We start from the raw sequence: 57,225 nt of genomic DNA, 5'->3' as shown, positions 1-57,225 counted from the left end.
GTCGAGAACGCCGCGCTGACCAAGCGCCTCCCGCGCCAGCACTCCGATTCCTCCCCCATCGACCCCTACAGGCTGGTGCACGAGATCAACGAGTTCCTCACCGAGGACTCGATCTACATCGGCGACGGCGGCGACATCGTCACCTTCTCCGGCCAGGTCATCCAGCCCAAGGCCCCCGGCCACTGGATGGACCCCGGACCGCTGGGAACCCTCGGCGTCGGCGTGCCGTTCGCCATGGCCGCGAAGAAGGCCTGCCCCGACAAGGAAGTGGTGTGCCTGTTCGGCGACGGCGCGTTCAGCCTCACCGGCTGGGACTTCGAGACGATGGTGCGCTTCGACCTGCCGTTCGTGGGCATCGTCGGCAACAACTCCTCGATGAACCAGATCCGCTACGGCCAGATCGCCAAGTACGGCGAGGACCGCGGCCGGGTCGGCAACACCCTCGGCGACATCCCCTACAGCAAGTTCGCGCAGATGCTCGGCGGCTACGGCGAAGAGGTCCGCGACCCCGCCGACATCGCACCCGCGCTGCAACGGGCGCGCGAGTCCGGCAAGCCGTCGTTGATCAACGTCTGGGTCGATCCCGAGGTCTACGCCCCGGGAACGATGAACCAGACCATGTACAAGTGAGACCCCGTTCCCGGAGTCCTTTCCGCCTTGAGGTGCCAGTAGCGAGAGTCCACCGAGCGGCTTGGCCGCTTCAGGAGCAAAGAGGTGCCAGTCATGAGTGCATTGGAAGGCGTGCGCGTCCTGGACATGACGCACGTCCAGTCCGGACCGTCAGCGACGCAGATCCTGGCCTGGCTCGGGGCCGACGTGGTCAAGCTGGAGGCACCCACCGGCGACATCACCCGCAAGCAGCTGCGCGACGTCGCCGACGCCGACAGCCTCTACTTCACGATGCTCAACTGCAACAAGCGCAGCATCACGCTGAACATGAAATCCGAAGCGGGCAAGGAGATCTTCACCAAGCTCGTCGCCGAGTCCGACGTGCTGGTGGAGAACTTCGGTCCCGGAACCGTGGACCGCATGGGCTTCACCTGGGAGAAGCTGCGCGAGATCAACCCGAAGCTGATCTACGCCTCCATCAAGGGGTTCGGCGACGGGCCCTACACGCACTTCAAGGCCTACGAGGTGGTCGCCCAGGCCATGGGTGGTTCGATGTCCACCACCGGTTTCGAGGACGGCCCGCCGATGGCCACCGGTGCCCAGATCGGCGACTCCGGAACCGGGATCCACACCGTGGCCGGGATCCTCGCCGCGCTGCTGCAACGCGAGCGCACCGGAGCCGGCCAGCGCGTGTCGGTGGCGATGCAGCACGCGGTGCTGAACCTGTGCCGGGTGAAGCTGCGCGACCAGCAACGCCTGGCGCACGGCCCGCTGCGCGAGTACCCCAACGCCGATTTCGGCGATGAGGTCCCGCGTTCGGGCAACGCCTCCGGCGGTGGTCAGCCGGGCTGGGCGGTGCGCTGCAAGCCGGGCGGCGACAACGACTACATCTACGTCATCGTCCAGCCGCAGGGCTGGGCACCGATCGCGAAACTGATCGGCAGGCCCGAGCTGATCGACGACCCCGACTGGGCCACGCCGGAAGCCCGTCTGTCCAAGCTGGACAAGATGTTCAGCATGATCGAGGAGTGGACGCTCGGTCACGACAAGTGGACCGTGCTGGCCGCGCTCAACGAGCACAACGTGCCGTGCGGTCCGATCCTGTCGACCAAGGAGATCATCGAGGACTCCTCGCTGGCCGACAACGACATGATCGTCAGCGTCGATCACCCCGAGCGAGGCGAGTTCAAGACGGTCGGCTGCCCCATCAAGCTCTCCGACTCCCCCGTCGACGTCCAGCGCTCCCCCCTGCTGGGCGAGCACACCGCCGAGGTCTTCCGGGACCGGCTGGGCATCGACGAGTCCGAACTGGCCGAGCTCAAGGCGAACGGAGTGATCTGAAGTGGCATACGACGGTGCCCGCGTGCGGGAGGTGCTCGACGCGGTGCGGTCCGAGGGCCGGGCTGCGCTGACCGCGCCCGAAGCCAAGCAGCTGTGCGACGCCTACGGCATCCCCACCGCCGGTGAGGGCCTGGCCACCAACGCCGACGAGGCGGTCGCGCTGGCGGCCGAGTTCGGCGGCCCGGTGGCGCTGAAGATCGTCTCGCCGGACATTCTGCACAAGACCGATGCCGGCTGCGTGCTCGTCGACGTCAGGGGCGAGGACGACGTGCGGGCCGGCTACCGGCAGGTCCTGGCCAACGCCCACGCCCACACCGAGAACCCGGCGATCGCCGGGGTGCAGGTGCAGCAGATGATCAGCGGCCAGGAGGTGATCGTCGGAGCCACCACCGACCCCACCTTCGGCAAGGTCGTCGCCTTCGGCCTCGGCGGTGTGCTGGTGGAGGTGCTCAAGGACGTCACGTTCCGGCTGGCTCCGCTGAGCGCCGGAGAGGCCAGGGCGATGCTCGACGACATCGCCGCGGCCGAGGTGCTGCGCGGTGCGCGCGGTGCGGAACCGGTTGACACCGAAGCGCTCTCGGACGTGCTGCGCAGGGTCTCCGAGCTGGTCAGCGACTTCCCGGAGATCGCCGAGCTGGACCTCAACCCGGTCTTCGCGACGCCCTTGGGCGCCACGGCGGCCGACGTGCGGATCGTGCTGCAGACCGAGGAGCCGGTGGTGACGCCGCAGCGCTCGCAGGAGGAGATCCTGGAGTCGATGCGGCGGCTGATGACGCCGAGCAGCATCGCGGTGATCGGAGCCTCCAACGAAGACGGCAAGATCGGCAACTCGGTGATGAAGAACCTGATCAACGGCGGGTACGCGGGAGAGATCCACCCGATCAACCCCAAGGCCGACGAGATCATGGGACGCAAGGCGCACAGGAGCATCACCGACGTGCCGGGCGAGGTGGACGTCGCGGTGTTCACGGTGCCCGCGAAGTTCGTGGCCTCCGCACTGGAGGAGTGCGGCGCGAAGGGCGTCGCGGCGGCCGTGCTGATCCCCTCAGGATTCGCCGAGACCGGCAACCACGAGTTGCAGGAGGAGGTCGTCGCGGTCGCCCGCAAGCACGGGATCCGGCTGCTCGGCCCCAACATCTACGGCTACTACTACACCCCGCAGAACCTGTGCGCGACGTTCTGCACCCCCTACGACGTGCGCGGCGGGGTGGCGCTGACCTCGCAGAGCGGCGGCATCGGCATGGCCATCCTGGGCTTCTCGCGCACCACGAAGATGGGCGTGTCGGCGATCGTGGGGCTGGGGAACAAGTCCGACGTGGACGAGGACGACCTGCTGACGTTCTTTGAGCACGACGACAACACCAACGTCGTGGCCATGCACCTGGAAGACCTCAAGGACGGGCGGGCGTTCGTGCGGGCCGCCAAGAGCATCACGAAGAAGAAGCCCGTGGTGGTGCTCAAGGCGGGCCGCACCGACATGGGCGCGCGAGCGGCCAGTTCGCACACCGGAGCGCTGGCGGGCAACGACAAGGTCTACGACGACATCCTGCGCCACTCGGGCGTGGTGCGGGCTCCCGGGCTCAACGAGATGCTGGAGTACGCGCGCGGCCTTCCGGTGCTGCCCACGCCCCAGGGCGAGAACGTCGTGATCATCACCGGCGCCGGCGGGTCCGGCGTGCTGCTGTCGGACGCCTGCGTGGCCAACGGTCTCGACCTGATGGACATCCCGCCGGACCTCGACGCGGAGTTCCGGCGCTACATCCCGCCGTTCGGCGCGGCGGGCAACCCGGTCGACATCACCGGGGGCGAGCCCCCGAGCACCTACGAGGCCACCATCCGGCTCGGGTTGCGGGATCCGCGGATCCACTCGCTGGTCCTGGGTTACTGGCACACCATCGTCACCCCTCCGATGGTGTTCGCCGAACTGGCTTCCCGCGTGGCCGAGGAGGCACGCGCGGAAGGGATCGACAAGCCGATCGTGGTGTCGCTGGCGGGCGACACCGAGGTGGAGAAGGCGGCGGACTACCTGTTCGACCACGGCATCGTCGCCTTCCCCTACACCACCGAGAAGCCGGTGGCGGTGCTGGGCGCGAAGTACCGGTGGGCCAGGTCCGCCGGACTGCTCGGCTGATCGGCCGCCCGTCAGGCACGCGGCGGCGCCGCCTTCTCCTCGTCCCACCTGAGCATCCGGTTCCGCCGCCTGCACCGCCGAGCAAAGCTCCACAGCAAACAATGGACAAGGAGGTCCGATGTGGACGCTGACAAGGCGCCTGGGAGAGACGATCAAGAACCGGTATTAGAACCCGGCGGTCGGGTCTGGAGCGCGGGCGGGCTGGAACCCATGCCCATCCGCAAGCTTCCCGACGCACCGCCGTCGATCCACCTGCTCGGCCCCACCGTGTTCCTCGTCGCGCTCGGTGTGGGCATGGGCGAGTCCTACATGTGGCCACGGTTGGTGCTGGTCTTCGGCCCGGAGATCCGGTGGCTGTTCCTGATCGGGGTCACGCTGCAGGCCGTGGTCATGCTGGAGATGGCGCGCTACGCGATGGCCACCGGGGAGAGCATCTTCTCCGGTGCCGCGCGCGTGGCGAAACCGCTCATGTGGTTCTTCTTCATCACCGCGATGGCGGTCTACATCTGGCCCGGTCACCTCTCGGCCGGAGCCGCGGCCCTGGAGCAGATCACCGGAATCCCCTGGTACATCTCCGGATGCGCCGGGCTGCTGCTGGTCGGGGTCATCTTCACCATGGCCAAGGTGATCTACAGCCTGCTGGAGAACGTGCTGTCGGTCCTCATCGGCCTGCTGGTGGTGGGAACGGCCGTCATCGCATCGCTGGTGGGCAACTTGGACGACCTGACCAGCACGATCGCGGGCATGTTCCACTTCGGGTACTTCCCGGAGGCGGCGATGTCACCGGAGTGGTTCCCAGTGGTGGTCGGCGCCATCGCCTTCGCGGGTCCATCGGGCATGCAGCAGATGTGGTACACGCTGCACCTGCGCGATTCCGGCGCCGGCATGGGCGCGCACATCCCGCGCATCCGCGGTCTCAGGCACGCGGGCGAGGAGGAGGTCATGCCCTCGCGCGGGTTCATGTTCGACACCGACGACCCGGCCGAGATGGCCAAGTGGAAGGGCTGGCGGCGCTGGGTCACCTTCGACGCCCTTCTGCTGTTCTGGGGCGTCACGATGCTGGTGACCATCTCGTTCACGGTGCTGGCGCAATCGGCCTCGCGGGAGAACCCGGACGTGAAGTCGCTGATCGAGAGCGGTGAGCGGGAAGCCGCGCTGTCGGCGATGTCGGACGCCTTCTCCTCGGCGGGTTCCCCGCTGCTGGGCACGGTGTTCCTCGGGTTCATCGCCCTGATCGGGCTCAACGCGACGCTCGGGCTGTTCGACTCGTTCTCGCGGGGCCAGGCCGACATGACCTACAACTTCGTGCCGGGGGCCAAGCGCTTCCGGATGTCGCACCTCTACGCCGCGTTCCTGTGGGGCGTGATCATCTTCGGGATCCTGATCCTGCTGTTCGGCCCGGCCGACGGACCGAGCGCGATCCTGGACATCCTCGCGTTCCTGTCCACCTTCGCGATGGGCGCCTACTGCGTGGTGCTGCTGCTGGTGAACAACAGGATGCTGCCCAAGCCGATCCGCCCGAAGTGGTGGAGCAACCTGATCATCGGTGCGGGAGCGGTGTTCTACCTCGGAATGCTGTTCTACAGCCTGGTGCGCTTCGGAGTGGTCGTGAGCTGATATGACCGAGACGACGAGGATCACCGCCCCAGGCTTGGTCATCGGCACCGTCGCCGGGCTGTTCACCGCCTTGTTCACGCTGGTCGCCGGTGGACCGCCGGCGTGGGCGGTCACGGCCGGGCTGATGCTGGCGGTGCCGCTGGCGGCCTTCGGCGCGGGGTGCAGCGCGCTGCGGCTGCGCGGGGTGCTGCGCGGCGGCGCGTTCGCACCCGTCGCGCTGTACTGGTTGATCGCGTTCCCGCTGGCGCGGCTCGTGCAGGAAGTGGGCACCAGGCTCGCGGTGGGCGACAGCTTCTCGCTGCCGCCGCAACCGGTTTCGTTCCTGATTTACCAGGCGCTGATCAGCGTGGGGTTCGCGATCGGTTTCGTGTGGGTGCAGGAGCGGCTGGTCCGGGGTGGCGCCGGGAGATGAGCGCACCGGTCACCACCACCGACGATCAGCCGTGCGCGTTGACGAGTCGCCCCTCGTCGACGTGCTTCGGCTCGAGCCGCGCGCCGCCGCGCCGGTCGTCCTGACGAGCCGATTCGATCGCGGCGGACGTGGCCAGGCCCAACATGCGCCCGTCCGCCGCGAATCCACGTGGCATGCGTTCGAGACGGCGCAGGATGCTTCCGATGATCCGCATTGTGCTCACCTCCTCCCGTATCTCCTGCATACAGTATGCCGTCGGAATGTCCGGTTGGCGAAGTCCTTGTGAGCAGCAACACCCCGAGCCGAGCGGACGGTGACACCGATGCCCGAGAAGTGGGCGATGATCGGACTGCACACGCCGAAGCTGGAGGCGCGCGACCACCACGGCCGCCGCTACCGGGTCGGCGAGCGACCGCGCGAGCTCACCGGCCTGCCCCGCGCGGCGATGCTGTGGGCCTGCTGGCTGCCGATGCTGCTGGTCGGGACCATGCAGTACGCCTTCGGCGCGGCCATCCCCGGACTGCTCGCCGCAGGACACGACCTCGCGGGCCTGTGCTGGACGTTGACAGCCTGGGCGGTGCTGCAGGCCGGCGCCGGACTGCCCAGCGCCCACCTGCGCCAGCACGACCGGACCGGACCGCGAGCGATGCTCATCACCGGCGGCTTCCTCTGCGCCGCAGGCGTTCTCAGCCTCGGCCAGGGAGTGGCCGCCGGGTACGCGGTGCTCGGCGGGATCGGGGCTGGACTGGTCTACGCCGCCTGCACCTCCACCACCGAGAAGTGGTTCCCGGAGAACTCCGCGACCCGGGTCGGCGTCGTCACCGGCGCGTTCGCCTACGGCGCCACCCCGTTCGTCATCGCCCTCGTCCTCGCGCCCGAGCACGTCGAGGCCGGGCTGACCGCCTTCGCGCCCGCGCTGCTCGTGTCCGTGACCGCGTGCGGCCTGCTCATCGCCGACCCGCCGCGGCACTGGTGGCCGGCGCACGTCGACCACCACCGCTGGGCGCGGGCGAACCCGCCCGCCGCGCGGGAGTTCTCGGCCGCCGAGGCGCTCCGGACCCCGGTGCTCGCGGTGATGGCGGCGAGCCTGTTCTGCGCGGCAGCGGTCTCGCTGTTCGACGCGGCCTTCCTGGCGCTGCTGGCCGCACCGCTGTCCCCGGTCGCGGCGATCGCGCTGTTCGTGGCCACCAACGGCGCGGGCCGGACGCTGGCGATGGCGATCGCCGCACGCCTCGGCCGTCGCCGAACGCTGCGCTGGGTGGTCACCGTGCAGGCCGCGGGCCAGGTGCTGCTGCTCATCGGCATCGAGCAGGCCTCCGCCGGATGGCTGGTGGCCGGGGCGACCGTCGCCGGAGCCGGCGGCGGAGCCTTCTACCCGCTGTTCGCCGCGCTGGCCAGGGAGTGCTTCGGCCAGCACCGCAGCATCGAGGTGCACGGGCTGGTCTACAGCGCGAAGGCGGTCAGCGGCGTGGTCGGCATCGGACTCGGCTGGCTGGCGCTGGCGACGTGGGGCGCACCGGTGGCGCTGGCGCTCGCCGCGGTGCTGTCGCTGGGCTCGGCGGTGCTGTGTGGACGGTGGCAACGACCCGGGTTCCCGAGGACCCTTCCCACCGCCAAGCCTTGATCGGTGTAGGTTTCAAATGCGAAGATCTTTCCGATCGATGTGGTGATCATGGGCTCGCGAGCCCCGGGAAGGTCGGCTTGATGAGCGCCGAGATCGATGTGATCGTCGTCGGAGCCGGCGTCAACGGCCTGGTCGCCGCGGCCGAACTGGCACGGGCGAGCCGCTCGGTGCTGGTGCTGGAGCGCAACGACCGGCTCGGTGGGTTCATCACATCCGAGCAGCGCACGGTCCCCGGCTACGTCCACGACACCTACTCGTCGTGGCACCCGCTGTTCCTGGCGGGCCCGGCCTACGCCTCCCTCGGCCCGCAGCTGCACGAGCACGGGCTGGTCTACCGCAACACCGACTCCTGGGCCGCGGCCAGCGTCGCCGACGACGAGCGGGTGACGATGAGCCACCGCGACCCGGCCAAGACCGTCGAAGCCTTCGAGCACGACGCCGACCGGGACGCCTACCTGTCCATGCTGGAGAGGATCGGCGCGAACATCGCCGCCATCAACCGGCTGCTCGGCGGCGAGCTGCGGTCCTGGTCGATGCTGTGGCAGGGCGCCAAACTGATCAACATCGGTGGCGTGCGCGGCGCGGAGGGCTGGTTGCGACAACTCGCCTCCAGCGGCCGAGCCCTGTACCGGCGCGAGTTCCGAGGCCGCGAGGTCGACCACCTCTTCACGCCCTGGCTGCTGCACGCCGGGTTGGGACCGGACCACGCCTCCGGCGGGCTGATGACGGGCCTGCTCGCCGCCGGGCTGCACGGCGCGGGCCTGCCCGTCGTGGAGGGTGGCGCCGGCAACTTCGTAACCGCGTTCTCCAAGCTGCTGGATTCGCTGGGCGTGCAGGTCCAGACGGGCGCCGAGGTCGAGCGCATCCTCGTCGAGGACGGCCGCGCGATCGGCGTCGTCGCGGGCGGCCGGGTGCTGCGCGCGCGGCGCGGCGTGATGGCCTCGGTCGCGCCCTCCGCGCTCTACGGCCGACTGCTGCCACCCAGCGCCGCCGAACCCCAGTTGGTGCGGCAGGCCGAGAAGTTCCGGTACGGGCGAGCGGCGATGCAGATCCACGTCGCCCTGTCCGCCCCGCTGAAGTGGCGCGACGAGCGGCTGTCGGCGTTCCCGATCGTGCACCTCACCGACGGCTCGTCGAGCACCGGCATCGCCTGCGCCGAAGCCGAAGCGGGACTCCTGCCGCGCCGCCCCACGGTCGTGGTGGGCAGCCAGTACCTGCTCGACGAGACCCGCGTTCCTCGGGGCGCGGCATCGCTGTGGTTGCAGCTGCAGGAACTGCCGTTCCACCCGCTCGGAGACTCCGCCGGGGAGCTCGACACCAGCCAAGGCTGGACCCGCGAGCTGGCCGAGGGATACGCGCGCCGGGTGCTCGACCGGCTCAACGCCCACGCTCCCGGCCTCCACGACCTGGTGTGCGCGGTCGACATCATCAGCCCGCCGGAGCTCACGGCGCACAACCCCAGCGCCGCCGAGGGCGACCCCTACGGCGGCAGCACCGAGCTCGACCAGAACTACCTGTGGCGACCGCTTCCCGCGGCGGGCAACCACGCCACGCCCATCCCCGGCCTCTGGCACATCGGAGCCTCCACCCACCCGGGTCCCGGCATGGGCGGCGGGTCCGGCTACGCGGCCGCCAACGCCCTCCTCAAGCGCACCCGCTGAACCGGACCCCTCCCCGCCACTCGAACTCCTGACGGAGCCAGGGCACTCCTGCTCCGAGCCGACCGGACGGATCGAGAATTGATCACGGACGGCTCGGGCAACAACTGCCGGTCCTCCCGCAGCCGATCCAGCGGTTCACGACGTGTCCGACCCCCTCACCTCTCCGCTCGACGAGGAGCCCGTTCTCCGCGGACGCCGGCGCGGTCGCGCATTCGTGGAAAACACGCGACCACGACATTTCCGGGGGTGACCGATCGCGGGATGGAGTGGGAATTCGGAGAATGGAACAATGATCGTCGCGTGCGGATGATCAGTTCTCGACAGATAGCCGATCGGCCCATGGCGTTGCGTCATACTGGCGAATCCCCTTGCCACCCCCCAATCCTCGGAAAAAGTGGCAATCGGAATGGGAAAATCCGGACCAATCGGTAATTCAATCCGTCAGCGCAGGTCAGGAGCCCGAATGGCCCCTCCGAGGCTGACGCGTAGCCGATTCGTCCTTGACCAGTGCGCAAGCCTCGATTTATGGTCCAGACCACTAACTCCTCTCCGCGACAGGCATTGTGAACAACGGATCACAGCCGATGGGTTCCGCTGTTCGGAATCGATTCACCCTGTCGCTACTTCCCCCGAAGGAGCTGACAATGCCCAATCGCAAGATTTCCGCAGCCATGGTCGGTGCCGCCGTCGCACCGTTCCTGATCGCGATCCCAGCCGGTACCGCGAGCGCCCACGGCTACGTCGACGCACCGCCGAGCCGCCAGGCCCAGTGCGCCGCCGGCACCGTGCAGTGCGGTTCCATCACCTGGGAGCCGCAGAGCGTCGAGGGCCCGAAGGGCCTCAAGAGCTGCAGCGGCGGCAACGAGAGCTTCGCCGAGCTCGACGACGACTCCAAGGGCTGGACCGCCACCCCGATCGGCACCCAGGCGACCTTCAGCTGGAAGCTGACCGCCGCGCACAAGACCTCCACCTGGGAGTACTACATCGGCGACAAGCTCGTCGGCTCGTTCGACCAGGGTGGCCAGCAGCCGCCGCAGCAGCTGTCGCACAACGTCGACCTGTCCGGGTTCAGCGGCCCGCAGAAGGTGCTCGCGGTGTGGAACGTCGCCGACACCGCCAACGCCTTCTACGCCTGCATCGACGTCAACGTCGGCGCGATCAAGTAAGCACCACCGCAAGGACGAGGAGGCGGGCCCGCGACCCCTCCACACCGGGCCCGCCTCCTCATGTCAAGGCCACAGTGGACACCGCGCGGCCGAGTTTCCCCGGCCTCCCACGTGGTGTATCCAGGACCGGTGACCGAGTTGGTGCTGGGCCCCCTGCTGCGCTACGTGGACCAGAGCCGCGCCACCGTCTGGGTGGAGACCGACGGGCCCTGCACCGTCGAGGTGCTCGACGCCGCCGAGCACACCTTCCAGGTCGGCGGCCACCACTACGCGCTGCTCACCACCCACGTCACCGGCCCGACGCCCTACCAGGTGCGTCTCGACGATCACCTGGTCTGGCCCCCACCCGACGCCACTCCCAGCGTGATCCGCCCCGTCACCGGGACCGACCGGCTCACCGCCCTGTTCGGCTCCTGCCACTTCGACCGGCCCGCCGCAGGCCGCGACCGCCACGGGCCCGACGCGCTGACCGCAACCGCCGCCCGCATCGCCGCAATCCCGGAGGACGAGCGACCTGACGTGATCATGCTGCTCGGCGACCAGGTCTACGCCGACCAGCCCACGCCGTCCGTGCGCCGCGAAATGGCGGAGCTGCGCGATTCCCGGCGACCGCCCGTCGGCGAGGTCGCGACCTTCGAGGAGTACGCCCACCTCTACCGGCACGCCTGGCAGGACCCTCCGGTCCGCTGGCTGCTGTCGACCCTGCCGAGCATGATGATCTTCGACGACCACGACGTGCGCGACGACTGGAACACCTCGCGAAGCTGGCGAACCGCGATCTCCGGCCGACCTTGGTGGCGCGAACGCCTCCTCGGCGGGCTCGTCGCCTACTGGATCTACCAGCACATCGGCAACCTCGACCCCGACGACCTCGCCGCCGACCCGGTCTTCCGCGAGGTCCGCGAGGTCGGTCGCCACGGCGACGCGCTGCCGGTGGTGCGCGAGATGGCCGCCCGCGCCGACCGCGAGGACCAGGGTGAGAAGGGAATGCGCTGGAGCTACTACCGCGACCTCGGCGGCGTGCGGCTGGTCGTGCTCGACACGCGCTGCGGCCGGATCCTGGAGACCAGCGAACGCGCCATGCTCTCCGACGGCGACTTCGCCTGGTTGCGCGACATCGCCGCCGCCGACCGCCAGCACCTGGTGCTGGCCTCGTCGTTGCCGTGGCTGCTGCCGCCCGCCGTGCACCACCTGCAGTCGTGGAACGAACGCGCCTGCACCGGCGAGCACGCCAGACTCGCCGAGAAGGTCCGCCAGGCAGGCGATCTGGAGCACTGGGCGGCGTTCCGCGCGTCCTTCGACCGCCTCGCCGAACTCATCCGCGACCGCGCCGCGCTCGCCGACGCGCCCGCGACGATCAGCGTGATCTCCGGCGACGTCCACCACAGCTACTTCGCCGAGGCCGACTACCCACGCGCGCTGAACTCCCGCATCACCCAGCTGACCTGCTCACCGCTGCACAACAAGGTCCCGAAACCGCTGCGCGGGCCGCTGCAGGCCGCCTGGTCGCACACCGCGGCCCGCCTGCTGCGGACGATGTCGCAACGCGCCGGGGTCCCACCGCTGCCGCTGAAATGGCGCCGGACCGACGGGCCGTTCTTCGGCAACGCCATCGCCCAGCTCGACTACCACGGCACTCGCGCGCAGGTGACCCTCTGGGAAGCCACCGGCGACGACGCCCTCGCGCGAACCTGCGTCCGCCGGCTGACCTAGACCAGGAACGAGAACAGCGGCGAGCCCGGGGAGACCTGCTCGATCTGCAGCGGTGATCCCTTCATCCGCGTCAGCAGGTCGTCGAGGTCGTCGGCGTTGTCGAGCTCGATGCCCACCAGAGCCGGACCGGTCTCCCGGTTGTTCTTCTTGACGTACTCGAAGGCGACGATGTCCTGGCCCTCGACGAGCACGTCGTCGAGGAAGTGCCGCAGCGCCCCCGGCTCCTGCGAGAAGGTGACCAGGAAGTAGTGCCGCAGGCCCTCGTGCAGCAGGGAACGCTCGACGATTTCGCCGTAGCGGCTCAGGTCGTTGTTGCCGCCGGAGACCACGCACACCACCGGGCCGCGCGGCGCCCGCTCGAGCATCCGCGATGCGGCGCTGGCCAGCGCACCCGCGGGCTCGGCGATGATTCCCTCGGTCTGGTACAGCTCGATCATCTCAGTGCACACCGCGCCTTCGGGCACGGCCACCAGCTCGTCGACCAGCTCGCGCGCCACCTCGTACCCGAGGTCGCCGACCCGGCCGACGGCCGCGCCGTCGACGAAGGTGTCCACCGCGGGAAGCTTGACCGGCGCGCCCTCGTCGAAGGCAGCCCGCATGCTCGCCGCACCGGCGGGCTCGGCACCGACCACGCGGATCTCCGGGAAGTGCTCCTTGAGCCACAGCACGATGCCGGCCAGCAGTCCACCCCCGCCCACCGGAACGATCACGGTGTCGATGGGACCGTCGTGCTGCTCGGCGATCTCCAGGCCCACGGTGCCCTGACCGGCGATGGTGCGCGGATCGTCGAAGGGGTGCACGTACACCGCGCCGGTGCGCTCGGCGTCGGCCTTGGACGCGGCGCTGGCCTCGTCGAACGAAGAACCGACGATCACCGGCTCGATCCACTCACCGCCGATGGTGGCGATCCGCTTGCGCTTCTGCCGAGGGGTGTTCGCCGGCAGGTACACGCGACCCTTGATCTGCAGCTCGCGGCAGGCGAACGCCAAGCCCTGCGCGTGGTTGCCCGCGCTGGCGCACACCACGGCGCGCTCGCGTTCCTCGGCGTTGAGGCCGGAGATCAGGTTGAACGCACCGCGCACCTTGTAGGACCGGCAGACCTGCAGGTCCTCGCGCTTGAGGTGGACCGGTACGCCGAGCTCCGCGCTGAGGCGGCCGCTGGTTTCCAGCGGCGTGCGCCGGACCACCTGTCGCAGGCGGGTGCCGGCCCGGAAGATCGCTGCGGGAGTGAGCTCAACGGACACCTGGTGATACTAAAGCCGCTGGTGAACCAGACGGTCGCCGGGTGGCTCAGCTCTCAGGGGCTCCTGCCGCCAGGTGGAAGCCGAGGAACGGCCCCGGGACGCGCCGTGGCGATCACGGCTCCGGACACCGCCGAGACGGGGGTGATCCCGGTCGTTCGAGCTGCCAAGGTGGGAGAACCCCTGGTCGCAGCGCTGAGAAGGACTCGCAGAGATGTTCAACGTAGAGAAGGTCCGGTTGGCCGGTGCCGATGTCGAGCTGCCCAGGATGCTCCCCATCGAGCAGCGCTACGCCGCCGAGTCGGTCGAAGACCTCGAAGGCGTGATCCGCGCGCAGGTCGCGGAGCACGCCCGCACGCACCCGGTCAGCGGTAAGCGCATCGCTGTGACGGTGGGGAGCCGGGGCATCGCGCAGCTGGACCGCATCGTGATCGCCCTGGTCGGTGCGCTCGCCGAGCACGGGGCCAAGCCGTTCGTGGTGCCGGCGATGGGCAGTCACGGCGGCGGCACCGCGGAGGGGCAGCGGCAGGTGCTGGCCGAGTACGGGGTCACCGAGGAGACCATCGGGGCGCCGGTGATCTCGTCGATGGAAACGGTCGTGATCACCAGGCTCGCCGACGGCACGCCGGTGCACTTCGACGCCGAAGCGGCGCAGGCCGACAGCGTCGTGGTGCTGGGCAGGGTCAAGCCGCACACCGACTTCCGGGGCACGCACGAGAGCGGTCTGGCGAAGATGATCGCGATCGGCCTCGGCAAGCACCGGGGCGCGGCGACGCTGCACCGGCACGGCTTCGAGAAGTTCGACACCTTGATCCCGGAGGCCGCCTCGGCGGCACTGGGCGTGGTGCCGTTCGAGTTCGGCGTGGCGGTCGTGGAGAACGCCTACGAGGACATCGCCCGGCTGGAGCTGGTCGCGACCGACCGGATGCTGGCTCGCGAGGCGGAGCTGCTGGCGGAGGCGAAGTCGCAGATGCCGAAGCTGCTGATGTCCGACATCGACGTGCTCGTGGTGGACGAGATCGGCAAGGACATCAGCGGCGCGGGCATGGACCCCAACATCACCGGCCGCGCACCTGTCAACGCCGACAAGTTCCACGCGACGCCGATCAAGCGGATCGTGGTGCTCGGCCTGACCGAGCACACCAACGGCAACGCGTGCGGGCTGGGACTGGCGGACCTGACCACGCAGGGGTGCGTGGACCAGATCGAGTTCGGCTCGTTCTACACCAACTCGCTGACATCGGGCGTTCCGGACGGCGCGCGGATCCCGATGGCGCTGGCCAGCGACCGGGACGCGATCGTGGCCGCCCTGCACCTCACGCGTGGCCCGCAGGAGCGACCCGCGAAGGTTGTGCGCATCCGCAACACCCTGTCGATGCCGCGCGTCGAGGTCTCCGAGGCCTACGCCCGGGAAGTCGCCGAACACCCGGACATGGCCGCTCTCGGCGAGCCGCTCCCCTGGCAGTTCGACGCGACCGGCCGCCTGCCGAAGCTCCCACCCGCGCACTGACCCCTCTCACCCGGCCGATGACCGGATGTCAGCGGAGGTTGGAACTCGCCACCTCCGATCCGGTCACTGCGCGTCCGAGCGGGTTCTCCTCGTTGGGTCGGGCATTGGTTTCGATCGAAACTGAAGCGATAGGTGTTAGTAACAAGTGATGGGGTGTGCGCTGGGCGGATAGAATTCGAGGCGGCTCCCACAGCACCCGATCCGGCGATTCCGCCGGTGCGCGGAAGGCGAGGGCGGACGATGCAACTTCCGCTGACCACCGAACGGCTCGTGGTCCGGGACTGGACCGCCGACGACGCCGACGTGCAGGCCGCGCTGGACCTCTACGGCCGCCCCGAGGTCACCGAGTGGCTGACCCCGGTGATCTCCAACGTCGCCGACCTGGCCGCGATGCGCGCCGTGGTGCACTCGTGGATCGAGTCGCAGCCCAACCTCGTACCGCCGACGGGCCGCTTCGCGATGCACCGCCGCGAGGACTCCCAGGTCGTGGGCGGACTCGTGCTGCGCATGCTGCCGCCCTACGACCACGACGTCGAACTGACCTGGCAGCTGCGCCCCGACGAGTGGGGGCACGGTTACGCCACCGAGGCCGCGATCGCCCTGCTGCACTGGGCGTTCACCTTCGACATCGACGAGATCTTCGCTCTGGCCCGACCGGACAACACGCGCGCGATCGCCACAGCTCAGCGCATCGGCATGGAATGGGCGGGCGAGACCAGGAAGTACTACGACACCTCGCTGCAGGTCTACCGGGTCAGGCAGAGCGATCTGCCCGACGTCCCGGGCGCCGGAGGAACCGAAGACTGACCGAAAAGATCACCGTCCGTGGCGAAATCGGCCGCGATCGAGTGATCACAACAGGCCCGGTCGGCGGTTTCAAGATGTAATCCTGGTGTTGTCGCTCGAGCGCCGAGAGGGGCGCACCCGACGGAGGAACCTTGCCAAGGCCACACGACAGGAATCCGGTCCCGCCCCGGCGCCCCAGGAGGCGGCAGCCGGCCAGACCGCTCCCTCCGCGTCGGCGCCGCAAGTCGATCGGTCCTCGGGCCGTCGCCACGATCATGTCGCTGGTGATCCTGCTGGTCACCGGCTACGGCTGGAGCAACTACCGCCACCTGCTCAACGGCCTGGCCACCAGCGATGTCGCCGACGGCGGGGGCGGCGCGGACGGTGCCATCGACATCCTGCTGGTGGGCATGGACAGCCGCACCGACGCACACGGCAAACCGCTGCCCGCCGACGTGCTGCGAGAGCTGCACGCGGGTTCCAACGACGCGTCGCTGACCGACACGGTCATCATGCTGCACATCCCCAACGACGGGACCAGGGCGGTCGGCTTCTCCTTCCCCCGGGACTCCTACGTGTCGATCCCAGGGCAGGGGGACCACAAGATCAACTCGGCGTACGGGCGCGGGAAGGAAGCCGAGATCGCGCTCCAGCAGGAGCGCGGCATGACCGACCCGGCGGCGCTGGACCGCGCCGGCAACGAGGCTGGCCGGAGGCTGCTGCTGCAGACCGTGGAGAACCTCACCGGCTCCTCCATCGACCACTACGCCGAGGTCAACCTGCTGGGCTTCGCCGAGATCACCGAATCGGTCGGCGGCGTTCCGGTGTGCCTGAACTCGGCCACTCGCGACTCCTACTCCGGTGCGGACTTCCAAGCCGGCCAGCAGACCATCGCGGGCCCGGCGGCCCTGGCGTTCGTGCGGCAGCGACATGGCCTGCCACGCGGAGACCTCGACCGCGTGGTGCGGCAGCAGGCGTTCCTCGCCGGACTCACGCACACCGCTCTGTCCGGCGGCGTGCTGGCCAACCCGAGCAAGCTGCGGGACTTGATCCACTCGGTGCAGGACTCGGTCGTGCTCGACCTGGGTGACGACTCCGACGTGCTCTCGTTCGCCGAGCGGCTGCGCGGGCTGGCCGGTGGTGCCATCGAGTTCGACACGATCCCGATCGAGGACGCCGCTTACGACACGCCCGACGGCGAAGCCCTCAAGATCAATCCGCGCGATGTCAAGGCGGCCGTCCGCGCGGCGACCTTGCCACCGGGAGCACCGAGCTCGCCGACTCCGGGGCCGCCGCCGACCTCGGCCTCCCAGGAGCCCGTGTCGGCGCGGGTCGACGTGCTCAACGGGACCCGCACGTCCGGCCTGGCCTCGAGGGTTCAAGACCGGCTCAACGCCCAGGGCCTCCACGTCGACACGATCGGCAACACCGACAAGCGCGACTCCTCGGTGATCCGCTACGGCTCGGGCTCGGAAGCCGCCGCTCAGGAGGTGGCCTCGATGCTGGGTGGGATGCCGACGGAGGCCGATTCGTCGTTGTCCTCCGGCCGCGTCCAGGTGATCATCGGCTCGGACTACGACGGGCCCGCTGCCCCGCGCTTCTCCCCCGGTGGCGCGATGACGCTGGACGGGACCGCCCATCAGCAGGAACCGGAGCGGGCGCCGATCAGCGCGGCGGGAATTCCTTGCGTGAACTGAGGAGTCGGGTGAGCTCGCCGAGGGGTCTCCTCGGCGCCTCCTCCGCGAGGTGGTGCCCGCAGTCCAGCGGGCGGCCCGACACCTGCGGTGCCCGGCTCCGCCGCACCGCGAGCCGAACGAGGTGACGTCGGCGTCCGGGGCGGCTTTGCTGTCGCCGTGACCGGGCGGGTCGGCCAGGCCGACCGTGCGGGTGCGGCCCAGCCCCGGAGCGACGCGGTGCCACATCGCCGAGGTCTGCGGCCACCCGTGCAGCAGCACCGGCGGCCCGACCCGCCGACCCGGGCGCGGATCGTCGCACCGGAGGGAGTGGGCAGGTCGTGCGGCCGGAAGTCCTCGAGCACCAGGTGATTCCGTGCCACTGCGCCGCTTTGCAGTGCAGCACCGCCTCGCGCTCGGTGTCCGGTCAGGTCGGCGAGTACGCGCTCTCCACCCTGCCGTGGTCACCGTCGCGCCCTTGCCGCCCCTCGAGAACATCCACAACCACCGCGTTCGCGGTGTCAAGAAACGCTTGCGCCGGTCATCGGGTCCCGATAGCGTGCACGCACGGGTCGTGCTCACAACGTTGCGACGTTGCGCCGATCGGATGGCGACAAGCCTGGGAATTGATCCAATCGGGTTGCGTCTTCGCACGTCACGAATCCGGAGCACCGACTGGTTCCGAAGACGACACTTCCCATTGGCGTGCAGTACAGCTCAACCACTCCATCTGACCGCACGCTCGGTGAACGTGCGCAACGTTGAGGGTGACCAGCCAGACGAGACGTTTGACTCGCCCGTGACGAGCCGGGAACAGGATGCGGTGCGGTTGCTGCTGCTGATCGACGGTGCCTCCGAACCGCTGCCCTTCCCGGTCCCGGACCCGGCGCTGGCCGAGGCCGTCGGGGTGGTGACCGGGCAGACGAGGTTGCAGAAGCTCGATTTCTGGCTTCGCAGCCCTGATTTCCTCGCCGACGAACTGCTCAACGAGTACGAGCGAACCGCGGACGGGCACCTGCTCGAGTTGGCGGGCCGGATCCTCGATTCCGAAGAACCGGAAGTGCGACGATACCCGATGCTGCGCCACCACTTCGGCGCCTACGAACCGCTCGACGACGCGCTGGCGGTGCTGCGCAGCGCCGGCCTGATCGTGCGCCGCCGCCGCGGCCGGGTCGGGCACACCAGGCGGCACGACTACTACCTGCTGGAGCGAGGCAGGCGAGTCGCCCGCACGATCATCGCTCGAGCACCCGCCTTCCGCTACTACGTGGACCGCGTGACGCTGGTGCTCGACCTCGCCGACGGGCGCGGCGGCAACGAACTCCGCAACCGCCAGTACCTGCAGGCCGAGTACGCGAGCACGCGGCGCGGCACACCCATCGCCACCATCACCGAGCGGGTTCGCGACCGGCTCGCACGGCTTCGCGCGGAACTGCAAGCCGCGTAGGGGGTTTTGACGATGAGCACCCGACCTTCGCCGATGCACGAACGACTCGCGACGATCACCGGGATGCCCGCTCGAGCCGTGGCCCGCCTGCTCGCATCCGGCGGCAACTCGCCGACCCCGGACCTGCGACGCCGGATCACCGAGGCCAAACGCAAGTGGGGCCGGCTCGACCAGCTGCACCGGTCGGCCCGCAACCGCAGGCAGGCCGACGAGCGCTCGCTCAACGACAGCACGGAGAGGGACGTCGCGCGGGTGCTCTTCCACGGCTTGGAGCCGCACTCGTGCCCCCGCTGCGACACCCCGATCTCCGAGCGGCGGCGTCGCGAGGAGCGCGAGAACCACCGGTGCGCGATCTGCACCAGCGACCTGTCGGCCACGGCGTCGGAAGCCGCGGAACCGGAGATCGCCGCGCGGCTGCGGCTGGCCTCCAGCGAGGCGGCCGAGACCACGGCGCTGGCGAGGTTGCGCGGTGCCGAGGTCGCCCTGGCCGAGTTGGTCGCAGAGCTCACCGCGCCGCCCCGGCCGCGGAGCGGCGACAACCCCACCGGCACCCCTGCGCCGGACCAGCGCCGGTGACCCCGCGGCGACCACCGGGTGCGGTGGCGGCCGGACCGCAGGCTCCGGTCCTGGCCAGGGCTTTGACGGCCGCCGCGGGCCGAGGTGCGCCCGGTTGGCGCGGCACGCTCGCGGAGTTCATCGACGGTCTTCCGGCGCAGCGCAGCCTGCTGGCGCTGGCCTCGACCATCGACGAGTTGCTCGCCGGACCGGACGTGGTCCGGGCGCACGGCGTTCGGCTGCACGACGCGCTGCTGCACGATCTCGGCCCGGTCATCGAGCGCGATCCGTTGATCGCGGCGAGCAGGCTGGAGGGGGCCGTCCGGTTGGCGATCGCCGATGCCGTCCCGCCGTTCACGGTGCTGGGCAGGCTCACCGGTTTCGCACCAACGACGCCGGAGGAGTTCACCGAGACGCTGCCCCGGCTGCTGGGTGCGGCCATGGACCGGTGGGTCGGCGAACCCGCGATCACCACGCCGCTGCGCGAAGCCCTGGACCGGCTGCGCCACGACGAGGCGGCCTCGATCGACGCGGCCTTCGAGCTGGCCTGCGACGACCTGCGGAGGGCGTTGACCGCGACCGAGATGCCCGCTGTGCTCGAATCGCTGACCGCCGCCCGGTCGCGGTTCGCCACGGTCGACGCCGCGGAGCAGGCGCGCCACGACGCCCGCGCCTACGCGGCCGCGTGCGACGCGATCCTGGCGTTCGCGGCCCAGGACCAGGACCGGCTGGCCGACGCCGCGGATCGGCTCACCACCGCCCTGGACCAGCGTTCGGCCTGGTTGCGCGGCACTCACCAACCGCGGTGGTTGCGGCCTCGGCACGCCGCCGAGCCCGCGTGGCGTCGCCTCGTGCTGCTGTTGCGCGCGGCGGCGGCGCGGCTGGCCGAGACGATCTGGATGGACGTCTGGGAGGCCCTCGGCGCAGTGCTGGACGCGTACACCCAGGTCCGGTCGCTGCAACCGCTTCCGGGGGCGCACACCGCACCCGGCTTGGCTGTGGTGATCGAGCCGACCATCGAGAACGCGATCGTGCGCAGCCAGAGCCGGCTCGCGGCGCTGCGCCGCACCGTCGTGGAGACTGCGGCCACCGAGAACCCGCCGCTGCCACCGCGCACGGCGCAGCTGCTGCTGGACCGCATCGAGAGCACCGGGGCCGATCGCCGGCCGGACCTGCCGCAGGCCGCCCGAACACCGCCGGACGTGGATGAGGACGAGGACGGCCATGCCGCGACCTCCCGCGCCCACCGGCTCGCACCCGCGCTGGTGCGCGTGCTCGGGGAACGCCACGCGACCGGGCTGACCTCGGGCCTGTGCGACGACGACCTGCGGCTGCTGGACGGAGTGGTGCACAGCAGCGAGATCGCTCGCTCCCGCACCGCGCACCCCGTGCTCGACCCGCTGCTGGAGGGGCTGCTGGGTCAGCTCGCCGACTCACCGGAGTTCACCGGCCGGGTCCGGGCCACGTTCGGGATGCTGCTGGAGCAGACGCTGCGGTTCCTGTTCAGCCGCGCGGACCTGACGTCGACGACCTGGGGCGGCGGTGAGACCGACTACCGGCGCCCGCTGCGCAAGGGCGAACGGCGCCCGCGGGAGTCCGACCTGCAGCGCGACTACCACCAATGGCTGGCGACCGGGCAGCTCGGCGGCCTGGTGGCGGTGGAGGCCACCGACCTGGCGATGGGCCGGGCGGACGTGACCACCACGTTCGGATCGCTGCGCTACGTCACCGAGATCAAGCGTGAGCTCCGCGACTCCTCGCGCGGCCGCATCGAGGCCGAGCACGTGCCGCAAGCCGCGGAGTACGGCGGCACGAGCGTGCCGTTCGGGCAGCTGCTGGTGCTGGACCTGACCCCGCACCCGCACGGCGCACCGCGCGTCGACGAATGCGTCTGGCTGGCCAAGCACCGGCCACCGCACGCCGGGACCGACAGGTACGTGATCGTCGGGGTGATCACGGGAAACCGCCCGAGGCCCCACGAACTCTGATCGACTCGCCCGGTTCTGCTGCTGGAGTGCCGTGGCCACGGGTGAGGTCACTGCGGTCGGCAGGGCTCGCGCGTTCTCCACGACGGAGCTGCCCGCCTCGGAGCGCCTGGCGTTGTGGGAGCAGGTCGGGCTGTCGTGCAAGACCCTCGACGCGCTCCGCTGGCGGCCACCGAGCTGAACCTGCAGCTGCCGAGCCCGCACTCAGTTCGCCGGGCCTGCGCACGCTGGTGACCCACATCTTCGTCGAATGCGACGACCTGCTGGACCACGACGCGGTCTTCGGAGTCGAGAACTCGTTGATCAAGCGCTTCGAGCGGCAGCCGCCCACGGCTGAGTCACCCGGCGGCCGGGACTTCAGCGGTAGGCCGTGGACCCCGAACCACCTTCGACATCGTCCTGGCATCGCAGGAGCCGAGCTGACCCGTTGTCGAACAGCCGCTAGCGGCCGAAGTCCTGGGTCCAGTAGTTGCCGTCGTACTCGACGCCGACGCCGATGGTGCGCAGCGAGCAGTTCATGATGTTCTTGCGATGGCTGCGGGATTTCAACCAGCCGTCGACGACCTGGGCCGCGCTGGTGTGGCCGCGGGCGATGTTCTCGGCACCGGGCGCGGGGTGGCCGGCCGCCCGCACCCGCTCGCTGAAGGTGATGCCTTCGGGCGTGGTGTGGTTGAAGTAGCCGCGGCGGGCCATGTCGGCGCTGTGCTCGGTGGCGGCCTTGGTCAGCCGGCCGTCGACGGTGAGCGGGGCGCACCCCGCCGCGGTCCGGGCTTTGTTGACCAGTGCCACGACCTCGTCCTGCGCCGGTGGCGTGGGATCGGACGCCATGGACACCGCTGCGGTGCTCATCCCAGCACCGATCAACAGGGCCGCTGCAACTACGGACAGCGTTGTCTTCGGGGTCATGACCCCGAAAACTACGGCAGTTCCCGGGACCGCATTCAGATCAAAAACCTTGCTGTGCCGACACTTCACACCATTTCGCTACTGCGCGTGATCGCCTCGGGCAGCACGGTGCGGGGTCCGCCGCAACGCGTCCCGACGACAGTATCCGGCCACACGCGCCACACCCGCCACCCTGCGCGGACTCACGTGATGCTGTAGCGCAGCGGCAGGTGCTTGAGCCCGCCGACGAACGTGGTGTCGCTCCACTCCGGTTCCCCCGCCGGCTCCACCCACTGCAAGCGAGGCACCAGTTCGGCGAACAACGCACGCGCCTCCATCCGGGCCAGGGTCGCGCCGAGGCAGACGTGAGCGCCGAAGCCGAACGACAGGTGTCGGTTCGGATCACGCCCGACGTCGAACCGGAACGGGTCGTCGAACACCGCCTCGTCACGGTTCGCCGAGGGATAGCACAGCAGCAGCGACTCACCCGCCTCGATGCGCTTGCCACCCAGCTCGTAGTCGGTCGTCGCGGTGCGCATGAATTCCTTGACCGGCGTGACCCAGCGGATCATCTCCTCGACCGCGGAGGGGATCAGCCCCGGAAACCGTCGCAGCCGGTCCATTTCGCCCGGATAGGTCATCAGCGCCTGCAAGCCTCCGGCGATCGTGGAGCTGGTGGTGTCGTGTCCCGCAGTGGCGATGATGACGTACTGCGAGGCCACGTCGGCATCCGAGAGGTGCTCTCCGTCGATGCGCGCGTTGGCGATCGTCGAAGCCAGGTCGCCGGTCGGGTTGGCGCGCCGGTCGGCGGTGATCCGGTTGAAGTAGTCGAAGAAGTCCAGCAGGACCTGCAGCAGCTCCTCCGGTGACCGGCCGCGCCGCAGCTCGGCGTCGTCGCTGCCGAACAGCTCCTGAGTCAGCTGCAGGATCCGCGGGAAGTCCGTCTCCGGCAGACCCAGCAGCGAGAGGATCACGTAGAGGGGGTAGTCGACTGCGACTTCCTGCGCGAAGTCGCACTCACCGCCCAGTTCGGCCATCTTGTCCACGGACCGCTTGGCCAGGCGCCGGACGTCCACCTCGATCTCACGCAGCGCGCGGGGCCGGAACCAGTCGGCCACGACCGACCGCATCGCCTTGTGCTCGGGATCGTCGATGTGGACCAGGGTGCGCAGCATCCTGCCGTGCTCGGCGGTGTAGCGGTCCTGCGCCGCGCTCACCAGGATCGGTCGTGGCTCGTTGATGAACGTCTCGTGCTGCCGCTCGACCTCGATCACGTCGGCATGCCTGGTCACGGCCCAGAACGGGTTGAACTCGGGCAGCGGATCGACCAGGTGCACCGGATCTTCGCGCCGCAGCGCGCTCAGCGCGGCGTGCAGTCGCTGGTCGTCGGCGTAGGCGGTCGGGTCGGCGAGCGTCAGACCGGCGTCGTCGATGTTCACGTGCGTCCCCCCGGACATCGTTCCCCCAGCTCGACGTTACCCAGGTGATCGCGCGACCGACAACACCGCGAGATCCGGCGAGGCCGTGGTGACCACTCCCCTCGCGGAGGACCGATGCCTACCGTGATCGCCATGCCCGTGCTCAGCCATCCCCTCATCACGCCCCGGGGCTGCTGATCACCACCGAGCTCGCCCTGCTCAACGCCGAGGGGCTGCGCTACGCCGAGGCGTTGCGTCGTGCCGGAGTGCTGCTCGAGCACCGCGACATCCGCGGTGTCGATCACGATCACGACCGGCTCGGGCAGTGACGCCTGGCGCGCGATACCTACGACCTGATCATCGAACGCCTCCTCCGCGCCCACTTCGAGCGTCAGGACGGCCGGTAGAGCAGGCCGAGGGATTCCGCAGGAGGCGCTCCCGCAGCTTCCGGGCGTGCGATCGCGTGCATCGCGTTGATCTCTGCCATGCGCTCGGGCAGCCCCGCTCCACCGCCCATGCCCGCTGCGGCGAGCAGTTCGCCGAACTCTTTCTGCGAGAGCGAGTCCGGGTCGAGGTGGACGAGGAACGCCGCGATGTCCTCATCGACCATCTTCTCGACCGCGCCGAGCGACGCCTTCGCGAGCGCGAGGTACCCGTCGTCACCGACGTGCTGCAGAACGGCCCATGCCGCGGCCAGCGGACCGCCGGAGCGCGTCGATTGCCTCGTCGAGTTCATCGGTGCGAAGCGCGCGCAGCTCGGCGAGGACTTCTTCGGCGGGCCTCATCGTCCCTCCAGCACGTCGCGCCGCAGCAGCGGCAATCCGAGCAGCACCAGCGCGCCCGGCAGCAGCGAGAAGCCGAGCGCGATCGCGGTCACCGCACTGCCCGACTGCGGAACCAGGCCGTCCACACTGGACACGTATCCGCCGATTCCCAGCACCAGACCGAAAAGACCTGGACCGAGGGCCATGCCCAAGGTCTCCGCGCCGGTCCACACCCCGGCTGCCACGCCTGCCCGGGTCTCGCCGGTTCGCTCCTCCTCGGCGGTGATCAGGTCCGGCATGATCGCCAGCGGGAACACCTGGATGCCCGCGTAGCCGACTCCGGCGAGCGCGACGAACAAGAACGAAACCCCCACCGGCAGCACCAGCGCCGCGCACAACCCGGCGCAAGCCACTCCGAAGGTGGTGCAGGCAGCGCGGAATCCCCACAGCTTGCCCTGACGTTCGCCGATCCTCGGCCACAGCGGCATCGTCACCAGGGCCGGGAGGACGAACCCGGCGAACAGCCAGGTCTGCACCGCCGGATCGCCGAAGACGTAGCGCGACGCGTAGCTGACCCCTGCCAGCAGCGTCCCGAGCCCGAGAGCCTGCACCGAAAAGACCAGCACCAAGCGCTTGAACGAACGCCACCGCCGCATGGTGCTCACCAGGTCGCGCCACCCCTGCGCGCCGGGGCGCCGCCGACCGACCGGCGCGTCGCGGATGCCCAGGACCATCAGCACCGCCCCGAGCAGGATGACCAGCCCGATCACCACGCCCATCACCCGATAGCCGGCCACTCCTCCGATGCCGTTGGCGATGCCCGGCGCTCCGCCTCCGGCCAGCAGCACCGCCACCGCCAGGAATCCCATCCGCCAGCTCGTGAGCCGCGTGCGCTCGCCGTAGGAGTCGGTCAGTTCAGCGGGCAACGCGTTGAAGGGCACCTGGAACAGCCCGAACGCGGTGGCGCACAGCAGGTAGAGCACCATCACGTAACCGGCGTCCAGCGCGGTGTCACCGAAGCCCGGGTGGGCGAACATGCCCGCGAACAGCACTGCGACGGCCAGGCCGCCGAACAGCAGGAACGGTCGTCGGCTGCCGTGGCGCACGAGGCTCGCGTCCGACAACCTCCCGGCGATCGGGTTGAACACCACGTCCCACACCTTCGGCAGCAGCACGATCGCGCCGGCGATCGCGCTGGGTACGGCCAAGGTGTCGGTCAGGTACGGCAGCAGGAGCAGACCGGGCACGGTGGAGAACGAGCCTGTGACCAGCGAGCCGAACGAATAGCCGATCCTGGTGCGGGTACCGATACCGATCCTGACCGCGACGGGTGGTGGCACTGGGACTTCCTCCAGAATCGCTCGCCTTTCCGCATGGTCGCACCACCGGGGCGGTTTCCGGATCACATCGAATTGCTTCGTTACGCGACTATTCCATCCGTGTTCATCGTCGGGTGAGCCGCGCCAAATTCGGGTGACCGGCCGCATCCGGTGCTTTAAGATTCCGGTGGCTCCTCGAACAGCGAAGCCGTTCCGTGAGGCGCGCCAGCGGCAACACTGCGGCCCGACGCCCCGCTTCTCGTCATCGCCTGTCGTTCCAGGAGCTCTCATGTCCTCCCTTGCCCGTGCCGCCCGTATGGACGGGGTCACCAGTTCACCGGTGCGCGACCTGCTCGCGCTCACCCGCCGACCAAGCGTGATCTCCTTCGCCGGCGGGCTTCCCGCCCCGGAGCTGTTCGACACCGACGGGTTGCGCGCCGCGTTCGCGCGAGCGCTCGCCGATCCCGACGCCGCCCGCGCGCTGCAGTACTCGCCCACCGAAGGAGACCCGGCGCTGCGGGAGATCGTGGCCGACCGCCTCACCCGGAAGGGCCTGCCCACCGGATGCGACGACCTGCTGGTCACCACCGGCTCCCAGCAGGGCTTGAACCTGGTCGCCTCGGCGCTGCTGGACCCCGGCGCCGTGGTGCTGGTGGAAGAACCCGTCTACCTCTCGGCCGTGCAGTGCTTCCAGCTCGCGCAGGCCCGGATCGTGCCCGTGCCCTCCGACGAGGAGGGCATCGATCCCGTCGCGCTGGAGCGCATCGCCGCGAACGAACGCCCGGCGCTGCTGTACCTGGTGCCGACGTTCTCCAACCCCACCGGCCGCACGATCGGCGAGGCGCGGCGCGACCGGATCGCCGACATCGCCGCGCGGCACGACCTCTGGCTGATCGAGGACGATCCCTACGGCGAACTGCGCTACAGCGGACGGCCGTTGCGCCCGTTGTCCGGGCGCGTGCCGGACCGGTCGATCTACCTGGGCAGCTTCTCCAAGATCGTCTCACCGGGCATGCGGGTGGGCTGGTTGCGCGCGCCCGCGCAGCTGCGGCAGCAGCTCACGATCCTCAAGCAGGCCGCCGATCTGCACACCTCCACGATCGATCAGGCCGCGGCGGCGGAATACCTCGCGACCGCCGACCTCGACGCACGGGTGCGCGTGCTGTGCGAGACCTACCGGGAGCGGCGGGACGCGATGCTGGCCGGGCTGCGCGAGATCGCCCCGGCGGGCACCGAGATCACCGAGCCCGAGGGCGGGATGTTCGTGTGGGTGCGGCTTCCCGGCGAGGTCGACACCGCGGAGGTGCTGCAGGAGGCGCTTGGCCACGACGTGGCGTTCGTGCCCGGCGCGGCGTTCCAGGTGAGCGAACCCGACCGCGCGACGATGCGGTTGTCGTTCACCACCTTCGCCCCCGACACCATCGCCGAGGGACTGCGCAGACTGGCCAAGGCCCTGAGCTGAGCGCGCATCCCCGGGTGCCGTCCATCCGGAGGATTGCGCACGTCCCCGGAGCTGCAGCAGGCTACCGTGGGTCCACAGCTGTGACAGCCATCACCTGAGCCGTCCAGCGGGACCACTGGGGAGGTCTGATGCAGGCGATGCAGGGCGGGCGGCCCACTCTGCTGGGCGTTCGCACACCACGCGTCGAGGACGACAGGCTGCTCACCGGCCGAGGCCGCTACGTCGCCGACGTCGTGCTGCCGGGCATGGTGGAGGCCGCCTTCGTGCGAAGCGACGTCCCGCACGCCGTCGTGCGTGGCATCGACAAGACCGAAGCGCTCGGCTCACCCGGTGTGCACGCGGTGTTCGGCGGAGCGGACCTGGACCTCGACGCGGTGCCCGACCGGATGCCGTGGGCACGGGCGGTGCAGCACTTCCCGCTCGCGCGCGACCGGGTCCGCTACGTCGGCTGCCCGCTGGCCGTCGTGGTCGCCGAGGACCGCTACCTCGCCGAGGACGCCGCCGAACTCGTCGACGCGGATCTACAACCCCTACCCACTGTGGATTCAGTCGACGATGCCCTGTCCCCCGACGCCGCGCTGCTGTACCCGGATTGGGGCGACAACCTGCTGCTGTCGGTCGAGCCCGACAACGCCGAGGTGGATGCCGCGTTCCAGCGGTTCCACACCGTCAGCGGAACGTTCACCACGAACCGCCACTCGGCGGTGCCGCTCGAAGGCCGCGGGGTGGTGGCCGAATTCCGCGACGACCGGCTGACGGTGTGGACCTCGACCCAGGCGGCCTACGTCGTGCGCGCCATGCTCGCCACCGTCCTGAGCATGCCGGAACGCGACATCCGGGTGATCACACCGGACCTCGGTGGCGGTTTCGGGCAGAAGAACCAGATCTACCCGGAGGAATACCTCATCCCGTGGCTGGCGATGCGGTTGCGGCGCCCGGTCCGGTGGATCGAGGACCAGCACGAGCACCTGATCTCCGGCACCCACGCCCGCGACACCGAGATCGACCTCTCAGCCGCCGTCCGCGAGGACGGCACGATCGCCGCGCTGCGCGGCCGGGTGCGCACCGACCTGGGATCCGGCGAGATCTTCCCCGCCGGGTACGGGCCGAGCCTGGTGGCGGTCGGCTCGCTGTGCGGGCCTTACCGGATCCCGCACCAGTCCATCGCGGTGCAGGGCGTGGTCACCAACAAGACGCCGACCGGCGGGTACCGGGGTTTCGGCGCCCCGGAGGGGACCTTCGCGATCGAGCGGCTGGTCGACAAGATCGGACGCGAGCTGGGCATCGACCCGCTGGAGCTGCGGCGCCGGATGATCCTCGCACCGCAAGACCTTCCCTACGAGACCGCCGCGGGCGCCCGCTTGGAGTCCGGCACCCACCGCGAGGCGTTCGAGCGCGCGGTGGAACTCGGCGAGCGCATGCTGGCCGAGGAACGGCGCGCCGCCGAACCCGGAACGCGCCTGGGCGTCGGTTACGCCACCTACCTCGAGGGCGTCGCCTCCACCATGTTCTCCATCACCGGAACTTGGAGCAGCCAGGACGCGGCGGACATCCGCTTCGACTCCGACGGCGGCGTCACCGTGGCCGTCGGGATCTCGGCGATGGGCCAAGGCACCCACACCATGGTCGCCACGCTCGTCGCCGAGTCGCTGTCGATCCCGATCGAGCAGGTCCGGGTCGTCATGGGCGACACCGACACGGCTCCGTTCGGCCTGGGCAGCTGGGCGAGCCGCGGCACGCTCGTGGCCGGCGGGGCGATCGAACGCGCATCGGAGGTGTTGCGGCGCAAGGGGACCGACATCGCCGCGCACCTCCTCGAGGCGTCCCCGGACGACCTGGAACTCACCGAGGGGCGTTTCCAGGTCCGGGGTAGCCCCGGCAGCGCGATCTCCTGGACCCAGGTGGCCCAGTCGGCTCTGAACCGGACCTTCGAGCTCCCTCCAGGTGTCGAGCCGGGCCTGGAGGCGCGCGCCGTCTACGAGCCGCCCGGCCTGGACCACGTGCCCCGCCCCGACGGCAAGATGAACGCCGCCGCCAGCTACACCAACGCCACTCACGCCGCCGTCGTCCGCGTCGACACCGACACCGGTGTCGTCGAGGTGGTGCGCTACGCCGTGGTGCACGACTGCGGCCGCGTCATCAACCCGCTGACCGTCGCGGGTCAGATCCACGGCGGGGTCGCGCAGGGCATCGGCGGAACGCTCTACGAACAGCTCCCCTACGAGGACGGTCAGCCGCTGGCCACCACGTTCGCGGAGTACCTGCTGCCCAGCGCACGCGAGATCCCCGAGTTGCTCGTCGAGGAGTTGGGCGGTCCCGCCCCGGAGACCCCGTTCGGCGTCAAGGGAGCGGGTGAGGCCGGCATCATCGGCCCGCCGGCGGCGATCGCCGGGGCGATCGACAACGCGCTCGAACCGCTGGGCGTCACTGGCATCGACACCACCCCGCTGACACCACCGGTGGTGCGCCGCTTGATCGAGGAGGCCCGCCCGTGAAGCCGCCGCCGTTCGACTACGTCCGCCCCGGCACCATCGCCGACGCGATCGCGCTGCTGGCCGCTGACGAGGACGCCAGGATCCTCGCCGGTGGGCAGAGCTTGCTGCCGATGATGAACTTCCGGCTGGCCCGGCCCAGCGCGCTGGTCGACATCACCCGCCTGCCCGGCATGGCCGAACTCCACCGCGACGGCGAGGAGCTCGTGATCGGGCCCGCCGCCCGCCAGCGGGCGGTCGAAACCTCGTCGTTGGTCGCTCGGACCTGCCCGCTGCTGGTGGACGCGCTCCGCCACGTCGGCCACCACCAGATCCGCACCCGGGGCACCGTCGGTGGCTCGCTGGCCCACGCCGATCCGGCGGCCGAGCTCTGCGCCGCAGCCCTCGCGCTCGACGCCGAGGTGGTGGCCACCGGTCCGGACGGCCGCCGCGCGCTTCCGGCAGCCGAACTGTTCCTGACCCCGTACCAGACGGCCCTGGCGCCGACCGAGATCATCACCCAAACCCGCTGGCCGATCCGACCGAACGCACGTCACGGGATCGCCGAGGTCACCCATCGCGCGGGCGATTTCGCCCTCGCCGGACTCGCAACCGTGGTCGAGCTCGACGGGCCCGAGATCACCCGGGCCCGGCTCGCGGCGCTGGGCGTCGCGGGCACCGTCCGCCTCCTCCCCGCCGCCGAGCAGGCGCTGCTGGGCCGCCCGCTCACCGCGGGATCGATCGACGACGCCGCCGAAGCCGCAGCGGAGTCGGTCGATCCGCCCGAGGACGTGCACGCCGACCCCGAAACCCGCCGTGCCGCGCTGCGCACGGCCACCCGGCGAGCCCTGGAGCAGATCGCCCATGCCTGACACCCCCACCGCGAGCTGCGACATCACCCTGACGGTCAACGGCCGCGAGGTCCGGCGCCCGGTGCCCGCCCGGCGGTTGCTGGTCGACTTCCTGCGCGACGACCTGGCGCTCACCGGCACCCACGCCGGCTGCGAGCACGGGATCTGCGGCGCGTGCACCGTGCTCATCGACGGTGAGCCCGCGCGGTCCTGCATCACCCTCGCGGTGCAGGCCGACGGCTGCGAGATCACCACCGTCGAGGGACTCACACCGGAGGACGGGTTGAGCCCGATGCAGCAGGCGTTCAAGGAGTGCCACGGATTGCAGTGCGGTTTCTGCACTCCGGGCTTGCTGACGACGCTCGCCGCAGCCGAACCGGAGGACCACCCCACTGACGCCGACATCCGGGAACTGCTGGGCGGCAACATCTGCCGCTGCACGGGATACCAGCACATCGTCGACTCGGTGAACGAGGCGTGGGGCCGTTCCTGAGCCCCTGCCCGTTCTTCCCGCTCTGGAGTTGTCAAACAGCAAGTCCGCCAGGGCATGCCGGAGGCGGGGCGACCGGCGTCGTCGTGTCACTGTCATCGCGTCATCACTCCCGTGGGATCTCGCCCACCTCGCCGTTCGAACTCCTGTACCCAGGGTGCAACGAGCCATTCGAAGATGCGAGCGAATGGCGATCGCTGGATGGGGTGATCCAGCAAGGAGCGAGAGCAGCGGGCACGACGTGCTTTCAGCGCACCACCGATGAGGGCTCGCGAGAGGCCATCCCCGCCAAAGGCTCGGGAACCGACCCCACGCACACCACACCCAGCCTCCGGGTCGCGCGCGTCATCGACACGTAGAGATCGCTGCGCCCGAAACCGCCGCCCCCGAGGATCGCAGCGGGTTCCACGATCAGCACCGAGTCGAACTCCAACCCCTTGGCCTGGCCAGGCTCCAGCACCACGACCGAATCGGTCAGATCGACCGGCAGACCCGCGCCCACCGCGGAAGCGAGCTCGCTCACGAGGTCCGACGGCGCGATGACGGCGAGCTGGCCCTCCGCGTGCCCGGCCACGACTTCGCCGACCAGACCCCCCAGCGATCCGCGGGGAACCCGCTCCAGCCACGGAACCTCGCCGGATGACCGGACCGAGCGCGGCGGCCGCAAGCCGGTGCCGGCGAGCAGGTCCTCTGTCGCGGCCATGATCTCCGACGGAGTCCGGTAGTTCACCGTCAACTCGGCCAGTCGCCACCGGTCGGCCACGTGCGGCGCCAGCACCTGACCCCACGAGCTCGCTCCGGAAGGGCTGCCGGTCTGCGCGAGATCGCCGACCAGGGTCATCGACCGGGATGGGCAGCGGCGCATCAGCATCCGCCACTGCATCTCCGAGAGCTCCTGCGCCTCATCGACGACGACGTGCCCGAACACGGCCTTGGCGGCATCGTGCCCGAGCAGCGCGGCGGCCTCGTCGAGCAGCGGCACGTCGGCCGAGGTGCGCGGACCACCGCCGGTCAGGTCGGTCACCACCTGCTCGGGCGTCAGCTCCGGCCACAGCTCGTCGAGCGCACCCAGCACCCCGTCGTCGGCCAGCAGCGAGGCGCGCAGCGCGTCGCGGTCGGCGGAGTCGATCACCTCCCGAGGGGCGTCGTCATCAGGATCGACGATCACCCCGGCGGCCGAGAGTGCGTTGCGGTCAGCCGCGCTCAGCCGTCCGTCGGCGCTGCCTCCGTCCAGCGGGCGACCGTCCTCGCTGAGCACGAGCGATTCCATCCGCTCGACGAGCGATCCCACGAGCGAGCCGACGAGCTCGTCCTGGAACACCAGTCGCGCCTGGTTGTGCGGAAGTCCGGCTTCGCGCGCCTTGCACACCGCCCGGCGGCACGTCGCCGGATCCAGCGACAGCACCTGCTCTTCGAAGGTCACCTCCACCGGCTCATCGGGAACCCGGACCCGCGAGCGGATCGCGTGGGCGACCTCCTCGGCCATCCGGGCCGATCCCTTGCGCTCTGCGTCCGGATCGGCGGACTTGGCCTCGAGGACACCGCCGAGTTCGGCGATGGTGGAGGCGACCACCCGGTTCTCGCCGAGACCGGGCAGCACCTGCCCGATGTAGTCGAGGAAGATCCGGCTCGGTCCGATCACCAGCACTCCCCTGTTGCGCAGGTGCTCGTGGGTGTAGAGCAAGTAGGCGACGCGGTGCAGCGCGACCGCTGTCTTGCCGGTGCCCGGCCCGCCTTGCACGACCATGACACCGCGCTCCGCCGAGCGGATGATGGCGTCCTGCTCGGCCTGCAGGGTCGTGACGATCTCACGCATCCGGCCGGTGCGCTCGGCTGTCACGGCCGCCAGCAGCGCGGCCTCACCGACCAGGTGCTCCTCGGTGCCGTCGGAGTCCAGCAGCTCGTCGTCGACGGCCACCACGGCCCGGCCCCGCGTGGTGATCCGGCGCCTGCGCCGGACTCCCTGGGGATCAGCCGCCGTGGCGGTGTAGAAGGCGCGGGCCAGCGGCGCTCGCCAGTCGACCAGCAGCTGCTCGTCGTCGGCTTCGCGGAACACGCCGATCCTGCCGATGTAGGCGCTCGTCCCGTCGTTCATGTCGAGCCGACCGAAGCACAGCCCGTGCTCGATCCCGTCCAGGCGCGACACCTCGGCCTTCCAGACGGCGACGGTGTCAGGATCACCGCCGGCTTCGACCCGGTCGGCCGCCTGTGCGCGCAGAGCGTCCACGTGGGCGTACAACTCGGTCAGGTGCTCCTGCTCTAAATCGAGCTCATCGCCGCTCAAAGCCCCAGGTCTCCCATGTTCGGACGTTCGACCAGCACAGAGTGCCCGAGAGCGTTCGACAATTCCAGTCGCACCACGTCGTCCGGTGTGGACGGAGGCCGGGCAGCGGGGTTCCGGACGAACGGAACCACCAGCGGTTCACGGGCGCACGAGGGCAGGTCCCGGCATGCGCCCAGCAGCTGATCCCCGCGCGTCGGGAGCTGGTGAACGAGTGCTTGGATCGGGCTGGCGCCAACCACGAGGAGGAACAGCACCATGATCGCCGCACGCGGGACCTCGGTGGAGATCCCCACGCCGGATGGCGTGGCAGATGCGTACCTCACCCACCCGGAGGGCGGCGGGGTGCACCCCTCGGTGCTGCTCTGCATGGACGCCTTCGGACTGCGGCCGCACCTCTGCGCCATGGCGGACCGGCTGGCCGCGGAGGGGTTCACCGTGCTGGTGCCCAACCTGTTCTACAGGGCGGGCCGGACCCCGGTGTTCGAGTTGCCCGAGCTCATCGACCCGGGCGCGCGGCCGGAGATCTTCCAGACCATCGGCCCGATCATGCAGCAGCTCACGCCTGAGCTGACGATGCGCGACGCCGGTGCCTACCTGGAATGGCTGGCCGACAGCCCGCTGAGCACCGGTGAACCGGTCGGGGTCACCGGTTACTGCATGGGCGCGGCGATGGCGCTGCGCACGGCGGGGACCTATCCCGAGCGCGTGGCCGCGATGGGCGGTTTCCACGGCGGCAACCTCGCCACCGATGCGGAGGACAGCCCGCACCTGGTTGCCGGGAAGATCACCGCTGAGCTGTACTTCGGCCACGCCGATCAGGACCACGCGCTGCCACCGGAGCAGATCCAGCGGCTCGACCAGGCGCTGATCGAGGCCGGCATCCGGTTCCGCACCGAGGTCTACGAGGGCGCGCCGCACGGCTACACCCAGGCCGACACCGCCGCCTACGACGAGGCGGGGGCGCAGCGCCACTGGGAGGCTCTGCTGGAGCTCTTCCACCGCACTCTGCGCTGAGCGGCATCGTCAGCGCCCGCCCGCCCGGCCGCGCGCGGGGCCGGCGTTGTCAGTCCGCGCCGTCGCCCGCCTCGGGGACGCCGGCCAGCTCGTGCGCTCTGGTGTTGCAGGGCCGGCAGGTGGGCCACAGCCAGCCGATGTCGGAGTTGTCGGCGGTGACCTCCTTGGAGCACAGCGTTCGCACGGTGACGCCGTGGTAGCCGTGGCGGGGTTTGGGGTCGGTGGTGGCGTGGCGCTGCCCCTCGGCGGGCACCCAGCTGAACGGATGCGGCCGGTACATCAGACCACCGCTTCGCGCGAGCGCTGTCCGAGGCACGGCCACCCGCCCCCGGTCGATTCGATCATGCCCGCCACGATCTTGAACGGTACCCGAACAACGAGCGATCACACGCAACCCGTACGGAGTAGTAGATCTCTCCGCAAGCACGAGAGACCATCCGAGACCACCACTCGTGGTGACGATTCCGTGAACCTCCAGGGCCTTCGGAAGCCGCGAACATCCCATTTGCCACCTCGCCCATCACGGGCGGTCATCGTCGCGACGCCGCGGGTGGGAGGTCAGGGAAGGGTCAGGATGCGAGGACCGCTTGAGGTGATCGCCACGGTGTGCTCGGAGTGGGCCGTGTTGGAGCCGTCGGCCGAGCGCAGGGTCCAGCCATCGGGGTCGGTGACGATGCGGGCGGTGGTGCGCGCGAACCAGGGCTCGATGGCGATGGTCAAGCCCGGCTGCAGCTTCATGCCCCGGCCGGGCTTGCCGCGGTTGGACACGTGCGGACCCTCGTGCATGGTGCGCCCGAGACCGTGCCCGCCGAACTCGGTGTTGACCGGGTAGCCGTAGTCGGTGGCGACGGCCTCGATCGCAGCCGAGATGTCGCCGAGCCGGTTGCCCGGTTCGGCGACGTCGATCGCCGCGCGCAGCGCCTCCTCGGTCGAGCGCACCAGCCTGCGATCCTCTTCCTCCTCGGCTCCGACGATGACCGTGCGAGCGGCGTCGGCGACCCAGCCGTCGATGCTCACCGCGAAGTCGGCGGTGAGCACGTCGCCGTCGCGCAGCACGTAGTCGTGCGGCAGCCCGTGCAGCACGGCGTCGTTGACCGACAGGCAGATGACGTTGCGGAACGGCCCCTCACCGAAGGACGGCGAGTAGTCCCAGTAGCAGGACTGGGCGCCGCGCTCCTCGACCCGGCGGCGCGCGTGGTGCTCCAAGTCCATCAAGTTGACGCCGACCTTCGCCATGTCCCCGACCTCGGCGAGGACCTCGGCGACGAACGCACCGGTGACGCGCATCTTGTCGATCTCGGCCGGCGTCTTCAGCTCGATCACTCGTACTCCTACGACTCTCAGTCCCGGTCTCGGTATTTTAATACCAAGAGTAGCACTTGCAGGTATTTAAATACCACCGTAGCCTCCGAGTCGTGGTACGGCTTCCTCTCACCCCTGCTCAGGTCGAGTCCGGCGCGCGCGTCGGCAAGGTGCTGCGGGACGCTCGCGCAGAGCGCGACGCTGTCGAGATCGCCCGCGCGGCGGGGATTTCTCCCGAGACGCTGCGCAAGATCGAATCCGGTCGGCTGCCGACCCCGGCGTTCGGCACCGTGGTGGGCTTGTGCGATGCCCTGGACCTCCCGGTGCACGAGGTCGCCGAGGCCTGGCGCGGCGGAGCGAGCCTGCGCAGCGCCTCCTGATCCTCAGCGCACGCGACGGGCCCTGAGCACCACGTCGTGCGGGTGGTCCTCCTTGCCGGGCCCGGTGCGCGGGCGGGTCTCGTCGACCTCCACCTGCCAGTCCCCGTCGAGGAGCTTGGCGACGTCGGCGGGCATGACGTACTCGGCGGGGTCGAACTCGGTGTCGGGCGGGAACCCGGCGGGGTCGTGGCCGACGTAGAGAAGCGTGCCGCCTTGGGCCACAGCGGCCAGCAAGGCGCGCACCGGCTCTTCGCCGCGCTCCTTCTCCAACGCGAAGTACTGCGCCGAGACGAGGTCGAACGAACGGGCCGGTGGGTGCTCCGCGGCCAGGTCCGCGCGCACCCACGCGATGTTCGCGGCGACCTCCGGCGCGCGCTCCGCGGCGACCGCGGCACCGCGTTCCACGGCGACCCGCGAGATGTCGGCCGCGGTCACCTCCCAGCCCTGCCCGGCCAGCCAGATCGCGTCGCCTCCCTCACCGCAGCCGACGTCGAGGGCCTGACCCGGCGGCATGCCGGTGACCTCGGCGACGAGGGCGTCGTTGGCGGCGCCGCTGAAGAGCCGCTCCTGGCTGCCGTACCGCTCGTCCCACTCCGCTGCGCTCATGTGCTCCTCCTGGTCGTGCATCACACCGTGTCGGCTGTCGCCCATCGCGATCTCGCAGGTCCGGGCCTCCGCCGCCGCGCTGAAGGGATCTCGCGCGGACGCCACGGCGCGGGCAGTCTCCTCCTCGATCAGGTCCATGTTGATCATTCCTCCGACTGTCGCTCCGGCAGCTGCCGCGACGATCACGGTGGCGCGCAGGTCGGTCGTGTTGCCCGCGACCCACACGCCCGACACGGCGGTCCGGCCCATCTCGTCCGAGGGGATGTACGTTCCCCCGCTGGGGTGTGGCTCGGGTTCCAGCCCGAGGCCGGCAGCAGGTTCCGACCGGGCGACCATGCGCGGAGCCACCGCCAACGCCCGCAGCGCAACGACGCGCCCACCCGCCAGGCGGACTCCGGTCAGCTCGTCGCCGACGACATCCAGCTCCTCGACCGGCTTCGCGACGACGTCGATCCCGCGAGCGGCGAGCTTCTCGGCGTCCTGACCGGACGGCACTTCGGACCCGTTGAGCAGCAACGTGATCCTCTCGCTCCACTGCCGGAACAGCAGGGCCTGGTGCACGCTCATCGGACTGGTCGCCAGCACGCCGATCGGCTCGTCGCGGAACTCCCAGCCGTGGCAGTAGGGGCAGTGCAGCACGTCACGACCCCACCTCTCCGCCAACCCCGGCACGTCGGGCAGTTCGTCGCGCAGCCCGGTTGCCAGCAGCAGCCGCCGCGCGCTCACCCGCCGGAGATCGGCCGTCTCCACGACGAAACCCGAGCCCTCGCGACGCGCCGAGACCACCTGCCCCGTGGAGATCTCTCCCCCGTAGCCCGACACTTCGCGGCGACCCGCCGCGAGCAGGTCCGCGGGCGCCTCGCCGTCGCGCGAGAGAAACCCGTGCATGTGGGCGGAAGGGGCGTTGCGGGGCTGCTCGCCGTCGATCACCAGAACGCTGCGACGCGCCCTCCCCCAGCATCAGCGCTGCGTTCAACCCTGCTGCGCCACCCCCGACGACGACCACGTCATACCTGGTCAGACCCTCGTTCTCCATCACTGACCACCTCCAGCGACCACCATGCCCACCCCGCGCGCCAATCAGCAACGTTCTTTGCCACTTCAGCAACAAGCGGGTGAGTCCCGCCCCTCGGGACGTCCCTGAACCATGATTGACACCCTCGTTCGAGCACTGGTTCCATCATCGGCATGACAGCGAACATCGCTCTGGTCGAGCGCCGCTACGTGGATTGCCTCCGCGTCGCCAGCGCCCGCTGTCGCTGACTCCTCACCGCCGCTGACCTGATTCGAGCGGCGTCTTCCCCTCACCTCCCCCTTTTTCGCGACGTTGCCGCGTCGCGCCTGAATCACCTCGGCGATTCATCGAGAAGACAGGTCTGCTAACTGTGCCTTCCTCGCCACGACGTCCTCTGGGACGCCGCGACTTCCTACGCCTGGGTCTGTCCACATTGCCCACCGCAGCGGTCCTCAGCGGATGCGCCGCCTCCTCCGCCGCCCCGCGCGGCGAGACGACGGTCGTCCGCTACCAAGGATGGTCGGGTCAGGTGACGTTCCCGGAGCTCGCCGCCGATCTGGGCTTGCTCGGCGACGTGCACCTGGAGTGGATCGGCAACACCACCAGCGGGCCGCAGGACATCCAGGCCACCGTGACCGGTGACATCGACATCGGCGGCGCGTTCAACGGCTCGATCCTGCGGCTGGTCGCCGCCGGAGCACCGATCACCGCGGTGGTCTCCTACTACGGTTCCGACGCGCTGAGCAACGCAGGGTACTTCGTGCTCGACGGAAGTCCGCTGCGCGGAGCGGCCGACCTGCACGGCGCGGCGGTCGGCATGAACACCGTCGGCGCGCACCACCAGGACGTGCTGGGGATCTACCTGCGCCGCAACGGCTTCTCCGACTCCGAGATCCGCGACGTGCAACCCGTGGTGGTCCCGCCAGTGAGCTCCGAGCAGGCGCTGCGCTCCGGTCAGCTCGACGTGTCGACGATGACCGGAGCGGTCTCCGAGAAGGCCAAGGCGCGCGGCGGGATCCGCACGCTGTTCACCGACTTCGAGCTGCTGGGGGCCTTCAGCGCAGGTTGCTACGTGCTGCGCGACGAGTTCATCGCCGCCAACCCCGGCACCACTCGCGCACTGGTCGCCGGCATCGCGAAGGCGGTGCGGTGGTCGCAGACCCGCCCTTACCCGGAGGTCGTCGCCCGCTTCACCGACATCATCCGGCGACGCGGCCGCAACGAGGACACCAAGACCGCCGCGTACTGGCGCTCCAGCGGGGTGGCGGGCCCCGGCGGGGCCATCGCCGCCCGCGAGTTCTCCCACTGGCTGGAGCGGCTGGTCGAGTCCGGGGTAATCCAGCCCGGCGCGGTCGACGTCTCCCGCATCCACACCAACGAGTTCAACCCGTTCGCCTAACACGAAGAGGCACACCCATGACAGACATCGTTCTGCACGGCGTCACTCGATCCTTCCGAGGACGCGACTCCGAGATCACCGCGCTCGACGGGGTCGACCTGCGCATCGAGCCGGGCGAGCTGGCCGTCATCGTCGGACCCAGCGGCTCCGGGAAGTCCACGCTGCTGGACCTCCTCGCCGGGCTCGACATCCCCACCAGCGGGCAGATCCGCATCGGCGGCGAAGCCATCAACGGCCCCGGGCTCAACCGGGGCGTGGTCTTCCAGCAGTACGCGCTGCTTCCCTGGCGAACCGCTCAGGCAAACGTCGAACTCGGCTTGGAGGCCAACTCCGCGTCCAAGGCGCAGCGCCGGGAGCGGGCGCGCGAACACCTCGACCTGGTGGGGCTCGCCGACTTCGCCGGGCACTACCCGCACCAGCTCTCCGGCGGGATGCGCCAGCGCGTCGCCATCGCCCGCAGCCTCGCCTTCGACCCCGACGTGCTGCTGATGGACGAGCCGTTCGGCGCGCTCGACGCCCAGACCCGGGAACGCCTGCAGGAACAGCTGCTGGACATCTGGCAGCGCACCGGCAAGACGGTCGTGTTCATCACCCACGACATCGACGAGGCCGTCTACCTGGGCCGCACGGTCACGGTGCTCACCTCGCGACCCGGCCGCGTCCGGGAGACCGTGGAGATCGACATCTCCGAGCGCGCCAGCCGCGAAGACGCCCTGCGCAGGCCGGAGTTCGCCGAGCACCGGCACCGGATCTGGACGCTGCTGCACTCCGCGCCGGAGGTGCTCGGCGTTGGCTGACACGCTCACCCCACCTCGACCGGCCACCGGATCCGCAGGCGTGCGGGCCCGTCGCGCCGCTCGGTCGTCGGTGGCGATCCTGGTATTCCTCGCGGTGTGGGAGCTGGGGCCGCGAATCGGGCTGGTGGACAGCATCTTCCTGCCCCCGGCCAGCCGGGTGGCCGCGACCTGGCTCGAACTCGCCGCCGACGGGCAGCTGTGGGAGAACCTGGCTGCGAGCCTCGCCCGCGCGCTGACCGGCTTCACCATCGCGCTGCTGATCGCGGTACCCCTGGGGCTGGTCATCGGCTGGTACCGCACGGCGGACGAGCTGCTCACACCGCTGCTGGAGGTCTTCCGCAACACCGCCGCCCTGGCGCTGCTACCGGTGTTCGTGCTGCTGCTCGGCCTGGAAGAGACCTCCAAGATCTCGCTGATCGTGTTCGCCTGCGTGTGGCCGATCCTGCTCAACACCATCAGCGCCGTGCGCACCGTGGACCCGCTGCTGATCAAGTCCGCGCGGTCGCTGGGGTTCGGCTCGGCGGCGGTGTTCGGCAAGGTCGTCCTGCCCGCTTCGGTGCCCTCGGTGTTCACCGGCATCCGGCTGGCCGCGGCCGCCTCGATCCTGGTGCTGGTCGCCGCCGAGATGGTCGGCGCCAAGGCCGGCCTCGGCTACCTGATCAACGCGGCGCAGTACAACTTCGAGGTCCCGCAGATGTACGCCGGGATCGTCACGATCTCGCTGCTGGGCATCGCGTTCAACCACGCGCTCACCGCCGTCGAGCGGCGTCTGTCGCGCTGGCGCAGTTGATCCTTCCCGGGCGCGGGAAGGTCCCGCGCCGGGTGCACACCGATGGAGGAGAACCCGTCATGACAGCTATTGCCAAGCAGAAGAGCCCTCTCGACGTCGTCAAGCTGGGGGCCAACATCGGCGCCCGCATCGACGACGTCCGCTTGGGCGGCGACCTCGACGCCTCGACCGTTGCCGAGATCCGTTCGGCGCTGCTGGCCCACAAGGTCGTGTTCTTCCGCAACCAGCACCACCTCGACGAGATCGGTCAGCAGGAGTTCGCCTCGCTGCTGGGCGATCTGACGCTCGCGCACCCGACGACCACGAGCCGCGCTATCGGCAACATCCTGCCGATCGACTCCGAGTACGGCAAGGCCAACAGCTGGCACACCGACGTCACCTTCGTGGACCGGGTACCTGCGATCAGCGTGCTGCGCGCCGTGCAGCTGCCCCCCTACGGCGGCAACACCACGTGGGCGAACACCGCCGCCGCCTACGAGAGCTTGCCGGATCCGCTGAAGGCACTGGTCAACGAGCTGTGGGCGGTGCACACCAACGACTACGACTACGCCGCGCGGGTGGACGAGACCCGCACCGGCGGGGTGGACGTCAAGGAGCGGACGCACCGCGCGGAGTTCGTCTCCGACCTCTACGAGACCGAGCACCCGGTAGTTCGGGTGCACCCGGAGACAGGTGAACGTACCTTGCTGCTGGGGCATTTCGTGAAGCGGTTCGTCGGGTTGCGCAGTTCTGAGTCGCAGGCGTTGTTCCGGTTGTTGCAGGACCGGGTCACCAGCCTGGAGAACACCGCCCGCTGGCAGTGGCAGCCCGATGACGTGGCGATCTGGGACAACCGCGCGACGCAGCACTACGCCCTCGCCGACTACGACGACCAGGCGCGCAGGATGCACAGGGTGACCGTTGCCGGCGACGTCCCGGTCTCCCTCGACGGCCGCCGAAGTGAGACCCGGGTGGGCGATCCGTCCGCCTACTCCGCCCTCCCGGCCTGACGCTTCCGAACAGCGGGCAGTTCTGGTCCGAACCTACCGAACATCTCAGTCATTGATCATCGACGGTTCGGACCAGGACCGCCACTTTGGCAACACCCCGGAGCATCGGGCGACCGGTCGCAGCGGCAGCGAAGAGAGCTTGCGCGAGTTCAAGCCGGTGGCGCGAAGAACTCCAGTGCGATGTGGTCGGGGTCCCGGAACTGCACTCCGGAACCGTAGTGGGCGTCGACGATGCCGCCGTGCTGGATGTCGAGGTCGTCGAGGCGGTGGCACCAGCTCTCCAGCTCGGCCCGGTCGCGGCAGGCGAAGGCCACGTGGTCCAGTCCGGTGCGGTGCTCGTCGAACGCCCCGCCCTTCGCGCCGCCGGGGTGGGTGTGCAGTCCGAACAGCTGTCCGTTGGGCAGCGCGAAAACGGTGTGGTGGAAACCGCCGCTGGTCTCGTCCTCGTCCAGGACCGGTTCGGAACCGAGCAGGGCCCGGTACCAGCGGGTGCTGCGTTCGAGATCGGACACGGTGATCGCCACGTGCGTGATGGGTGGGAACTCGGCCATGCCAGCCTCCTCGGGAACTGCGCCGGGAGAGCGGCAGGACCGCCCCGGCGCGGTGTTGTTCTCATGGTGCCCACACCGCGCCGGTCTCGGAACCTCCGTCGAGTCGCCCTTTCGCGTCAGGCGGGTGACTCGGTCATCGGATGAGAGGCGGGTCGCCCCAGGGCTGGTCCAGTGCGGCGCGCAGGGCGGTGACGGCGTCGTGGCCGATGCGGGCGGCGAGTTCGCTTTCGATGGCCTCGATCGTGCGCAGCGCCTTGTGGTGGACGCGGGCGCCTTCCTCGGTGACGCGGATCAGCCGGTTGCGGGCTGACGTGGGGTCGGGGACCTGTTCGAGCAGACCCATCCCGATGAGCCCGTGCACCGCTTGGTGGACCGACTGGCGAGTGGTGCCGATCCGTCGGGCCAGTTCGGCGACGGACGTTCCCGCGGCGTCGAGGCTGGCGAACACGGCCGCCTGCCCGACCGTGACCGGCTGCTCGCCGGAGTGCCGCATGCTGTTGTGCAGCGCGTCGTCGAACCAGCGCTTGGCCGCTGCCAGCAGTTGCGGCACGTTCGGCGGGATGTCGTCCATGATCCTCAGCTTTCAGGAGCAGTCGGGGTACACGATCGCACGATCTCCCGCCCGGTGGTTCACACCGCGCCGACCGTCAGGTATCTTGACGTCATCAGCGGCCTGAGACGAGGGGGATCATGACGATCGAGTTCGCGACGCAGCACCGGACGCGCTCGAAGATCCCACCTGAGCCGGGCAAGCCCTACTTCATCGAGAAGGGGCAGGGCGACCGCGCGCACCTGTTCGGGGACCTGTTCACGATCTACGCCGGCGGCGAGCAGACCGAGAACACCTTCAACTTCTTCACCTGCGAAGGCCCGAAGGGCGACATCATCCCCGCGCACTCGCACCCGGACACCTACGAGGTCTTCTTCATCACCGACGGTGCCGTCCGGCTCTTCGTCGAGGAGACCAGCGGCGGACAGCACGAAAAACTCCTGACAGCGGGTGATTTCGGGTTCGTGCCGAAGAACTGCCCGCACGCCTACCGGATCGAACGCCACCACAGCCGCATCGTCGGCGTGGCGGCCGGACCGGGCGGGACCTTCGAGCGGTTCTTCGAGAACCTGGGCGCTCCCACGGACGAACCGGGATTGCCGAGCGCACCGGTGGTTCCCGAACCGCACAGGTTCAGCACCGTGGGCGAGCGCTACGACGTCCGATTCCTGCCGGACCACCGGTGGCGCACTCCGTCGGCGAGCGAGCAGCGACCATGACCAGCACCGAGCCGCTTCCGGCCGCGACGGCGATCGATGGCACACCGGGAATGCTCCTGCGCGCGGTGCCCTGCGCGACTCCACACGGGTTCCGCCCGCTGCTGGCGGACGTCCACCTTCCACCGGTGCGGAGACCGCCGGTGGTGCTGTTCCTGCACGGTGGGGGCTGGCGGCTCGGCTCGCGGACCTCGTTCTGCCCGACCTGGCGGGACTGGTCACCGAACCCGTTCGCGCGGCTCGTCGCGGCGGGCTTCGCCGTCGTCTCGGCCGACTACCGGCTCAGCGGTGAGGCCGTCTTCCCAGCGCAGCTCGACGACGTGACCGCCGCTGCGCACTGGATCCGTGACCGCGCCGCCGATCTGGGGGTCGACGCGGAACGGATCGTGGTGTGGGGCGAGTCCGCGGGCGGGCACCTCGCCGCGCTGCTCGGTCTCACCGCCACCCGGAACGCGCCGAGCGCGGTGGCGGGCGTGGTCGACTGGTACGGGCCGAGCGACCTGAGCGCGATGCCTTCGCGGGACGACCCGAACTCACGGGAGGGGCAGCTCCTCGGAGCCGCGGCCTCGCAGGTGCCGGATCTGGCAAGAGCGGCCAGTCCGGTGTCGCACGTGCACGCCGCCGCTCCCCCGTTCCACCTCGCCCACGGCACCGCGGACGACGCCGTTCCCGCGCAGCAGAGCCGACAGCTCGCCGACGCGCTGCGCGCGGAGGGCCGCCCGGTCGAATGCGAGCTGGTGGCCGAAGCCGGACACCTGTGGCGCGGGCCGGTCGACGGCCAGCGGATCTTCTCCCGCGCCCTGGAGTTCGCGCAGCGGGTCACCGCCCGCTAGCGCTCACGGTGCGTTGAAGCGCGACTGGGTCTTGTCCACCTCGGGCAGGGCTTCGATGACGCTGCCCAGGTGGGTGCGCATGGCCGACTCAGCGGCTTCGGCGTCGCCGGCGCAGATGGCTTCGATGATCGCCAGGTGCTGCGGCAGCGAGACCGAGGGACGTCCCGGGTGCATGGCCAGGCGGAACTGGTGCCGGACGTTCTGGCCGCGCAGCCGCCCGAGCACCGCGCACGCCGTCTCCTGGCCGCTGATGCGCAGGATCAGGGCGTGCAGGCGCTTGTTGATCTCGGAGTAGCCGAGCACGTCGCCGGCGGCGACGGCCTGCTGCATCCGCTCGCCGATCTCGCGCAGCTCACCGTGCTCGTGCTCGGTGGCGCGCTCGGCCGCGCGCGCCGCGCACAGGCCCTCGACGACCATGCGGACCTCGGTGATCTCGATGGCTTCCTGCAGCGACACCGCGCGCACCCGAGCGCCCCGGTTCTGGATGCGCTCCACGAGGCCCTCGGTGGTCAGCTGGACGAGAGCGTTGCGAACGGCGGCGCGGCTGGCGCCGAACTGCTCGGAGAGCTCAGCCTCCACCAGCCGCTGGTTCGGGGCGAAGTCTCCGCTGGTGATGGCTTCGCGGATGGCGTCCACGACCGGAGCCTCCTGGCCGACGTCGTCCCGCTTCGCTGTGGTCACTACCCCTACCCCGAGATTGATAACAATTTTGTCCACCATTCTAGCGGGCGGGGTCCGCGCAGGCCCGCACCAGCCTCACCAGGCGGGAGATCGGTGCGCGGATCAGTCCGCGAGGAAGTCCCCGACGAGCTTGCTCGCCACCGGCCGGTTCTCGTGGAAGTAGGCGTGGCGGAGACCGGGCAGGACGTGCGCTTCGGCTTCGAGGATGCGCTGGGCCAGGAGTTCGGCGTTGCTCGCCGGAGTCATCCGGTCGTCGGCGCCGTGTTGGGCGAACCGCTCGTCCAGCTGCTCCCAGGCGTTGTGGCCGTTGCTGGCGGCGAGGTGGTGGCGGCGGGCGTGCGCCGACATGTCCCGGTCGCCGACAACCGTGCGCGGACCGTCGTGCGAGGCCAGCCACTCCGGGCTGCACATCAACTCCAGCAGCGCTCGTTCGGGCTGCTTGCCGGTCGGTCTGCGCGAGGGCGCGGCGGACCGCGGCGTCGCTTTCGACGGCGTGCGGGCCACCCGGCGAGGTGCAGCCAAGACCAGCCGCCGCACGCGATCGGGATGGGTGATGGCCAGCCACTGAGCGGTGCGACCACCCATGGACGTGCCGTACACGTCAGCCGAGTCGATGCTGAGCGCATCCAGCACGGCGATGACGTCCTCGGCGAAACCCCCCGTAGAGCAAGGCCCATCGGGCCGGTTCTCGCTCGGCGATCTCCGAGAGGAGCGTTTTCGACCCTGGTCTCTGAACTGGTCGCGAGCCGCACGGATCGAGGGGCCGCGACTCGTGGACAGTGCGAACTCATCGCCCGCGACGCCGCCGACGGCACCCACCAGCACGTCGTCCGCGCGCTTTTCATCTGCGCGGGCGGGCGCTGGTGCTGCGTTCCTCCGCAGCACGAATTCCGCGGTGGCAATGCGGGAGATACCCGGCGGCAGAGTCGAACCGCACGACTGCGATCTGATGACGCGGCAACGCGAGGTCCGCGAGGAATCACCGAATTCGGTCTTTGACCGTGACCGGAAAGCACGTGCGGCTCACCGAACACGACGCCTACGCCTGGACGAACGCGCACGACACCCACCCGATCAGCCCGCGGGACCGAGACCTCATCAGCACGCACGCAATGCCAGCACCTCGAATTCGTTCAGCGGTGTTTCCGCGCTCTTCCCAGACGCGGGGCTGATTTCGGCAATCCGCCGTGAACAACGGGAAGAACGGTGACGAGGAGCCGACGTGTCTTGATCTGATCAGTTCGTCCTCTCCTGTTCCGGACCGGGATCGATCTATGATCCGAGCAACTTTCGGATTCGGACGAGAGGAACGATCGCTTGATGAACACTGTGGACAGCACGCCCCGCCCCCGCCGGGTCGGGAAGATCGCTGCCAGCGTCGCGGGAGCCGCGGTCCTGCTCCTCGCGCTTCCGCCGGCGATCGCCGCCGCCGACCCGCCCGCCGCGCTGCCCACCAGTGCTGCCGATGCGGACGCGAAGTGGCAACCCGCCTTCGACTACGACGGGGACGGTTGCTACCCGACTCCGGCGATCGGGTCGGACGGCACCATCGCTCCCGGCCTGGACACCACCGGTGCGATCAACGGCAGCTGCCACGACCAGTCGGACCTGGACAACACCAACTCCTACTCGCGCTCCAAGTGCAACAACGGCTGGTGCGCCTACGTCTACGACCTGTACTTCGAGAAGGACCAGGCCGTGGACGGCAGCGGGCTCGGCGGACACCGCCACGACCTCGAACACGTCATCGTGTGGGTCGAGAACGACGAGGCCAAGCACGTCTCGACCTCGGCGCACGGCGACTACTCGACCTACCCCGCCAACGAGGTTCAGTGGGATGGCACCCACGCCAAGGTCGTCTACCACAAGGACGGCGTGAGCACCCACTGCTTCCGGCTGGCCGGCGCGGACGAGCAGCCCGAGAACCACTACGGCGCCTGGCAGTACCCAGCTCTGGTGAGCTGGGAGAATTGGCCGGACACCGGCCTTCGCGACAAGCTCACCTCGGCCGACTACGGCAGCGCGAGCCTGGCCATCTCCGACGGCGCCTTCATCGGCAACCTGGAGAGCGCCAAGCCCGAGGGAATCGCCTTCGACCCCAACGCCTGATGCGACGAAGCGGGGACGTCACCCCGCATAGGTGCGCACCGGGAGCCCTCGCACCCCGGGGTCGGTGGCGAACACCGCACCGGCACCGGGGTGGTGTTCGAGGTCGGTGTCGACCTGCGAGGTGGTGATGTAGAGCCGGTCGAGGTCCTCGCCGCCGAAGGTGCACGCGGTGACCTTCGGAGCGGGGACCTCGACGACCTCGGCGAGCGCTCCGTCGGGCGTGTAGTGGCGGACCGCTCCGCCACCCCAGAGGGCGACCCAGACACCGCCTTCGGCGTCGACCGTCAGCCCGTCCGGGGACCCGTCGGCCCGGTCGATGTGGGCGAACGGCCTCCTGTTGACCAGTTCTCCGCCCTCGAAGTCGAACACGTCGACCCGCTGGGTCGGCGTGTCGGCGTAGTAGGCCCGCGACCCGTCCGCCGTCCACATGAGACCGTTGGAGATGCTGACCTCGCGCACGACCGGTTCGACGCGGCCGTGCGGATCGAGGCGGTAGAGGGTTCCGGCGCCCGGTGTTTCGTCGTAGGCCATGGAGCCGCAGTAGAACGCGCCGTCCGGGCCGCAGCCGCCCTCGTTCATCCGGACGTCGGTGCCGCTCCACAACTCCGGCAGCACCTGGATCTGCTGCAACGCGTCGTCGGCGAAGGCGAACCCGCGATCCAACGCCAGCACCGCTCCGCCGGATTCCCTCGGACGCAGCACTGCCGCGACCGAGCCGACGTGGCGGCGCTGGACCTCACCGGAGGCCTCGAGGGTCAGCACGTCACCGACCAGCATGTCCACCCATCGCAGCCCCGGCCAGCGACCGAACCACACCGGCCCTTCGCCGTGCCCGGCCAGCGGAGGGGTGACCTGCTCCAGCACCGTTGAACCTTTGCGACGATTCATGGGCGCAGCAGGACCTTCCCGGTGGGCACCGACGGGTCGGCGAGGACGTCGAGCGCCCGCCCGGCATCCTCCAAGTCGAACTCGTGCGTGATCAACGGTGCCGGGTCGAGCCGGCCAGCGGCGAACGCGCGGACCGCGTGCGCCCACGCGCGCGAGCAGGCCCCGAACACGGTGTGCACGGTGACCGCCGCACCGACCAGCTCTGCCGGGGTGAGCGGTTCGCGCTCCTCCGGTGCGATGCCGGTGAGCACGGTTCGCCCGCCGCGCCGGGTGGAGCGCACCGCGAGCCGCCCGGTTCCGGACGCGCCCGCGGCTTCGAGCACGACGTCGAATCCGTCGCCGAGCTCGTCGGGGGTGCGGAAATCCGTTGCGCCGCACGCCTTGGCGGTTTCAGCGCGGTCGGTTCGCGGATCGACCACCACGAGGCTCCCGGCACCGGCCGCTGCGAACAGCTGGGTGGCGAGCATGCCGAGAGTTCCACCTCCGATGACCGCGACGCTCTCCCCCACCCCCACACCTGCCTTGAGCACCGCCGAGGCCATGCACGCGGCCGGTTCCAGCAGCGCGGCGGCGCGCAAGTCGGCTTCGTCGGGCAGCGGGTGCAGCAGCCGGGCGGGGATGCGGAGGTGGTCGGCCCACGCGCCGGGCTGGGTGAAGCCGGTTTCGTCGTACGCGGCCGAGCACAGGCTCGTGTCCCCTTCGCGGCAGGCCGTGCAACGGCCGCAGTTGCGGAACCCCTCGCCCACCGCCTTGCGGCCGACCAGCGCCGGGTCCACGCCAGCTCCCGCCTGCACGACGGTCCCCGACCACTCGTGGCCCGGGATGACGGGGTAGGCGACGAACTCCGGCGGGCGGGTGCCGTGGTAGACCTCCAGGTCGGAACCGCAGATCCCGGACCAGGCGACCTCGACGAGGGCTTCGTCCTGGCCGGGCGGCTCGGGTTCGGCCGCGACGACGCGCAGCTGGTGGGGAGACTCGATACGGACTGCGCGCGGCATCGCTGCTGCAACCCCTTCCGATGGCGTGACGACTCCGCCGCCGAGCCTGCTCGGCGGAACGGCCGTTGTCCAGTGGCTCATCGCCTCGACCCCGGGCAGTTCGGGTCCTCACCAACCGGCTCGATCGGACTTCGCTCATGGGCGGTTCGGACCAGGACTGTCCGCCTCCAGCGGGTGACCTCCGGTCAGGCCCGGGGTGTTCGGCCCGGGACCGTGATGCGGTACTGGGCCATCTTCCGGTAGACCGTGGCCCGGCTGACGCCGAGCTCGCGGGCCGCCTCGCCGACGGTGGTGCCCGGTTCGGTGAGGCAGCGGATGATCTCGTCGCGCTCCACCGCTTCGAGCCTCGTCAGCGGCCTTCCTGGCCCGGTGAAGACCTCCGGCGGCAGGTGGTTGAGGTCGATCAGGTCGGCACGACCGGAGGCTTCGCGGACGACCTGGCGCAGCTGGCGGACGTTCTCCGGCCAGTCGTAGGAGTTGAGGGTCCGGGTCGCCGAAGCCGTGAAGGCGACGTCACGCCGCCGCTGCTGGCGCGCGAAGTGCCCGGCCAGCGGCTGGATGTCGTCAGGCCGGAACCGCAGCGCGGGCACCTCGACCACGGTGTCGACCAGCCGCCTCAGCTCCTCGGGCATGGCCTCGGCCGATTCCGCGGTGAGCACGTAGGGCCGCATGCCGCCGACGGCTCGCACCTCCCCCAACCGCTCGGCGAGCTCGCTGATCACCCAGGCGGGCAGCCGGTCGACGCCGGAGATGATCACGCAGGTGCTTTCCTTGCCCAGCTCCGGCGTCCACAGCTCCAGCCACGCCTCGACGTCGTCGGGCGCGGGCGGTCGCACGCTGAGCACCCGCTCGCGGCGCAACTCCCGGCGGGCCAGCGAGGCCAGCGCGGTCTTGCCGGTTCCGGGTTCGCCGACCACGGCGACCGCGCGGTCGTTGCGGAAGGCCGAGCGCGCTTCGGCGAAGACGTTGCGCCACCCGGGCGTGAGCACCGAGGCTTCCGGCGCGCGCATCCGGTCGGCGTAGACGCGGAACACCTCGCCGCGCGGCATCGGGTGCGCGCTGCGCCCGGCACCCCGGGCCAGCATCAGCGCGGTGGTGTTGCCCGCCGCCGACTGGGCGAGCGCCAGCAGCAGTTCGGAGGCCGAATCCGACCAGGTGGTGAGGTTGACGCTGCCCGCTACACCACCGCTGACCGGGTCCAGCACGGGGGCCGCCGCGCAGGTGTAGCCGCGCAGTCCCGCGCAGAAGTGCTCTTCGGCCCGCACCAGGGACGGGGCGCGGTCGGCCAGCGCCAGGCCGAGTCCGTTGGTGCCCGCGTTCTCCTCGGCGAAGTAGAAGCCCGGCGCGAGGTGCACGCGGTCCAGCGATCGGTTGATCGTGCCGTCCTCGCAGATGCGGCTGAGGACCAGCCCCTCCGGGTCGGTGATCATCATGCTGACCGGTTCGTTGGCGAGGGTGGCCTGCAGTCCCCGCAGCACAGCGGTGCCGCACTCGTAGAGCAGCGATCCGGTGTCGACCGAGCCGGTGAACACCGGGCGCATCTCCTCCGCGCTGATCCCGTACCGCTCGCTGCGCCGCCAGGACGCCCGCAGCCGGGGAGTGACGGTGGCCGGGCAGGCAGCGGGGTCGGGCGCACTCCGGTGCAGGTGCATCTCGAACCTCCAAGTGACGCGTCGTTGCGCCGGTGGGCTCAGGGTAAGCGCGAGAGGCGGCTGTCATCACCGATCACGCTGTCTCAAAGTGAGACACGCGGACGCTCCGTGGGGCTCTGACCGCTCTTACCGTTCCCTCCCGACGTGCCACGGATGCCACGTAGCGGAGGATGCAGATGTACAGCAAGGACGGCGAGAACTACTTCATCGTCGATGCACACGTCGCGCTCTGGGACGCGCGTGCCGAGAACCAGCGCAACATCCACGGCAAGCAGTTCATCGACTGCTTCTACGACTACCACCGCAACCTCAGCCCGACATCCGAGGTCTGGCCCTACGAAGACTTCCTCTACCAGGGCGGCGAGCGGCTGATGCGGGACCTGTTCACCGACGGCTACGTCGACCACGCGATCTTCCAGCCCGCGCTGCTGAGCGCCTTCTACGGCAACGGTTTCGGGCAGACGGAGGAGGCGTTCGCGCTGGCGCAGCAACATCCGGACAAGCTGACCTACAACCACTGCTGGGACCCGCGCTTCGAGCAGGTCGGGCTGGAGCAGCTGCGCCGCGACGCCGAGCGCTTCGACCTCAAGGGCGTGAAGCTCTACACCGCCGAGTGGCAGGGTGGTTCGCGCGGCTACAAGCTCGACGACCCGTGGACCTACCGCTACCTCGAGGCCTGCCAGGAGCTGGGCGTCCGCAACATCCACGTCCACAAGGGTCCGACGATCCGGCCGCTGGACCGCGACGCCTTCGACGTCGCCGACGTGGACCGGGTCGCCACCGACTTCACCGACCTGAACTTCGTGGTGGAGCACTGCGGTCTTCCGCGCCTGGAGGACTTCTGCTGGATCGCCACTCAGGAGCCCAACGTGCACGCGGGCCTGGCGGTGGCGATGCCGTTCATCCACTCCCGGCCGCGCTACTTCGCGCAGATCATCGGCGAGTTGCTGTACTGGCTGGACGAGGATCGCATCCAGTTCTCCAGCGACTACGCGATCTGGACGCCGAAGTGGCTGATCGAGCGGTTCGTGGACTTCCAGATCCCAGCTGACATGACCGAGTACGCCCCGCTGACCACGGATCAGAAGCGCAAGGTCCTGGGCCTCAACGCCGCCCGCATGTACGGCATCGAGGTCCCCGCGGGGCTGGACGTGGCCGAGAAGGCGGGTGTCTGAGATGACCGCCGGACTGGAGAGGTCGGCGTGGGAGGCGCTGCACCAAGTCATCGACCCGGAACTGGACGAGCCGATCACCGACCTGGGGTTCGTGCGTTCGCTGCGGGTCGACGACTCCGGTGAGGTCGAGGCGCACCTGCGGTTGCCGACGTCGTTCTGCGCCCCGAACTTCGCCTACTTGATGGCCTCGGACGCCAAGGACGTGCTGCGCGAGCTCCCGGGCGTCACCGGGGTGCTGGTGGAGCTCGACGACCACCACGACTCGGAGCTGATCAACGCGGGGCTGGCGGGCGACGCCGGCTACCGCGACACCTTCCCGGGCGAGGCCGAGCAGGACCTGGAGGAGTTGCGCGCGACGTTCCGCCGCAAGGCGCACGCAGCGGCGATGGAGCGCGTTCTGACCAGGCTGCTCAAGGACCGGCCGGAGCTCGACGAGGCCGACCTGCACGCGATCACCGTCGCCGACCTGCCCGACGAGCCGGCGACGTGCTCGCTGCTGGACCGGCGCGAAGCCGTGGGGTTCGACAACTCCGCGTCCGCGCTGGTGCTGGTCGACGACGAGGGCCGGCCGTGCACCCCCGAGCAGGTGCCGTTCCGGCTGCGCTTCGCCCGCGCGACGCGCATCTCGGTGGAGGGCAACTCGCACTTCTGCCGCGGGCTGTTGCGCACCCGCTACCCGGAATCCGCGGCCGACCAGGCGCCGCGGGCCATGACTTCGGAAGGACTAGCGCGATGAGAGCAGTGCAGGTGGTCGGCTACCACGAGCCGATGCTGTTGACCGAGGTGCCGGTGCCGGAAGCATCCGGACCGCACGACGTGGTGGTCAAGATCGGTGGTGCGGGCGTGTGCCGCACCGACATCCACATCCTCGAAGGCCAGTGGGCCGAGAAGTCCGGTGTCGCACTGCCTTACACGATCGGGCACGAGAACGCGGGCTGGGTGCACGCGGTCGGCAGCGCGGTCACCAACGTCTCCGAGGGGGACAAGGTGATCGTGCACCCGCTGGCGACCTGCGGCTTGTGCCGGGCTTGCCGGTTCGGCGACGACGTGCACTGCGAGCAGTCGCTGTTCCCGGGCATCGACACCGCGGGCGGCTACGCCGACTACCTCAAGACCTCGGCGCGCAGCGTGGTGCGCATCGACGACGCGCTGGAGCCGTCGGACGTCGCGGCGCTGGCCGATGCCGGACTGACCGCTTACCACGCGGCGGCGAAAGCAGCGCGCAGGCTGCGCCCTGGCGACAAGTGCGTGGTGATCGGCGCGGGCGGGCTCGGCCACATCGGCATCCAGGTGCTCAAGGCGATCTCGGCGGCCGAGCTGGTGGTGCTCGACCGCCACCCGGACGCGGTGGAGCTGGCGACCGACATCGGCGCCGATCACGGCGTGGTGGCCGACGGCACCCACGTCGAGCAGGTCCAGGAGCTCACCGGAGGGCACGGTGCGGAGGCGGTCATCGACTTCGTCGGCGAGGGCGGTGCGACCTCCGACGGCGTGCGGATGCTGCGCCGCGCCGGCGATTACCACGTGGTCGGCTACGGCGAGAACATCAACGTGCCGACGATCGACATCATCTCGACGGAGATCAACTTCATCGGGAACCTGGTCGGTTCGTACAACGACCTGTGCGAGCTGATGGTCCTGGCCGCTCAGGGCAAGGTCCGGTTGCACACCAGCAAGTACCCGCTGGAGCGCTTCCAGGACGCCATCGACGACCTCGACGCCGGCCGCATCCGCGGTCGCGCGATCCTCACCCCCTGATCCGGAGGCGACGACGATGATCTTCATCACCGCGAAGTGGCGGATCAAGCCGGAGCACGCGTCGAGGTGGCCGGAGATCTCCCGGTCCTTCACCGAGGCCACCCGCGCCGAGCCGGGCTGCCTGTGGTTCGACTGGTCCCGCAGCCTCGAAGACGAGAACGAGTACGTGCTCGTGGAGGCGTTCCGCGACGGCGAAGCGGGCTCGGCCCACGTCACGTCGCAGCACTTCCACGACGCCCGCGCGCAGCTCCCGCCCTACCTGGCGGAAACCCCGCGCATCATCAACGCCGAGATCGACCAGACCGGCTGGTCGGAGCTGGGCGAGATGTCCGTGGACTGACGGGGCCGGAGGGGGTGCGCCCCTGCGCGCCCCCTCCGGGCTCCGCATCGTTTCGAGCGCGCGGACTCGCCGTGACCGTGGCAGCCGTGCGCGCGTTGGCGGCGGCGCTGGTGGCGGCGATGGTCGTGGACCCGCCGCGGCGTCGATGTCCGATCGCTCGCAGCATCACACCCGATGCTTGAGCGCCTGCTGGGATTCGAAGAGCGCCATGACGCCGGGCTGCTCGTCCTCCGGCCAGGTGCCGGGCCGCCAGACCCCGGATTTGAGCAGCGCCCGGCCGCAGTGCACGAACAGCTCCTCGACGTTGACGACCACCGCCAGCGCCGGGGGCACGCCCTTGAGCGCGAGGTCGGCCATGAACGGCGCGGACCGCACGATGGTGGCGGTGCCGTTGACGCGCAGCACGTGGTTGACGCCGGGGATCAGGAACAGCATCCCGACCTGCGGGTTCCGCAGCAGGTTGTGCAACCCGTCCATGCGCCGGTTGCCGGGCCGTTCGGCGTAGGCGAGCGTCTTCCCGTCGTCGAAGACCACGACGCTGCGGGCGGTGTCACCGCGCGGCGAGACGTCGATCCTCGCGTCCTCGCCTGCGGTGGCCACGAAGAACAACCGCGACCGCTCGATGAACCGGCGGCTGACGCGGTCGATCCCGGAGACCACCTTCTCGGCGATCTCCTGGTGCGGCGGTTCGACGACCTCGCGGAGTTGCTCATCGGAGGTGACCTGCTCGGCCTCACTCGGGTCCCACGCGGGCACGGAATCGTTCTCCTGATCAGTGGTGTGCGCCGGCGCGGGTTCAGCCCGCCTGGGCCTGCGCGATCAACGGCACGACCTCGTCCACGGCGTAGGCCATGCCCGCGGCGGTGCCCGCTGAGAACGCCTGCACGGCCTGCTCGTCGTGGAGCACGACGGCGCGGCGTTCGCGGACCGACGGAAGCGACTGGAACATCCGGTCCTCGTCGACCTCGACGGCGGACAGGCCGATCGGGAACATCACGGTCACGTCGGCGTTGAACAGGTCCATGCGCTCGGGCGAGACGCTGACGAAGAAGTCGTCCCCGGCCACCGCCTTCACGGCCGGGGACTGGCGGAATCCCAGCCGCTCCATGAACTCCAGGCGCGAACCGCCGTTGACGTAAGCGCCGTAGGAGCCGACCATCTTCGCGCCGACGGCCACGGTCTTGCCCGCGAACTGCGGGTGCGCGGCGGCGGCCTGCTGGAACTTGGCCTCCAGGTCGGCCTTCTGCTGGGCGGCTTCAGCGGACTTGCCCAGCGCCTTGCCGACCATGTCCAGCTGCTGGCCCCAGGTGGTCAGGTAGCTCTCGCCCCCCGGGGGGGGATGCTCACCACCGGAACGCCGAGCCGGTTGAGGAGGTTGTGGCGCTCCTCGTCGCCGCTGGCGCGGGTGTCGAGGATCAGGTCGGGCCGGAGCGCCGCGACGGCCTCCATGTCGACCTCCATGGTGCCGAGCATCTTCGGCGGTGTGGCGTAGCGCTTGTCGGCGGGGAGCCACGGCGGGACGCCGTCGCCACCCACCGGCAGCCAGTCCGCGGCACCGACGGGTTGCACCCCGAGGCTCAGCGCGGTTTCGGCGTCGCCCCAACCCAGCGCGACGACCCGCTGGGGACGCTCCGGAACGGTGACGTCACCGAACGCGGTCTTGATGGTGACCGGGAACTGGCCGTCCGCCGATCCCGCGGCGGACTCGTCCTCCTCGGGACCGGCCGCGCCGCAACCGGTCAGGGCGACCCCCAACGAGACTGCCATGATCAGCCCCAGGGTCCGCATCCAGCGCATTTCCACACCTCGCAGCGAGTTAAGTGCGCCTAACCTAACTAACGCTCCGTGTGGAGTCCAGTCCGAGATCCACTCGCTGTGACCGACGTTCGTCACATTCGTCCACACCGGACGTTCGACTGCGCGGCCCCGGTCATGAGCAACTTCCAGCCGTGTCGTGCGTTGAGCCTCACGAAGGCCCGGTCGGGGCGTTCGAGGGTGCGGAAGGACGCGATCGCGATGGACAGGCTCAACGGCAAGCGCGTGCTCGTGACAGGTGGAGCGTCGGGGATCGGGCAAGCCAGCGCCTTGCGCCTGCTCGACGAGGGCGCCAGGGTCCTGACCACCGACATCGACGACGCCGGGCTGGAGGAGACCTCCCGGCGCGCGGCCGAGGCCGGTACGTGCGAGCGGCTGGGCACGCTGCGCCTGGACATCTCCCAGGAGGACGACGTCGACGCGACGGTGCCGGCCGCGGCCGAGCAGCTGGGCGGGTTGGACGTGCTGGTCAACGCGGCGGGAATGCTGCACAGCGCGCACACGCACGAGTGCTCGCTGGAGTTGTGGAACCGGGTCCTCGCGGTCAACCTCACCGGCACCTTCCTGGTCACCCGCGCGGCATTGCCCGCGCTGCTGGAGACCGGGAGCGGTGTGGTGATCAACTTCAGTTCGACCTCGGCGAACTTCGCGCACCCGTACATGGCCGCCTACGCCGCCAGCAAGGGCGGCATCCAGTCCTTCACCCACAGCATCGCCCTGGAGTACGCGAAGCGGGGTCTGCGCGCGGTGTCGCTGGTGCCCGGCGGGATACGCAGCGGCATCACCGAGACCACCGCGGACAAGCTGCCCACCGACACCGACTGGGACCTGTTCACCAAGCTCTCCCCCGCCCTCGGCAGCGGCTTCGCGCCGCCGGAGCACGTTGCCGGCGTGGTCGCGATGCTCGCCTCCGATGACGGCGCCTTCATCACCGGCACCGAGATCCGCGTCGACGGCGGCACGCACCAGTAGTCCGCGGTGGGTCTCCGCGCGGCGCACTGACCTGGATCGTCCCCGGAAGCGGACCGCTCGCCCCGGGTTGACCGGTCGAGCGCCCTCGAACGGGCTCGCCGCGCGGGCTCTTCGCTGATCACCCGCCGCGCTGCCGCCCGCGAAGTGCGCGGTTCGGGACGTCGAGGAGATCCGGCGCAACGGCCGCCGGAGTGACCGCGCCCCGGCCGGTTAGACTCGATCGCGAGCCGGTCGTGCCACTTGTGGCCGATGGGAATCCGGTCGGAAGCCGGAGCTGACGCGCAGCGGTAGGGGTGACGGGCGAGCCCGAGCCACTGGATCGCACTCGATCCGGGAAGGCGGCTCGCCCGGTGGAGCCCGAGCCCGAAGACCTGCCGGCTCCCCGGACCCGCACCGGATCCGGGAATCGGCCGACCAGGTCTCGCGAATGGGCCTGGGGTGAGGATCTCCGCACAACGTGTTCCGACGCTGGACGCGCAC

At 70.1% G+C, this 57,225-nt stretch carries 55 protein-coding genes and 1 riboswitch (2 of these 56 running past the window's edge); of the genes, 35 read left to right on the top strand and 20 right to left on the bottom strand.

Translation table 11 applies throughout. The features are described from left to right. The 5 genes from E1161_RS00790 to E1161_RS00770 form a co-directional block, all read left to right on the top strand. Positions 1-630 carry the final stretch of a thiamine pyrophosphate-binding protein gene (locus E1161_RS00790; RefSeq protein WP_132618441.1) on the top strand. The gene continues 1,071 nt to the left of window position 1, outside the view, so only the last 630 of its 1,701 coding nucleotides appear in the window; the start codon falls outside the window, past its left edge; its stop codon occupies positions 628-630. A gap of 93 nt (positions 631-723) precedes the next feature. Continuing rightward, positions 724-1,950, top strand: coding sequence for a formyl-CoA transferase (frc, locus tag E1161_RS00785; protein ID WP_132618439.1), 1,227 nt, complete (start codon positions 724-726; stop codon positions 1,948-1,950). A 1-nt stretch (position 1,951) separates the two neighbouring features. Beyond that, the gene (locus E1161_RS00780; protein ID WP_132618437.1) at positions 1,952-4,081 is read left to right on the top strand and encodes an acetate--CoA ligase family protein; all 2,130 of its coding nucleotides are present in this window, start codon (positions 1,952-1,954) and stop codon (positions 4,079-4,081) included. A gap of 120 nt (positions 4,082-4,201) precedes the next feature. After that, a complete protein-coding gene (locus E1161_RS00775) occupies positions 4,202-5,698 on the top strand; it encodes an Nramp family divalent metal transporter (RefSeq protein WP_235874685.1) in 1,497 nt (498 codons plus the stop codon). A gap of 1 nt (position 5,699) precedes the next feature. Next, on the top strand, positions 5,700-6,110 hold the full coding sequence (locus tag E1161_RS00770) for a hypothetical protein (RefSeq protein WP_132618435.1): 411 nt from the start codon (positions 5,700-5,702) through the stop codon (positions 6,108-6,110). 25 nt (positions 6,111-6,135) lie between these two features. Here the strand turns inward: E1161_RS00770 and E1161_RS00765 are convergent, their stop codons facing one another. Continuing rightward, positions 6,136-6,324 carry a hypothetical protein gene (locus E1161_RS00765; protein WP_132618433.1) on the bottom strand — a complete coding sequence of 63 codons (189 nt, stop codon included), beginning with the start codon at positions 6,322-6,324 and terminating at the stop codon, positions 6,136-6,138. 108 nt (positions 6,325-6,432) lie between these two features. On the opposite strand from E1161_RS00765, the gene E1161_RS00760 reads away from it, so the two are divergent. From E1161_RS00760 to E1161_RS00745, 4 genes are all read left to right on the top strand, one after another. Further along, positions 6,433-7,734, top strand: coding sequence for an MFS transporter (locus E1161_RS00760; protein ID WP_132618431.1), 1,302 nt, complete (start codon positions 6,433-6,435; stop codon positions 7,732-7,734). A gap of 80 nt (positions 7,735-7,814) precedes the next feature. Beyond that, positions 7,815-9,395 carry a phytoene desaturase family protein gene (locus E1161_RS00755; RefSeq protein ID WP_132618429.1) on the top strand — a complete coding sequence of 527 codons (1,581 nt, stop codon included), beginning with the start codon at positions 7,815-7,817 and terminating at the stop codon, positions 9,393-9,395. Positions 9,396-10,039: 644 nt separating this feature from the next. After that, positions 10,040-10,561 (top strand): lytic polysaccharide monooxygenase auxiliary activity family 9 protein, encoded by a 522-nt coding sequence (locus E1161_RS00750; RefSeq protein ID WP_132618427.1) that lies wholly within the window; start codon positions 10,040-10,042, stop codon positions 10,559-10,561. 129 nt (positions 10,562-10,690) lie between these two features. Then, positions 10,691-12,274 (top strand): alkaline phosphatase D family protein, encoded by a 1,584-nt coding sequence (locus E1161_RS00745; RefSeq protein WP_235874684.1) that lies wholly within the window; start codon positions 10,691-10,693, stop codon positions 12,272-12,274. On the opposite strand, the gene ilvA is transcribed toward E1161_RS00745, so the two are convergent. After that, the gene (ilvA, locus tag E1161_RS00740; protein WP_132618425.1) at positions 12,271-13,518 is read right to left on the bottom strand and encodes a threonine ammonia-lyase IlvA; all 1,248 of its coding nucleotides are present in this window, start codon (positions 13,516-13,518) and stop codon (positions 12,271-12,273) included. The genes E1161_RS00745 and ilvA overlap by 4 nt on opposite strands. Before the next feature lie 211 nt (positions 13,519-13,729). Between ilvA and E1161_RS00735 the strand changes: the two genes are divergently transcribed. From E1161_RS00735 to E1161_RS26955, 7 genes are all read left to right on the top strand, one after another. Continuing rightward, the gene (locus E1161_RS00735; protein WP_132618423.1) at positions 13,730-15,025 is read left to right on the top strand and encodes a nickel pincer cofactor-dependent isomerase, group 22; all 1,296 of its coding nucleotides are present in this window, start codon (positions 13,730-13,732) and stop codon (positions 15,023-15,025) included. A 240-nt stretch (positions 15,026-15,265) separates the two neighbouring features. Then, the gene (locus E1161_RS00730) at positions 15,266-15,832 is read left to right on the top strand and encodes a GNAT family N-acetyltransferase (protein ID WP_132618421.1); all 567 of its coding nucleotides are present in this window, start codon (positions 15,266-15,268) and stop codon (positions 15,830-15,832) included. 254 nt (positions 15,833-16,086) lie between these two features. Continuing rightward, on the top strand, positions 16,087-17,508 hold the full coding sequence (locus tag E1161_RS00725) for an LCP family protein (RefSeq protein WP_132618419.1): 1,422 nt from the start codon (positions 16,087-16,089) through the stop codon (positions 17,506-17,508). A gap of 727 nt (positions 17,509-18,235) precedes the next feature. Further along, positions 18,236-18,931, top strand: coding sequence for a hypothetical protein (locus tag E1161_RS00720; RefSeq protein ID WP_207920027.1), 696 nt, complete (start codon positions 18,236-18,238; stop codon positions 18,929-18,931). A 12-nt stretch (positions 18,932-18,943) separates the two neighbouring features. Continuing rightward, a complete protein-coding gene (locus E1161_RS00715) occupies positions 18,944-19,507 on the top strand; it encodes a hypothetical protein (RefSeq protein ID WP_132618417.1) in 564 nt (187 codons plus the stop codon). Then, positions 19,504-21,474, top strand: a complete 1,971-nt coding sequence (locus tag E1161_RS00710; RefSeq protein WP_132618415.1) for a hypothetical protein — start codon at positions 19,504-19,506, stop codon at positions 21,472-21,474. The genes E1161_RS00715 and E1161_RS00710 overlap by 4 nt, the downstream gene beginning before the upstream one ends. Before the next feature lie 31 nt (positions 21,475-21,505). Then, complete coding sequence (locus tag E1161_RS26955; RefSeq protein WP_165939642.1) at positions 21,506-21,652, top strand: hypothetical protein; 147 nt, start codon at positions 21,506-21,508, stop codon at positions 21,650-21,652. 260 nt (positions 21,653-21,912) lie between these two features. Here E1161_RS26955 and E1161_RS00700 read toward each other — a convergent pair whose 3' ends face one another. The 4 genes from E1161_RS00700 to E1161_RS00685 all read right to left on the bottom strand — a co-directional run bounded on the left by E1161_RS00700 (position 21,913) and on the right by E1161_RS00685 (position 25,878). Next, entirely contained in the window at positions 21,913-22,377 is a 465-nt protein-coding gene (locus E1161_RS00700) for a CAP domain-containing protein (protein WP_132618413.1), read from the bottom strand. A gap of 182 nt (positions 22,378-22,559) precedes the next feature. Further along, positions 22,560-23,813 (bottom strand): cytochrome P450, encoded by a 1,254-nt coding sequence (locus E1161_RS00695; RefSeq protein ID WP_132618411.1) that lies wholly within the window; start codon positions 23,811-23,813, stop codon positions 22,560-22,562. Between the two features lie 352 nt (positions 23,814-24,165). Beyond that, the gene (locus tag E1161_RS00690) at positions 24,166-24,510 is read right to left on the bottom strand and encodes a hypothetical protein (protein ID WP_132618409.1); all 345 of its coding nucleotides are present in this window, start codon (positions 24,508-24,510) and stop codon (positions 24,166-24,168) included. Between the two features lie 45 nt (positions 24,511-24,555). After that, on the bottom strand, positions 24,556-25,878 hold the full coding sequence (locus tag E1161_RS00685) for an MFS transporter (RefSeq protein WP_235874683.1): 1,323 nt from the start codon (positions 25,876-25,878) through the stop codon (positions 24,556-24,558). Between the two features lie 268 nt (positions 25,879-26,146). Here E1161_RS00685 and E1161_RS00680 point away from each other — a divergent pair, with 268 nt between their 5' ends. From E1161_RS00680 to E1161_RS00665, 4 genes are all read left to right on the top strand, one after another. Then, positions 26,147-27,319 (top strand): aminotransferase-like domain-containing protein, encoded by a 1,173-nt coding sequence (locus E1161_RS00680; protein WP_235874682.1) that lies wholly within the window; start codon positions 26,147-26,149, stop codon positions 27,317-27,319. Positions 27,320-27,447: 128 nt separating this feature from the next. After that, a complete protein-coding gene (locus tag E1161_RS00675; protein WP_132618405.1) occupies positions 27,448-29,814 on the top strand; it encodes a xanthine dehydrogenase family protein molybdopterin-binding subunit in 2,367 nt (788 codons plus the stop codon). Then, complete coding sequence (locus E1161_RS00670) at positions 29,811-30,662, top strand: FAD binding domain-containing protein (RefSeq protein ID WP_132618403.1); 852 nt, start codon at positions 29,811-29,813, stop codon at positions 30,660-30,662. The genes E1161_RS00675 and E1161_RS00670 overlap by 4 nt, the downstream gene beginning before the upstream one ends. Continuing rightward, positions 30,655-31,134: a (2Fe-2S)-binding protein gene (locus E1161_RS00665; RefSeq protein ID WP_132618401.1), complete on the top strand. Its 480-nt coding sequence runs from the start codon at positions 30,655-30,657 to the stop codon at positions 31,132-31,134. Before E1161_RS00670 ends, E1161_RS00665 begins: the two co-directional genes overlap by 8 nt. Positions 31,135-31,378: 244 nt before the next feature. Here the strand turns inward: E1161_RS00665 and E1161_RS00660 are convergent, their stop codons facing one another. Continuing rightward, positions 31,379-33,415, bottom strand: a complete 2,037-nt coding sequence (locus tag E1161_RS00660; protein ID WP_132618399.1) for a HelD family protein — start codon at positions 33,413-33,415, stop codon at positions 31,379-31,381. 255 nt (positions 33,416-33,670) lie between these two features. Here E1161_RS00660 and E1161_RS00655 point away from each other — a divergent pair, with 255 nt between their 5' ends. After that, complete coding sequence (locus E1161_RS00655; RefSeq protein WP_132618397.1) at positions 33,671-34,429, top strand: dienelactone hydrolase family protein; 759 nt, start codon at positions 33,671-33,673, stop codon at positions 34,427-34,429. Between the two features lie 49 nt (positions 34,430-34,478). On the opposite strand, the gene E1161_RS00650 is transcribed toward E1161_RS00655, so the two are convergent. Next, entirely contained in the window at positions 34,479-34,709 is a 231-nt protein-coding gene (locus E1161_RS00650; protein ID WP_132618395.1) for a zinc finger protein, read from the bottom strand. Positions 34,710-34,987: 278 nt separating this feature from the next. Further along, positions 34,988-35,752, bottom strand: coding sequence for a type I methionyl aminopeptidase (gene map, locus E1161_RS00645; protein WP_132618393.1), 765 nt, complete (start codon positions 35,750-35,752; stop codon positions 34,988-34,990). A 92-nt stretch (positions 35,753-35,844) separates the two neighbouring features. On the opposite strand from map, the gene E1161_RS00640 reads away from it, so the two are divergent. Further along, positions 35,845-36,111, top strand: a complete 267-nt coding sequence (locus E1161_RS00640) for a helix-turn-helix transcriptional regulator (protein ID WP_132618391.1) — start codon at positions 35,845-35,847, stop codon at positions 36,109-36,111. Between the two features lie 3 nt (positions 36,112-36,114). On the opposite strand, the gene E1161_RS28475 is transcribed toward E1161_RS00640, so the two are convergent. Next, the gene (locus E1161_RS28475; protein WP_328591196.1) at positions 36,115-37,647 is read right to left on the bottom strand and encodes a methyltransferase domain-containing protein; all 1,533 of its coding nucleotides are present in this window, start codon (positions 37,645-37,647) and stop codon (positions 36,115-36,117) included. A 455-nt stretch (positions 37,648-38,102) separates the two neighbouring features. Here E1161_RS28475 and E1161_RS00630 point away from each other — a divergent pair, with 455 nt between their 5' ends. From E1161_RS00630 to E1161_RS00615, 4 genes are read left to right on the top strand one after another with little or no spacing between them, the layout of a single operon-like run. Beyond that, positions 38,103-39,131, top strand: a complete 1,029-nt coding sequence (locus tag E1161_RS00630; protein ID WP_132618389.1) for an ABC transporter substrate-binding protein — start codon at positions 38,103-38,105, stop codon at positions 39,129-39,131. Between the two features lie 17 nt (positions 39,132-39,148). Next, positions 39,149-39,928, top strand: coding sequence for an ABC transporter ATP-binding protein (locus E1161_RS00625; protein WP_132618387.1), 780 nt, complete (start codon positions 39,149-39,151; stop codon positions 39,926-39,928). Then, positions 39,921-40,718 carry an ABC transporter permease gene (locus tag E1161_RS00620; protein WP_207920026.1) on the top strand — a complete coding sequence of 266 codons (798 nt, stop codon included), beginning with the start codon at positions 39,921-39,923 and terminating at the stop codon, positions 40,716-40,718. The genes E1161_RS00625 and E1161_RS00620 overlap by 8 nt, the downstream gene beginning before the upstream one ends. 59 nt (positions 40,719-40,777) lie before the next feature. Further along, positions 40,778-41,707 carry a TauD/TfdA dioxygenase family protein gene (locus E1161_RS00615; RefSeq protein ID WP_132618385.1) on the top strand — a complete coding sequence of 310 codons (930 nt, stop codon included), beginning with the start codon at positions 40,778-40,780 and terminating at the stop codon, positions 41,705-41,707. A 149-nt stretch (positions 41,708-41,856) separates the two neighbouring features. Here the strand turns inward: E1161_RS00615 and E1161_RS00610 are convergent, their stop codons facing one another. Then, positions 41,857-42,258, bottom strand: a complete 402-nt coding sequence (locus tag E1161_RS00610; RefSeq protein ID WP_132618383.1) for a VOC family protein — start codon at positions 42,256-42,258, stop codon at positions 41,857-41,859. 133 nt (positions 42,259-42,391) lie between these two features. Then, positions 42,392-42,829 carry a MarR family winged helix-turn-helix transcriptional regulator gene (locus E1161_RS00605; protein WP_132618381.1) on the bottom strand — a complete coding sequence of 146 codons (438 nt, stop codon included), beginning with the start codon at positions 42,827-42,829 and terminating at the stop codon, positions 42,392-42,394. A 119-nt stretch (positions 42,830-42,948) separates the two neighbouring features. On the opposite strand from E1161_RS00605, the gene E1161_RS00600 reads away from it, so the two are divergent. Further along, entirely contained in the window at positions 42,949-43,527 is a 579-nt protein-coding gene (locus E1161_RS00600; protein WP_132618379.1) for a quercetin 2,3-dioxygenase, read from the top strand. Further along, a complete protein-coding gene (locus E1161_RS00595; protein ID WP_207920025.1) occupies positions 43,524-44,357 on the top strand; it encodes an alpha/beta hydrolase in 834 nt (277 codons plus the stop codon). Before E1161_RS00600 ends, E1161_RS00595 begins: the two co-directional genes overlap by 4 nt. Before the next feature lie 3 nt (positions 44,358-44,360). On the opposite strand, the gene E1161_RS00590 is transcribed toward E1161_RS00595, so the two are convergent. Together E1161_RS00590 and E1161_RS00585 are read right to left on the bottom strand one after the other, a co-directional pair. Next, entirely contained in the window at positions 44,361-45,038 is a 678-nt protein-coding gene (locus E1161_RS00590; protein WP_235874681.1) for a GntR family transcriptional regulator, read from the bottom strand. 102 nt (positions 45,039-45,140) lie between these two features. Beyond that, on the bottom strand, positions 45,141-45,857 hold the full coding sequence (locus E1161_RS00585) for an alpha/beta fold hydrolase (RefSeq protein ID WP_235874680.1): 717 nt from the start codon (positions 45,855-45,857) through the stop codon (positions 45,141-45,143). Positions 45,858-46,358: 501 nt separating this feature from the next. Here E1161_RS00585 and E1161_RS00580 point away from each other — a divergent pair. Beyond that, entirely contained in the window at positions 46,359-47,147 is a 789-nt protein-coding gene (locus E1161_RS00580; protein WP_132618375.1) for an NPP1 family protein, read from the top strand. 18 nt (positions 47,148-47,165) lie between these two features. Here the strand turns inward: E1161_RS00580 and E1161_RS00575 are convergent, their stop codons facing one another. From E1161_RS00575 to E1161_RS00565, 3 genes are all read right to left on the bottom strand, one after another. Further along, a complete protein-coding gene (locus E1161_RS00575) occupies positions 47,166-48,011 on the bottom strand; it encodes an SMP-30/gluconolactonase/LRE family protein (RefSeq protein WP_328591195.1) in 846 nt (281 codons plus the stop codon). A 20-nt stretch (positions 48,012-48,031) separates the two neighbouring features. Next, positions 48,032-49,033 (bottom strand): zinc-dependent alcohol dehydrogenase, encoded by a 1,002-nt coding sequence (locus E1161_RS00570; protein WP_132618371.1) that lies wholly within the window; start codon positions 49,031-49,033, stop codon positions 48,032-48,034. Between the two features lie 185 nt (positions 49,034-49,218). Beyond that, on the bottom strand, positions 49,219-50,685 hold the full coding sequence (locus E1161_RS00565; RefSeq protein WP_132618369.1) for an AAA-type ATPase lid domain-containing protein: 1,467 nt from the start codon (positions 50,683-50,685) through the stop codon (positions 49,219-49,221). A 176-nt stretch (positions 50,686-50,861) separates the two neighbouring features. Between E1161_RS00565 and E1161_RS00560 the strand changes: the two genes are divergently transcribed. Genes E1161_RS00560 through E1161_RS00545 form a run of 4 tightly spaced genes read left to right on the top strand, consistent with a single transcriptional unit; the run spans position 50,862 to position 53,958 of the window. Next, positions 50,862-51,860, top strand: a complete 999-nt coding sequence (locus E1161_RS00560; RefSeq protein WP_132618367.1) for an amidohydrolase family protein — start codon at positions 50,862-50,864, stop codon at positions 51,858-51,860. A 1-nt stretch (position 51,861) separates the two neighbouring features. After that, entirely contained in the window at positions 51,862-52,596 is a 735-nt protein-coding gene (locus E1161_RS00555) for a metal-sulfur cluster assembly factor (protein ID WP_132618365.1), read from the top strand. Beyond that, on the top strand, positions 52,593-53,618 hold the full coding sequence (locus tag E1161_RS00550; RefSeq protein WP_132618363.1) for an NAD(P)-dependent alcohol dehydrogenase: 1,026 nt from the start codon (positions 52,593-52,595) through the stop codon (positions 53,616-53,618). The genes E1161_RS00555 and E1161_RS00550 overlap by 4 nt, the downstream gene beginning before the upstream one ends. A gap of 16 nt (positions 53,619-53,634) precedes the next feature. Continuing rightward, the gene (locus E1161_RS00545) at positions 53,635-53,958 is read left to right on the top strand and encodes a putative quinol monooxygenase (RefSeq protein ID WP_132618361.1); all 324 of its coding nucleotides are present in this window, start codon (positions 53,635-53,637) and stop codon (positions 53,956-53,958) included. A 165-nt stretch (positions 53,959-54,123) separates the two neighbouring features. Here E1161_RS00545 and E1161_RS00540 read toward each other — a convergent pair whose 3' ends face one another. Genes E1161_RS00540 through E1161_RS27810 form a run of 3 tightly spaced genes read right to left on the bottom strand, consistent with a single transcriptional unit; the run spans position 54,124 to position 55,755 of the window. Then, positions 54,124-54,714 (bottom strand): MSMEG_1061 family FMN-dependent PPOX-type flavoprotein, encoded by a 591-nt coding sequence (locus tag E1161_RS00540; protein ID WP_132618359.1) that lies wholly within the window; start codon positions 54,712-54,714, stop codon positions 54,124-54,126. A 40-nt stretch (positions 54,715-54,754) separates the two neighbouring features. Beyond that, positions 54,755-55,246 carry a TroA family protein gene (locus tag E1161_RS27815; protein WP_235874679.1) on the bottom strand — a complete coding sequence of 164 codons (492 nt, stop codon included), beginning with the start codon at positions 55,244-55,246 and terminating at the stop codon, positions 54,755-54,757. Positions 55,247-55,269: 23 nt separating this feature from the next. Beyond that, positions 55,270-55,755: an ABC transporter substrate-binding protein gene (locus tag E1161_RS27810; RefSeq protein WP_235874678.1), complete on the bottom strand. Its 486-nt coding sequence runs from the start codon at positions 55,753-55,755 to the stop codon at positions 55,270-55,272. A gap of 219 nt (positions 55,756-55,974) precedes the next feature. On the opposite strand from E1161_RS27810, the gene E1161_RS00530 reads away from it, so the two are divergent. Next, positions 55,975-56,745 carry an SDR family NAD(P)-dependent oxidoreductase gene (locus E1161_RS00530; RefSeq protein ID WP_132618357.1) on the top strand — a complete coding sequence of 257 codons (771 nt, stop codon included), beginning with the start codon at positions 55,975-55,977 and terminating at the stop codon, positions 56,743-56,745. Between the two features lie 211 nt (positions 56,746-56,956). Then, positions 56,957-57,138, top strand: a riboswitch (cobalamin riboswitch). Positions 57,139-57,202: 64 nt separating this feature from the next. Further along, positions 57,203-57,225: the 5' portion of an ABC transporter substrate-binding protein gene (locus E1161_RS00525; RefSeq protein ID WP_235874677.1), read on the top strand. It continues 967 nt past the right edge of the window; the window shows 23 of its 990 coding nt (coding positions 1-23); the start codon lies at positions 57,203-57,205; the stop codon falls past the right edge of the window.

Origin of the sequence: Saccharopolyspora aridisoli (assembly GCF_004348445.1) — a bacterium.
GTDB classification, from domain to species: Bacteria; Actinomycetota; Actinomycetes; order Mycobacteriales; family Pseudonocardiaceae; genus Saccharopolyspora; species Saccharopolyspora aridisoli.
This window is presented reverse-complemented; position numbering and strand designations above follow the sequence as displayed.

Bases quoted from the DNA above. Each gene is read 5' to 3' on its own strand.
- E1161_RS00650 (WP_132618395.1), bottom strand. From the start codon at position 34,709: ATGTACCGGCCGCATCCGTTCAGCTGGGTGCCCGCCGAGGGGCAGCGC.
- E1161_RS00760 (WP_132618431.1), top strand. From the start codon at position 6,433: ATGCCCGAGAAGTGGGCGATGATCGGACTGCACACGCCGAAGCTGGAG.
- E1161_RS00730 (WP_132618421.1), top strand. From the start codon at position 15,266: ATGCAACTTCCGCTGACCACCGAACGGCTCGTGGTCCGGGACTGGACC.
- E1161_RS00715 (WP_132618417.1), top strand. From the start codon at position 18,944: ATGAGCACCCGACCTTCGCCGATGCACGAACGACTCGCGACGATCACC.
- E1161_RS00545 (WP_132618361.1), top strand. From the start codon at position 53,635: ATGATCTTCATCACCGCGAAGTGGCGGATCAAGCCGGAGCACGCGTCG.
- E1161_RS00605 (WP_132618381.1), bottom strand. From the start codon at position 42,829: ATGGACGACATCCCGCCGAACGTGCCGCAACTGCTGGCAGCGGCCAAG.
- E1161_RS00690 (WP_132618409.1), bottom strand. From the start codon at position 24,510: ATGAACTCGACGAGGCAATCGACGCGCTCCGGCGGTCCGCTGGCCGCG.
- E1161_RS00655 (WP_132618397.1), top strand. From the start codon at position 33,671: ATGATCGCCGCACGCGGGACCTCGGTGGAGATCCCCACGCCGGATGGC.
- E1161_RS27815 (WP_235874679.1), bottom strand. From the start codon at position 55,246: ATGGTCGGCAAGGCGCTGGGCAAGTCCGCTGAAGCCGCCCAGCAGAAG.
- E1161_RS00665 (WP_132618401.1), top strand. From the start codon at position 30,655: ATGCCTGACACCCCCACCGCGAGCTGCGACATCACCCTGACGGTCAAC.
- E1161_RS00565 (WP_132618369.1), bottom strand. From the start codon at position 50,685: ATGCACCTGCACCGGAGTGCGCCCGACCCCGCTGCCTGCCCGGCCACC.
- E1161_RS00610 (WP_132618383.1), bottom strand. From the start codon at position 42,258: ATGGCCGAGTTCCCACCCATCACGCACGTGGCGATCACCGTGTCCGAT.
- E1161_RS00615 (WP_132618385.1), top strand. From the start codon at position 40,778: ATGACAGCTATTGCCAAGCAGAAGAGCCCTCTCGACGTCGTCAAGCTG.
- E1161_RS27810 (WP_235874678.1), bottom strand. From the start codon at position 55,755: ATGCGCTGGATGCGGACCCTGGGGCTGATCATGGCAGTCTCGTTGGGG.
- frc (WP_132618439.1), top strand. From the start codon at position 724: ATGAGTGCATTGGAAGGCGTGCGCGTCCTGGACATGACGCACGTCCAG.
- E1161_RS00675 (WP_132618405.1), top strand. From the start codon at position 27,448: ATGCAGGCGATGCAGGGCGGGCGGCCCACTCTGCTGGGCGTTCGCACA.
- E1161_RS00750 (WP_132618427.1), top strand. From the start codon at position 10,040: ATGCCCAATCGCAAGATTTCCGCAGCCATGGTCGGTGCCGCCGTCGCA.
- E1161_RS00700 (WP_132618413.1), bottom strand. From the start codon at position 22,377: ATGACCCCGAAGACAACGCTGTCCGTAGTTGCAGCGGCCCTGTTGATC.
- E1161_RS00680 (WP_235874682.1), top strand. From the start codon at position 26,147: ATGTCCTCCCTTGCCCGTGCCGCCCGTATGGACGGGGTCACCAGTTCA.
- E1161_RS00765 (WP_132618433.1), bottom strand. From the start codon at position 6,324: ATGCGGATCATCGGAAGCATCCTGCGCCGTCTCGAACGCATGCCACGT.
- E1161_RS00625 (WP_132618387.1), top strand. From the start codon at position 39,149: ATGACAGACATCGTTCTGCACGGCGTCACTCGATCCTTCCGAGGACGC.
- E1161_RS00595 (WP_207920025.1), top strand. From the start codon at position 43,524: ATGACCAGCACCGAGCCGCTTCCGGCCGCGACGGCGATCGATGGCACA.
- E1161_RS00735 (WP_132618423.1), top strand. From the start codon at position 13,730: ATGTTCAACGTAGAGAAGGTCCGGTTGGCCGGTGCCGATGTCGAGCTG.
- E1161_RS00550 (WP_132618363.1), top strand. From the start codon at position 52,593: ATGAGAGCAGTGCAGGTGGTCGGCTACCACGAGCCGATGCTGTTGACC.
- E1161_RS00755 (WP_132618429.1), top strand. From the start codon at position 7,815: ATGAGCGCCGAGATCGATGTGATCGTCGTCGGAGCCGGCGTCAACGGC.
- E1161_RS00530 (WP_132618357.1), top strand. From the start codon at position 55,975: ATGGACAGGCTCAACGGCAAGCGCGTGCTCGTGACAGGTGGAGCGTCG.
- E1161_RS00580 (WP_132618375.1), top strand. From the start codon at position 46,359: ATGAACACTGTGGACAGCACGCCCCGCCCCCGCCGGGTCGGGAAGATC.
- E1161_RS00770 (WP_132618435.1), top strand. From the start codon at position 5,700: ATGACCGAGACGACGAGGATCACCGCCCCAGGCTTGGTCATCGGCACC.
- E1161_RS00560 (WP_132618367.1), top strand. From the start codon at position 50,862: ATGTACAGCAAGGACGGCGAGAACTACTTCATCGTCGATGCACACGTC.
- E1161_RS00570 (WP_132618371.1), bottom strand. From the start codon at position 49,033: ATGCCGCGCGCAGTCCGTATCGAGTCTCCCCACCAGCTGCGCGTCGTC.
- E1161_RS00555 (WP_132618365.1), top strand. From the start codon at position 51,862: ATGACCGCCGGACTGGAGAGGTCGGCGTGGGAGGCGCTGCACCAAGTC.
- E1161_RS00725 (WP_132618419.1), top strand. From the start codon at position 16,087: ATGTCGCTGGTGATCCTGCTGGTCACCGGCTACGGCTGGAGCAACTAC.
- E1161_RS00695 (WP_132618411.1), bottom strand. From the start codon at position 23,813: ATGTCCGGGGGGACGCACGTGAACATCGACGACGCCGGTCTGACGCTC.
- E1161_RS00600 (WP_132618379.1), top strand. From the start codon at position 42,949: ATGACGATCGAGTTCGCGACGCAGCACCGGACGCGCTCGAAGATCCCA.